The sequence below is a fragment of the Verrucomicrobiia bacterium genome (assembly GCA_036268055.1).
GTDB lineage: Bacteria > Verrucomicrobiota > Verrucomicrobiia > Limisphaerales > Pedosphaeraceae > DATAUW01.
In genome coordinates, this window is sequence record DATAUW010000022.1 from 1 (window position 1) to 52,035 (window position 52,035).

At 53.1% G+C, this 52,035-nt stretch carries 43 protein-coding genes and 1 tRNA gene; 21 read left to right on the top strand and 23 right to left on the bottom strand.

Going from position 1 to position 52,035, the window contains the following annotated elements; all coding sequences use genetic code 11:
- Window positions 1-335: 335 nt before the first annotated feature.
- A complete protein-coding gene (locus tag VH413_14795; GenBank protein ID HEX3799959.1) occupies window positions 336-530 on the top strand; it encodes a hypothetical protein in 195 nt (64 codons plus the stop codon).
- 13 nt (window positions 531-543) lie between these two features.
- Here VH413_14795 and VH413_14800 read toward each other — a convergent pair whose 3' ends face one another.
- Window positions 544-1,908 (bottom strand): SUMF1/EgtB/PvdO family nonheme iron enzyme, encoded by a 1,365-nt coding sequence (locus tag VH413_14800; protein ID HEX3799960.1) that lies wholly within the window; start codon window positions 1,906-1,908, stop codon window positions 544-546.
- Window positions 1,909-2,359: 451 nt separating this feature from the next.
- On the opposite strand from VH413_14800, the gene VH413_14805 reads away from it, so the two are divergent.
- Entirely contained in the window at window positions 2,360-2,554 is a 195-nt protein-coding gene (locus VH413_14805; GenBank protein HEX3799961.1) for a hypothetical protein, read from the top strand.
- Between the two features lie 5 nt (window positions 2,555-2,559).
- On the opposite strand, the gene queD is transcribed toward VH413_14805, so the two are convergent.
- From queD to VH413_14855, 10 genes are all read right to left on the bottom strand, one after another.
- A complete protein-coding gene (queD, locus tag VH413_14810) occupies window positions 2,560-2,916 on the bottom strand; it encodes a 6-carboxytetrahydropterin synthase QueD (protein ID HEX3799962.1) in 357 nt (118 codons plus the stop codon).
- A gap of 32 nt (window positions 2,917-2,948) precedes the next feature.
- On the bottom strand, window positions 2,949-3,542 hold the full coding sequence (locus VH413_14815; GenBank protein HEX3799963.1) for a hypothetical protein: 594 nt from the start codon (window positions 3,540-3,542) through the stop codon (window positions 2,949-2,951).
- A gap of 151 nt (window positions 3,543-3,693) precedes the next feature.
- Window positions 3,694-5,058 (bottom strand): acyl-CoA reductase, encoded by a 1,365-nt coding sequence (locus VH413_14820; protein HEX3799964.1) that lies wholly within the window; start codon window positions 5,056-5,058, stop codon window positions 3,694-3,696.
- A 23-nt stretch (window positions 5,059-5,081) separates the two neighbouring features.
- On the bottom strand, window positions 5,082-5,231 hold the full coding sequence (locus VH413_14825) for a hypothetical protein (protein ID HEX3799965.1): 150 nt from the start codon (window positions 5,229-5,231) through the stop codon (window positions 5,082-5,084).
- 4 nt (window positions 5,232-5,235) lie between these two features.
- A complete protein-coding gene (locus VH413_14830; protein ID HEX3799966.1) occupies window positions 5,236-6,324 on the bottom strand; it encodes a hypothetical protein in 1,089 nt (362 codons plus the stop codon).
- Window positions 6,325-6,469: 145 nt separating this feature from the next.
- The gene (locus VH413_14835) at window positions 6,470-7,006 is read right to left on the bottom strand and encodes a peroxiredoxin (protein HEX3799967.1); all 537 of its coding nucleotides are present in this window, start codon (window positions 7,004-7,006) and stop codon (window positions 6,470-6,472) included.
- A 96-nt stretch (window positions 7,007-7,102) separates the two neighbouring features.
- Window positions 7,103-8,137 carry a Gfo/Idh/MocA family oxidoreductase gene (locus VH413_14840; protein ID HEX3799968.1) on the bottom strand — a complete coding sequence of 345 codons (1,035 nt, stop codon included), beginning with the start codon at window positions 8,135-8,137 and terminating at the stop codon, window positions 7,103-7,105.
- Entirely contained in the window at window positions 8,134-8,961 is an 828-nt protein-coding gene (locus tag VH413_14845; GenBank protein ID HEX3799969.1) for a sugar phosphate isomerase/epimerase family protein, read from the bottom strand. Before VH413_14845 ends, VH413_14840 begins: the two co-directional genes overlap by 4 nt.
- A 34-nt stretch (window positions 8,962-8,995) precedes the next feature.
- Complete coding sequence (locus VH413_14850) at window positions 8,996-9,538, bottom strand: NAD(P)H-dependent oxidoreductase (GenBank protein ID HEX3799970.1); 543 nt, start codon at window positions 9,536-9,538, stop codon at window positions 8,996-8,998.
- A 66-nt stretch (window positions 9,539-9,604) separates the two neighbouring features.
- Window positions 9,605-9,817 carry a hypothetical protein gene (locus tag VH413_14855; GenBank protein ID HEX3799971.1) on the bottom strand — a complete coding sequence of 71 codons (213 nt, stop codon included), beginning with the start codon at window positions 9,815-9,817 and terminating at the stop codon, window positions 9,605-9,607.
- Between the two features lie 767 nt (window positions 9,818-10,584).
- Between VH413_14855 and VH413_14860 the strand changes: the two genes are divergently transcribed.
- Entirely contained in the window at window positions 10,585-11,286 is a 702-nt protein-coding gene (locus tag VH413_14860; protein ID HEX3799972.1) for a hypothetical protein, read from the top strand.
- Window positions 11,287-11,302: 16 nt separating this feature from the next.
- Here VH413_14860 and VH413_14865 read toward each other — a convergent pair whose 3' ends face one another.
- Window positions 11,303-11,797 (bottom strand): hypothetical protein, encoded by a 495-nt coding sequence (locus tag VH413_14865; protein HEX3799973.1) that lies wholly within the window; start codon window positions 11,795-11,797, stop codon window positions 11,303-11,305.
- Window positions 11,798-12,003: 206 nt separating this feature from the next.
- Between VH413_14865 and efp the strand changes: the two genes are divergently transcribed.
- From efp to VH413_14915, 10 genes are all read left to right on the top strand, one after another.
- On the top strand, window positions 12,004-12,561 hold the full coding sequence (gene efp, locus VH413_14870) for an elongation factor P (protein HEX3799974.1): 558 nt from the start codon (window positions 12,004-12,006) through the stop codon (window positions 12,559-12,561).
- A gap of 300 nt (window positions 12,562-12,861) precedes the next feature.
- Complete coding sequence (locus tag VH413_14875) at window positions 12,862-13,092, top strand: hypothetical protein (GenBank protein ID HEX3799975.1); 231 nt, start codon at window positions 12,862-12,864, stop codon at window positions 13,090-13,092.
- A 29-nt stretch (window positions 13,093-13,121) separates the two neighbouring features.
- Window positions 13,122-14,087 carry a DUF2950 domain-containing protein gene (locus VH413_14880; protein ID HEX3799976.1) on the top strand — a complete coding sequence of 322 codons (966 nt, stop codon included), beginning with the start codon at window positions 13,122-13,124 and terminating at the stop codon, window positions 14,085-14,087.
- 276 nt (window positions 14,088-14,363) lie between these two features.
- A complete protein-coding gene (locus VH413_14885; protein HEX3799977.1) occupies window positions 14,364-14,759 on the top strand; it encodes a VOC family protein in 396 nt (131 codons plus the stop codon).
- Between the two features lie 75 nt (window positions 14,760-14,834).
- On the top strand, window positions 14,835-15,230 hold the full coding sequence (locus VH413_14890; GenBank protein HEX3799978.1) for a YciI family protein: 396 nt from the start codon (window positions 14,835-14,837) through the stop codon (window positions 15,228-15,230).
- Window positions 15,231-15,248: 18 nt separating this feature from the next.
- Entirely contained in the window at window positions 15,249-16,550 is a 1,302-nt protein-coding gene (locus VH413_14895; protein ID HEX3799979.1) for a sigma-70 family RNA polymerase sigma factor, read from the top strand.
- 158 nt (window positions 16,551-16,708) lie between these two features.
- Window positions 16,709-17,482, top strand: a complete 774-nt coding sequence (locus VH413_14900) for an AraC family transcriptional regulator (protein ID HEX3799980.1) — start codon at window positions 16,709-16,711, stop codon at window positions 17,480-17,482.
- 48 nt (window positions 17,483-17,530) lie between these two features.
- Entirely contained in the window at window positions 17,531-18,514 is a 984-nt protein-coding gene (locus VH413_14905) for a sugar phosphate isomerase/epimerase family protein (protein ID HEX3799981.1), read from the top strand.
- 4 nt (window positions 18,515-18,518) lie between these two features.
- Window positions 18,519-19,400, top strand: a complete 882-nt coding sequence (locus tag VH413_14910; GenBank protein ID HEX3799982.1) for a TIM barrel protein — start codon at window positions 18,519-18,521, stop codon at window positions 19,398-19,400.
- On the top strand, window positions 19,397-20,818 hold the full coding sequence (locus VH413_14915) for a Gfo/Idh/MocA family oxidoreductase (protein HEX3799983.1): 1,422 nt from the start codon (window positions 19,397-19,399) through the stop codon (window positions 20,816-20,818). The genes VH413_14910 and VH413_14915 overlap by 4 nt, the downstream gene beginning before the upstream one ends.
- 29 nt (window positions 20,819-20,847) lie before the next feature.
- Here the strand turns inward: VH413_14915 and VH413_14920 are convergent, their stop codons facing one another.
- Window positions 20,848-21,936 carry an arabinan endo-1,5-alpha-L-arabinosidase gene (locus VH413_14920; GenBank protein HEX3799984.1) on the bottom strand — a complete coding sequence of 363 codons (1,089 nt, stop codon included), beginning with the start codon at window positions 21,934-21,936 and terminating at the stop codon, window positions 20,848-20,850.
- A 252-nt stretch (window positions 21,937-22,188) separates the two neighbouring features.
- Here VH413_14920 and VH413_14925 point away from each other — a divergent pair, with 252 nt between their 5' ends.
- From VH413_14925 to VH413_14940, 4 genes are all read left to right on the top strand, one after another.
- On the top strand, window positions 22,189-22,635 hold the full coding sequence (locus VH413_14925; GenBank protein HEX3799985.1) for a hypothetical protein: 447 nt from the start codon (window positions 22,189-22,191) through the stop codon (window positions 22,633-22,635).
- A gap of 364 nt (window positions 22,636-22,999) precedes the next feature.
- Window positions 23,000-23,083: transfer RNA gene (locus VH413_14930), tRNA-Leu, on the top strand.
- Between the two features lie 1,100 nt (window positions 23,084-24,183).
- On the top strand, window positions 24,184-25,050 hold the full coding sequence (locus tag VH413_14935; GenBank protein ID HEX3799986.1) for a hypothetical protein: 867 nt from the start codon (window positions 24,184-24,186) through the stop codon (window positions 25,048-25,050).
- A 303-nt stretch (window positions 25,051-25,353) separates the two neighbouring features.
- Window positions 25,354-25,662, top strand: a complete 309-nt coding sequence (locus VH413_14940; GenBank protein HEX3799987.1) for a toprim domain-containing protein — start codon at window positions 25,354-25,356, stop codon at window positions 25,660-25,662.
- A 187-nt stretch (window positions 25,663-25,849) separates the two neighbouring features.
- On the opposite strand, the gene VH413_14945 is transcribed toward VH413_14940, so the two are convergent.
- From VH413_14945 to VH413_14980, 8 genes are all read right to left on the bottom strand, one after another.
- Window positions 25,850-26,857 carry a hypothetical protein gene (locus VH413_14945; protein HEX3799988.1) on the bottom strand — a complete coding sequence of 336 codons (1,008 nt, stop codon included), beginning with the start codon at window positions 26,855-26,857 and terminating at the stop codon, window positions 25,850-25,852.
- Window positions 26,858-26,859: 2 nt separating this feature from the next.
- Entirely contained in the window at window positions 26,860-33,558 is a 6,699-nt protein-coding gene (locus VH413_14950) for a hypothetical protein (GenBank protein HEX3799989.1), read from the bottom strand.
- Window positions 33,559-34,072: 514 nt separating this feature from the next.
- Window positions 34,073-34,951, bottom strand: coding sequence for a replication-relaxation family protein (locus tag VH413_14955; GenBank protein HEX3799990.1), 879 nt, complete (start codon window positions 34,949-34,951; stop codon window positions 34,073-34,075).
- 27 nt (window positions 34,952-34,978) lie between these two features.
- Window positions 34,979-35,251, bottom strand: a complete 273-nt coding sequence (locus VH413_14960) for a hypothetical protein (GenBank protein ID HEX3799991.1) — start codon at window positions 35,249-35,251, stop codon at window positions 34,979-34,981.
- A gap of 520 nt (window positions 35,252-35,771) precedes the next feature.
- Window positions 35,772-37,013 (bottom strand): Gfo/Idh/MocA family oxidoreductase, encoded by a 1,242-nt coding sequence (locus VH413_14965; protein ID HEX3799992.1) that lies wholly within the window; start codon window positions 37,011-37,013, stop codon window positions 35,772-35,774.
- A gap of 86 nt (window positions 37,014-37,099) precedes the next feature.
- Window positions 37,100-37,948, bottom strand: a complete 849-nt coding sequence (locus VH413_14970) for a DUF1080 domain-containing protein (GenBank protein HEX3799993.1) — start codon at window positions 37,946-37,948, stop codon at window positions 37,100-37,102.
- A gap of 65 nt (window positions 37,949-38,013) precedes the next feature.
- Window positions 38,014-39,291 carry a Gfo/Idh/MocA family oxidoreductase gene (locus tag VH413_14975; GenBank protein ID HEX3799994.1) on the bottom strand — a complete coding sequence of 426 codons (1,278 nt, stop codon included), beginning with the start codon at window positions 39,289-39,291 and terminating at the stop codon, window positions 38,014-38,016.
- Window positions 39,292-39,587: 296 nt separating this feature from the next.
- Window positions 39,588-40,781, bottom strand: coding sequence for a DNA-binding transcriptional regulator (locus tag VH413_14980; GenBank protein ID HEX3799995.1), 1,194 nt, complete (start codon window positions 40,779-40,781; stop codon window positions 39,588-39,590).
- A 209-nt stretch (window positions 40,782-40,990) separates the two neighbouring features.
- Here VH413_14980 and VH413_14985 point away from each other — a divergent pair, with 209 nt between their 5' ends.
- From VH413_14985 to VH413_15000, 4 genes are all read left to right on the top strand, one after another.
- Complete coding sequence (locus VH413_14985; GenBank protein ID HEX3799996.1) at window positions 40,991-41,635, top strand: SIS domain-containing protein; 645 nt, start codon at window positions 40,991-40,993, stop codon at window positions 41,633-41,635.
- A 114-nt stretch (window positions 41,636-41,749) separates the two neighbouring features.
- Window positions 41,750-42,595, top strand: coding sequence for an HAD family hydrolase (locus VH413_14990; GenBank protein ID HEX3799997.1), 846 nt, complete (start codon window positions 41,750-41,752; stop codon window positions 42,593-42,595).
- Window positions 42,592-43,656, top strand: coding sequence for a PfkB family carbohydrate kinase (locus VH413_14995; GenBank protein ID HEX3799998.1), 1,065 nt, complete (start codon window positions 42,592-42,594; stop codon window positions 43,654-43,656). The genes VH413_14990 and VH413_14995 overlap by 4 nt, the downstream gene beginning before the upstream one ends.
- Window positions 43,657-43,765: 109 nt before the next feature.
- The gene (locus VH413_15000) at window positions 43,766-44,581 is read left to right on the top strand and encodes a DUF1080 domain-containing protein (protein ID HEX3799999.1); all 816 of its coding nucleotides are present in this window, start codon (window positions 43,766-43,768) and stop codon (window positions 44,579-44,581) included.
- Between the two features lie 695 nt (window positions 44,582-45,276).
- Here the strand turns inward: VH413_15000 and VH413_15005 are convergent.
- Both VH413_15005 and VH413_15010 read right to left on the bottom strand, forming a co-directional pair.
- Window positions 45,277-47,583: an isochorismatase family protein gene (locus VH413_15005; protein ID HEX3800000.1), complete on the bottom strand. Its 2,307-nt coding sequence runs from the start codon at window positions 47,581-47,583 to the stop codon at window positions 45,277-45,279.
- Between the two features lie 116 nt (window positions 47,584-47,699).
- Window positions 47,700-52,028 (bottom strand): hypothetical protein, encoded by a 4,329-nt coding sequence (locus VH413_15010; GenBank protein HEX3800001.1) that lies wholly within the window; start codon window positions 52,026-52,028, stop codon window positions 47,700-47,702.
- Window positions 52,029-52,035 lie beyond the last annotated feature (7 nt).

Consider the following 52,035-nt stretch of genomic DNA (forward strand, 5'->3'; position numbering starts at 1 on the left):
TATTAGCCCAGCAATTTATTGCTGGGTTCCCATCCGTCGCAATTCAAGTCCCGCCAGGGACGAAAGAATTTTCCGCTTGGAACCAAATCTCACCCACTCACCCAACACTTCTCATTAACCCCCAACTTCAGTTGGGGGAAAACTCCAGACGCGCGTGCGCAAGAAACGGTTTTCAACCGTTTCTCGAATTTACCATTCGCCAACCGCCGGTTTTGCCCTCTGCTTGGCAGGACGCCGCCGCCGTCGGTTCAGTCTTGTTTTTGAAGCCCAACCCCGCCACTCTATTCAACGAAATTGCACGATTTAAAAAAACGGCACGTTCAACCTATCCAACCATGAAAGCGTATCTCATCACCACCGGCATCATTTTTGGACTCATTGCCTTCGCGCACGCCTGGCGCGCCATCGCCGAACGCGACCTCCTGCGCACCAACCCCGGCGAATTCATTTCCATGGCCCTGCTCGGAGTCCTCGCCGCGTCGCTCTGTGTTTGGGCATTTCGCCTCGTCGGCAAATCATCTCGCGCTTGACCCGCTCAATCGGTCAATCGTGCTCCACGCCGCTGTCCCAAAAATTTTTCAATTCTTCCGCCGTCGGAACCGTCAATGGCCGTACGATGCGGAAGCCCAAAAATTGCGCGTCCGTGTGATACCAAATACTCTTGGGTAATTGCGGGTCCTGCATCTTCCACGACGGATCCGACCCGCGCCGCGCTGCACTCCGCAATAATTCAGGATCATCCTGCCACGAACCACCGCGAACCGCCTGCGGATAAGGCGTCGTGGCTTTCACCCACGGATCGGCGATCACTCCCGCCGCCGCCGCGCCATAACCTTGCGCCGAATATTGATCGAGCGTCCATTCCGCGACGTTTCCGTGCATGTCGAACAAGCCCCACGGATTCGGTTTTTTCTGGCCGACCTTCTGATATTTCCCGTCGCTGTTTCCCGCGAACCACGCGTAATCACCCAGCTTCGATACATCATCGCCAAAAGAATACGCCGTCGTCGTGCCCGCGCGGCAGGCATATTCCCATTCCGCTTCCGTCGGCAACCGGTAAAAATGCCCCGTCTTCGCGCTCAGCCATTTGCAATAAGTATTCGCCGCGTGCTGCGTCATGCTGATCGCCGGAAAACCGTCCTTGCCCATGCCGAAACTCATCTCCACATACGGCTTCGTCGGATGCGTCACCGCGTCCGCGATTTCCGGCGTATTCCCTTTTTTCATTTCGGGATACATGAACAACTCAAACTCATTCCAGGTCACCTCGCATCGCTCCATCCAAAATGGCGAGACACTTATCTTGCGCTGCGGCCCTTCATCCGCCTTGCGCTTGGCTTCGCTCTCCGGACTGCCCATGACGAACGTCCCCGCCGGAATCGGAACCATGTCAAACGTCACTCTCGTCCCGGGAATCGTCTCGGTATAACTTTTCATTTCCGCCGGCGACGCCGCGTTTCCCTGCGCGATTATTTTTTTGCGAATCTCGGAAATCGTCGCCACCTCGTCGTTCGTTTCCGCCACCACGATCTTCCGCGCAATCAGCGTCACGCCCTCCGGCCATTTCGCTCCCTGCAAAATCCATAATCGCAGCGTCTCGGTCTGCGCCTTCGTCAGCGATTCGTCCTTCGGCGGCATCTTTTTATCATCGTCTGCCGGCAGTTGCGTGGACGTGTAAAGCGGACTCTTCGCCGGGTCGCCGGGCACGATGTCAATCCCGTCTGCGCCGCCTTTGAACGCATCGGCGCGATTATCGAGACGCAGTTTGCTCTTGGCCTTTTCGGGATTATGGCAGCGGACGCAGTTGTTCTCCAAAATCGGTTTTACCTGCGCATTGAAATCAATCGCGTCGTCCGCGTGGACGGCGCTCAAATCAAATCCGCCAGCGAATGCAAAAACCAAAACCATCGCCGTCCTTACAATAAGTTTATTTACCGCACGGAAGCCAAGTACCGGTTTTGCTCTGCGGCCCCCCCCCCATTCCCGCCGTTCAAAAACAAACCGAAGTGGGTCTTGGGGAGCGCACGCGTCCCGCGTGCAGTGTTCGGCATCCTTGCCGAACACATTTCTCGTCTTTATTTCTGATGGCATCATGTTTTCTCCAAAACCAACTGATCTCATTATCTATCCGCCATAACCGACGCCCACCCCAGTTCGATTATTCGATTGCATCCATCCGCCGGGCGAACATCTCCATCTTGTCCCGGGGAGCGCACGCGCCCTCGCGTGCAGTGGCTGGCGCCCCCGCCGGCCACATCTTTATCCGTTCAATAAATCCCACCCACTTTTCTTCAAAACGGTTCCCTGATTGGCACGTCGAAATCGCTTAATGCCCGCAGTGTTGACGACCGCGATTTTTTTGTCAATCTGCACACGCGTGAACGCGGGCAAATTTCTCAAATATTTTATCTTCGCGATGGTGGCCTCCAACCTCGCTCTCGCCGCGTGGGTGCTGATCGGCGGCATGACCACCAAAGAAAAACCCGCAACCGCAACACCCGCCGCTTCCACAAACTCCACCAACTCATCCGCCGCGCCCGAAAAAAACCCGTAGCCTCGTCACTCCCCGCGATAGACACACTTCGCCGTGCAAGTCTCCGCCACCACCACTTCACTCAACAACGGCAATTTCGGTTTCAACTTTTTCCAGATCCAGATCGCCACATTTTCGCTCGTGGGATTTTCCAGCCCGGGAATTTCATTGAGATAATAATGGTCGAGCTTTTCCCAAAGCGGTTTGAACGCCGCCGAAATCTCCGCATAATCCATCACCCACCCCAGCCGCGGATCGCATTCGCCGCTCACCACGATCTCAGCCGTGAAGCTGTGGCCATGCAAACGCCGGCACTTATGATTCTTCGGCAAATGCGGCAACAAATGTGCCGCCTCAAATTGAAATGTTTTTCGTAGTTCCATCTTCGTTTGAATTAAAAATTAAAAATGCAAAATCAAAAAAAGCAAAGTGAGTTTTCAGGGGCATATCTTATCACCGCCTCCGATGGTAGGGCCGCGCCGCCGCGCCGCCGGTAAGGCATTCGTACGCCAGCAAAAGCAATCCAGCCGACCGGCCGCGACCAAACGTGGTTGAACGTGGCCAAACCCAATCTCACATGGCCGACGATGGCGTGCGTAGCCGCGCGTGCTAAACCCTGCAAAAAATTCTTCTCCCTCTCCGCCGCTTGCGGGGGAGAGGGCCGGGGAGAGGTGGTCCCACCCATTTTTTTCAGAGGTGAATACCAGTAACTTGTTTGGGGCGTTGCGTGCGGGAACTTCGGTAAACCCACCCTCTCCCCCACCCCTGACGGACGCAATGTATTTACCCCCAGCTTCAAACGCACATTCCAAATTTTGCATTTTAATTTTAAATTTTTAATTTCTGACGACGCTTCACGGAAAGCTTCATGAAGAAATTCCACGAGCGCCAATCGTTCACGGACTATACCGATGAATCGTGAAAAAAATTCTTCTCCCTCTCCGCCGCTCGCGGGGGAGAGGGCCGGGGAGAGGTGGTCCCATCCATTTCTTTCAGAGGTGAAATACATGGCAATTCAGGCAATTTGTTTGAAGAACTGCGTCCGGGAATTTTGAGAAACGCACTCCCCTCGCCCGCACTTAATGGTGCACACGTACCCAACTCCAAAAGCACATTCCAAATTTTGCATTTTTAATTTTAAATTTTTAATTTTTATTTCCTCAATCCTGCTCCCAATCCGCCCACGTAACCAAATCCCCCAGCGCCGGCCGCCCATCGTGACGCCACAGCAGCGGCGGATTCTGCATCTTGCCGAGCGGACAAACGCGCGTGATACCCCAGCGCGCCAACTGCGTCGCGAAATGCTGCGCGCGATCTTCCGTCGCCGCCAAACCCACCGTCGAAACCTTGCCGATCACGCTGTCCGCCCCCTGCAATGCCTCGGTCAAATTCGCCACGCCTTTCACGTAAATAAAACGGTTGAGACAGGACAGTTGAAACCGCGGATCGCTCTCGTAGATCACCGTCCACGCCGTGGAATTTTCGCTGTGCCACATCAGCGTGTCCGGCGAATGCGCCGCGCGAATCTCATAGAAGGCGCGTTTGGATGCGATCACCGCCGCCGTCTCCGCTGGCAGCGCCCCGCGCGGCTGCTCGCTTTCCAGCCGCGCCAATTCTTCCGCGATCATTTTGGCGAATAATTCGCCGGTCAATTCCCCGCCGTGTTCCACATAAATAACATGCGGCGAAAGACAACCCTGCTGGTCCCACGCGATCACATCCATCGCCGCCCGCGTCGCAATTTTTTTGGGATTAAACCCGGACAACATTTCGTGCGCGACATAACCAAAACTCACGCGATGCCCATATCCCACGAACCGCGTCTTCACCGGCAAATGATACCGTATCTCGCTGAGCGTTTCGTCGCTGCCCGTCGCGGTCACGCAATCCGCCTCTTTGAACAGCGGCATCTCCAAATTCATCGAACCGCCGCGCCACTCGGCGACTTCCAGGCACGCGCCCAGTTTCCCATCCGCTTCATAAAGCGAATGCGCGAACATTCGCGGCAGAAACGAACATCCGCTCGCGCACTTCACAAATTGCGCCGACTTGGTGAGCAACCCCAAAATGATGCTCATAAAAATCGGATTCGGCAGCGTGCCGCCCGCGATCTGCACCAGCAATTCCGGCCCGCGCGCCAGTGCCGCGCGTTGGGCTGAAGTTTCAGCCGCCGTCGCGCTGAACACATCGAGGCGGTCCACCGTTCCCAATTCCTGCATCATCAATGCGCGCAAATTTTCCGTTGTGATCTGCCGGAAAAAAGTGTCCAACCCATGCGCCAAAGTTTGCCGCGAAAAACCGGTCGCCGCCGGCCCCTGCGCCAGCGCGAACTGGCGAATGGGATATTCCGAGTCCAGCCAATTCTCCGTGACTTTTGCGATCAGCCGGATCAGCGATGCCGCCGTCCGCTCCGCCAGGTAACGCTCGCGATTGCGTTTCAAGGTTTGGCACGCGTCGGCAATGATGGTCTGCGTCAGCGCCGCTTCCGGCGGCAGGTCGGCTAAAAAATAATTCGGCAGGTTCATCTAAGCGTGATTGCGGCCGCCCCTCATTGTCTGTGGGTCGCCGTCGCAGGAAAATTCGTTTCGTCCACCGCCGCGTGCGGCAGCGTCGTGCGATTATGCACGCCCTCCCAAATCCAGAACAGCAGCGTCGCCAGTGGAAACAAAAGAATGAACAGGAGCAAAATGCGTTTCATAAAATCATGCGCTTTGGAGTGAGCAGCCGCGCGATTCCGCGAGCGCCACGCGTCCGAGCAATTCAAACCCGTCGCCGCGTCGCGCGCCCAGGTCTTCCATCTGAATCGCCATCACGGAATAAACATTCGCCAAATCAAAAATGCGAATCAATCCCGTTTCTCCCTCGGCAGCCTCGCGCCCGGTTTCCGGCGAAACAATCTGCACCCGCGCCCACGGTGGAAAATGAAATCGCCTCGCTTGTCCGTTTCCAACCACCCCGTCATAAGCCTGCGAACTCAATTCACTCATGCCGTATTCGCAAATGATGTTCGCCGGAGAAATACCCAGCGAGTGCGAAATAAACGCGTGCAATTCCGTCTTGGCCATCTCCCGCGAACGCCCTTTGTAACCACCCGTTTCCATCGCGCGCGAACCCACCGGCAATTTCAAACGCAAATTGTCTCCCTGCATCCGATCCGTCAGATGCACAAAATTAAACGCCGTGCCCAACACAATCAACGGACGATTGGAAGCGATGGCATTCTCCAACGACGTGCGCGTAAGCTCCCAATCCAATTCCCACGCCCCATCACTCAGCGCCATCCCGCAAAAAAGTGCTTCACCCAAACCAAATTCACGGCTCACCGTTTCAAACATGTGTACCAGCGAAGAATTCGGCGACTGCTCCGGCGAAGGCGTCAAAAATAAAAAATCCGCGCGCCCGGCCTCAGGCAGCAAATGTTGACGAAACCACGGCAACAGCGAAGCCTCATAAATCGCCAGCGAATCCGCGTTGTGAAAATGGCGGCTGGGCCGTTGCGCCGTCGTGCCGCTCGAATGAAACGCGCGTGCGCGTTGTTCAACCGGCAAACTCGTCACTTCCAATTCCTTGAACGCCGCCGTCGGCATCGCCGGAATCTGCCGCCAATCGCTAATCTTATCCGGCGAGATTCCCCGCGCCTCGCAAAATCGCCGATACGCCGCATTGTGCGTGAATTGAAGTCTGAAAAGTTCGCCCGCCAGATGATTGAACCGTTCATCGCCGGAAACTCCGGCGCGGATGAACTCGCGCAACTGCGCGGCGTAGCCTGAAAATGTCGCTGAATGTGTCATGCGGTTTTTGGTAAAACACGGCTGGTTTTCCGCAACAGCCGTCCGCCACTGTCCGCCGAATCCCCCAAATTGTCGAGCGCGAAGAAAACGGCGATGGTCATTACAACCATCGCCGCCAAATACCAGCCACTTCGCCAAATGAATTTTACTTCTTCGGCACGGTCGCAATCGCCTGCTTCATTTCATCGAGATGCACATCAGCGGAGGGATTGTCCGTGACGTGAACAATTTTCCCATCCAGCCCGATCAAAAAGCTCACGCGCCGATCCATGTTTCTACCCGGCATCCGAACGCCATAAACATCGGCGATCTTCCCATCCGTATCCGCGATCAACGGAAAATTCAGCGTGTACTTGCTGATGAATTGTTGATGGCTCGCCGCCGAATCAAAACTAACCCCCACCACCTCAACATTGTCCTTGCCCAGGTCGCCCATGCGATCCCGAAGCCCACAAGCCTCCTTCGTGCAACCCCTGGTATCGTCCTTGGGATAAAAATAAAGCAGCACGACTTTCTTTCCAATGTCATCGGAAAGTTTCCAATTTTTACCATCCTGATTTTTACCTTCGACCAGCGGCGCAGCCTCACCCACCGCCGGCGCCTTGGCGGCATCGGCAAACGTGGTGGTCAAACTGGCAATCAAAGTGGCGGCGGTGAGAGATAATGCAAGTAAGGCTTTCATAGATTCTCGGTTATATTTTTGTTCCCGATAAGAGTGACCCAACTTAACTGGGATAACCATAGTGTCAATGTCTTGATTACCCAATTTGCAGTGGACTTATAACGAAACCACCGCACCCGTCCTGATGGATTTTTCCTCCGCCTCACAAATCTCAACCGCACTCAAGCCATCCGCCGCCGTCACAACGCTCGGCGCAACCCCCCTTTGAATGCAGTCAATAAAATAACGCGTCTCGCCCAGGTAACCATCCCCCGCCTCGCATGAAACAACACGCCCCGCCTGGCCTGGCTCATAAATCTTGAGCGACTCCACTCCACGCGACAAATCAAAGTCCACCGTCGCCCGCTCGAAATTCACCGTGTATTCCATTTTGAATCCAAACGAGTCCGCCATCAGCCAACTCGCCTCCGCCGTCACGGGAGTTCCGTCCGCCACCTGATACGACGTCACCACATGATCCGGCGCGCCGCTGAACCGCGTGATGCCCGTTGAGAAAACACTCCGCGGACGCCCAAAACAAAATTGCACGAAATCCGTATCGTGAATGTGAAAATCCAAAAGCGCGCCGCCGGAATCTTCTCCGTTAAAATAATTCGCATTGCCCCACGCCGGCGGCGGCGACACCCGGCGGAAGCGCGCGGCCAAAACTTTGCCGTACGTTTGCGCGTCAATGGTTTGTTTGAGCCACGTCCATTCCGGCCAGAAACGCATCACCATCGCCGGCATAAAAAATCCTTTGGCGCTCGCCGCCGCTTCCACAATCTCCCGGCACAACGCCGGCGTCCGCGCCAGCGGTTTTTCGCACAAAACATGTTTGCCCGCACGCAACGCCGCAACCGCCAGCGGCACATGCCATCGCGTCGGCACGCACAGGTCAATCAAATCAACGCCGGGGTCCGCGAGCAGTTGCGCAAAATCCGTGTACGCCCTGACCTGCGCGAGGTCGAGCTTGAACGGTTGCGTATCGCCAATATTTCCACCCGCGCCAGACAGATCGCCATCCGCCGGTAATTTTCTCGTGCTGCAAACCGCCGCCACGCGCGCGCCGGGAATTTTGTGATACGCCTTGATGTGCGTCGCGCCCATGAAACCCACTCCCACTACGCCCACGCCCACGCTCACAGTTTTCATTGGGTGAAGCGCGCGAGATATTCGTGCGCCGCGCAAATGTCCGCCACGCGTTGTTCACCCGCCTCGCGTTCAATGCAAAAATTTCCGCTGAAGCGCAGTTGCTCGACCGTGCGAAAAAACGCGGCCCAATCCACCTGCCCCATGCCCACCACCACCTCCTGCCCCCACGTGCCGGGCTTCTTCGTCTTCACCGCGTCCTTGATGTGGCACTGCTTGAGCCACGGCCCCAGCGCGCGCAACGCCGCGATCGGATCTTCCATGTCATACAAAATGATATTCGCCGGATCGTAATTCACGCCCACGTTCGGCTGGTTAAGCAGTCGCAAAAAAGTGCGCAGCGTCTCCGCCTTTTCCTGTCCCGTCTCAAAACCAAGTTCCATTCCTTTCGCCGCAAATAATTCCGCGATCAACGTGATTCGTTGAAGCAATTTCTGAAACGTGCGGTCGCTCGGATCATGCGGCAAAAATCCCGCGTGAAACGTCACCAGCTTGACGCCCAGTGCTCGCGCAATTTCCGCATCCGCCTGGATGTTGCGCCAATTTTCCTCCCACGTCGCATCCGGGACCACCCCGCCGGTTTGCGCGATGGATTCCATCGTCGAATAATCTTCGCCCACGGTCGCAATCATCGCCGACGCAAAAGTAATTCCATTTTTCGCGCACAACTCCGGCAGAACTCCCCACACCGCCGGCTGCGAACGCAATGGATCGAGCGCGATCTGCACGCGTTGGATGCCGATGGTTTGCAGTTGCCGGATCAGGTCATCGGGATCAGCCGGACGCAATGACCAACTGCATACGGCGAGATTAGCGGCGGTGATCATGGTGAGTCCAAACGTCGTGCACGTGCAAAAATAATTACTTCGTTTGAAACCGTTTCACGAACTCGATAAATCCTTCCGCCTGGGTTTTCAACCGGCCCACAATTTCCGCATTGCTCAACTTGCCTTCGCCATCCAGCGAATTGCCCACGAGCGGCAGAAATACGCGCTCGGGAAAAATGTAGGCATTGCGATAGCCAAAAATTTGCTGAAGCTGTTCCACCGGTCGAAGCGCGCCCCACATGCCCGCCGCCAACCCGACAAAACAAACCGGGCGATGATGAAAGCTCTCGGGAAACTTCAACATGTCTATGAAGTATTTCAAGATACCCGGAATCCCGCCGTTATATTCCGGCGTCACGATGATCAACGCCGTGGACTTAAGAATGGCCTCGGAAAAAGGCGCAAACGCCGCCGGTTTTTCACCGTAGGAAGTCGGCGCAAAAATCTCCGGGGGCAATTCCGCCAGATCCACCACCTTCAGCGGCACCTGAAGCTGCTTATAAATTTCTTCGATCTGCCGGGCGACTTTGCGCGTATTGCTGCCCGGACGATTCGTGCCAACGAGTAGCGTCATCATGCGCGCAGCATGACGGCACGGAAATCGAGTTTCAAGATTTCAGTTTCAAACTTTTTCGCGACAAATCTATTGCCACGCTTTTTCAGATTTTGCGCCATAATGTTCAAACGCTGTGGAAAGCCCTTTCAGCACTTCAGCGGTCGTCTCAAACAGCGCCTGCGCTTTCGGCTCCTTGACCTTCTCAACGTCGGCGCGCAGATGCTCAACGAGTTCATCCAGGCGTTGGCGAATGTGAATGGCGTGAAAATTTGGGTCCGATGGTGTGGGAGTGGCATTCATAAAATCATTCCGGTTGAAGTTACAAACAAACCTATGACCGGTTTTGGGCACTGTCAAATTCGAGCGTAATTTACATCCCATTTATTCGATTTAATGGCTTGAACATCTATGACGCATCCGCGCAATGGTAAGATGACGCTCCCAATGCCGCCGCAAGGACAACTGATATTCTAGCGCATGGTAGGGCTGCGCTGCCGCGCAGCCGCCCTAAGTCCCGCATGGACAACCGACAATCCAGGGCACGGTAGGGCGGAGCTGCTGCTCCGCCGTCCGCAGTCCCGCAGGGACGAAAGATCTTAGCCCAGCCATTTATGGCTGGGTTTTAGTTCGCTTCCAATTCGAGTCCCGCCAGGGACGAAAGAATCTAACGAAAACAAACACGGCGCGAGTCTGGATGATTTCAGAAATATTTCTTTCGTCCCTGCGGAACTGCGGCTATGTGGCACGACCCATCTTGCCACTTGGAGCTAGTGCGCGGATGCACTCCGATCCAATTTCATGGATTCAATATGTGAATTGGAAAATTCTGCGCTATTTCAAAGTCTCTTGCCTTGCGCCAAGGTATGATTTAGCATCCGCTTGTTACGGCATCAATAGTTTCAAGATGATAGTATGAGGTCTATACTTACCCGAGCAGGAGTTTTGACACCTCTGGCTTTATCTCTCGCGCTGGCGCACGCTTCCGCTCAGACAACGAATTATCAACTTCATTTCGTTGGCTATATCAATGTGGATTTCGTGGCCTCTTCTCGAACCCGCTTGAGGGGGTGAGCAACACACTGAGTGAGTTGTTTCACAATTATCCTAACCCGGCATATGGCCCGCCAGAAGGCGCGACGATTTATCTTTGGAATCCGGTCACTTTATCGTTTGATACCAACTCTACATTTACCCACGGCTCCTGGACGTTTGATTTCACCTTGCCTCCAGGGGTTGGCGCCATGCTTGTTACACCGGAGCCATTTTCAAACTCATTTTATGGCTATGTGATCAACTCTGATGGAACTCTTCCCATCCCTGATGGCCCTGCAATCTCGCCTTTCCCACCAGTTTTTACCGGGCCAAACGGGCTCTACCTCCTTGCTGATAAAGCACCTCAAATTGACACAGGTACAAACATTTTTCTGTCCATCCTGGGTCGGATTCCATTTGTGGGCGAACAGGTAATAACCTTCTCCAGCACCAACACCTATCTTGGCAATGGCACTTGGGACTCGATTCCCACTTTGAAATATGGCCAGGCCGCTTTTTTGAACATCATGTCGGAGCCGTCGCCGCTATTGTCTATCATCTGCACTAATGGAAATATTATCGTCTCGTGGCCACTAACAGCACGCGATTGGATACTTGAAACCAACAGCGATCCGCTCTCACTTTCCTGGCAAAATTACCTTGGGCCGATCACCAATAATTGCGTAACGAACACGTTGTCAACCGGAAGCCTGTTCTACCGCCTCACGTATCCGTAAAAATATCTTCAGCTTCTTACGGCCCAATCCAATCGCTGGTCCCGCCAACACTCAACCTCATGCCTTTAAGAAATCTCGGCACAAATGAATTGGCGCGTGCGCCCGGCCCATTCGGTCCCCACTGCCACTGATATATCCGGTCCCGCAATCCATTCCGTGCGCAGTAACAATTAAATCGCCAGCGCCCACTCATCGCCGTGGGCAAAACCGCCGTGATGATTTCCCCTTCTCCCGGACGCAAATGCTTCACGGCGGCGCGATAACCAACCGAGATGCTTCCGGGTTTTCCCAAAGTCTCGATTTTACCAAAGCCAAAAGCGGTGACGGCGGTTGAACCACCCACATTCGTGATCGCAAAGTTCGCACACCACGCGCCCGTGTCATTCGTGATGGATAAAAATTTGACCGTCAGTTTTGGTTCCCGCCCCGCCTTCAGGCACTCGAACAAAAGCGCGGCCGCAAAAAAGAACAGCAGCAAAAATAGAAATATTTTTCGACGCGAAGTTCCCATAAACCCATCATTCAAAATCCGCTTGCTGGTTCACAACCCGGCTCGCGATCGTCCTTCGCTCACCATAGGAAACCATGCCGCTGGCCCCGTCAATGACAGAGCGAAGCCAAAATGGAAAATTCTGCGCTTGCAATATCGCGCCTTTTGGCTAATTTCCACGGTTCCGCCGCTTGATACGCGGCACTAACATTTAACGAATATATTTTATGGCAACCGCAAACGACCTCCGCCGTGGCATGGCGATCAATTATAATGGCGACGTAGCCGTGGTGCTCGACAGTCAGCATCGCACCCCCGGCAACCTGCGCGCCTTCGTCCAGGCGACCATCCGCAGCATCAAGACCGGCAAATCTTCCGACGTGCGCTTCAGCTCCACGGAAAAGATCGAAGTCATCCCCATGATGACGCGCAAGATGGAATACAGCTATAAGGACGGCGAGGATTATGTTTTCTCCGATCCCGAAACTTTTGAGACCGTGAACTTGACGGAAGAAATCGTCGGCGACGCCAAAAATTTCCTGGTCGAAAATTCTCAGGTCACCACCACGTTCGTCGAAGAAAAAGCCGTTTCCATCGAACTGCCCTCGAGTGTCGTGCTCACGGTCAAAGACGCGCCGGAAGGCATCCGCGGCGACTCCGCCAACAACATGCAAAAGCCCGTCATCATGGAAACCGGCATCACCGTCCAGGCCCCGCTCTTCATCAAAACCGGCGAGAAGCTCAAGATTGATACTCGCACCGGTAAATACATGGAACGCGCCTAACTCGCGAACCTCCAATTTATTCTCGCGCGGGCGGACCTAAAAAGTCCGCCCGTTTTGCTTTTGGTGATACCGCCGCCTTGTAAAAACCCTTCTAAAACGCCCGTTTCATTGCCTGAAATCCCCCTCTTGACTAAAGCCCGTTCGCATTTATGTATCCCTTATGAAGCATACACAGAAAGATCAGTTATCTCTATCGTCTCATGATAGAAGTGGGGCTATATCATGGGTGGCGGGCCGGGCGAACCTGGCGGGTTTCAGCGATTTCAAATCTTCTGCAATCGGGAGGATCCCATGAACAAAATGCCATATATTAAATCTGCTGTGTTCGGCCTCGCCGTGGCACTGATTGTCATTGTGACCGGTTGCGTGGGATACGTCGGTCCTGACGGTGGCGACGTATATGTTCCCGGGCCCGAAGTCACCGTGTTCGGTGGCGGCTTCGGTCGCGTCCATGACGTGCATGCTTATAGCCATCGCGGTTTTGTAAGCCGGGGTTATGCCCATGGCGGCGGCTTTCACGGACGGCGCTAAAACTTTTCCAACTTGAACTGCCCATCATTATGAAATTCTCCAAACAAATTTTTCAACCTGCCACTCTCCTCGCCACCGTCGCCGCTCTGAGCATCGGCTTTAGTCCGCTCAATTCAGCCGCAGCGGACGATTCCTCCACCAAACCCGACGGCCGTAAATTCCCTTCGCCGGACGAAGCCATCCAGGCGCTCCGCACCGCCGCCGAAAGCAAAGACGAAGGCGCCCTGCGCGAAATCTTCGGCCCGCAATTCAAAGAGCTTCTCACTGGCGATAAAGTTCAGGACGCGCAAAACGCGCAGAAGTTCGCGAATGTGATGGCCGAAGGTTGCAGTCCCGTTACCGAGGGCGACAAGGTCACGCTCGAAATCGGCACCAATCATTGGCCCTTGCCCATTCCGCTCGTGAAGGTCAATGACCAATGGCAATTCGATACCGCCGCCGGCAAAGAAGAAATCATCAACCGCCACGTCGGCAAAGATGAGTTGAGCGCCATAGGCGTTTGCCGCGCGTATGTAAAAGCGCAGCAACAATTCGCCAGCGCCAATCAAAACACTTACGCCGAAAAATTCAAAAGTTCGGCTGGCAAAAAGGATGGCTTGTATTGGCACGCTGCGGACGGCGAACCGGAAAGTCCGTTCGGCCCGCTCGTTGCGGAAGCGCATGCGGAAGGCTACACCTCACACCTGCGGCCGCATCCGTTTCACGGCTATTACTTTCACATCCTGACGCGCCAGGGCGAGGCCGCGCCCGGCGGAAAAATGAACTATGTTTCTGATGGCAAATTGACCGGCGGCTTCGCGCTCATTGCCTATCCCGAAAAGTGGGACCAATCGGGCGTTATGACCTTCATCGTCAACCAGGACGGCAAAATCTATCAGCGCAACTTGGGTGAAGACACCTTGCATCTCGCGCGCGACATCAAGGAATACAATCCCGACAGCCAATGGACCCTCGTCGAAGACGAAGGCATCGCCGACGCCGCGACTGAGAAATAACCTCAAAACCTAATTGAACCGTGGAGACGCGGAGGTTGGAGAAGAATCATTTTCTCCAACCTCCTTTTCTTTTTAACCCGTAAATTATTTTTCAATCCATTCGCCACCTTTTAATTTTTCAGACCTCCGCGCCTCCGCGTCTCCGCGGTTCAAAAGTATTTTCAGCTTCCCCTTGCCTTCGCCGAAAAAATAAAAATAATTGTCCTGAACGGGGTAACATCGTTCGTCATTCCTTTGTTAGATTAACGAACGTCCATCAACAATAACGAAAATATTATGAGCAAATCCACGAAACCATCGGCCAGCATCATCTGGTTTGAAATCCCGGCGGACGATATGAATCGCGCCAAGAAATTCTACAGCTCACTCTTCGGCTGGAAGATCAATCCCATCCCCAACATGGACAGCTACTGGCACATTGATACCGGCGGCCCCGACCCCACGCCCGACGGCGGCATGATGCAGCGCAAATGCCCCGAGCAATCCATCACCAATTACGTTCTCGTCCCCTCCGTCACCACCGCTGCCAAAAAAGTTACCAAACTCGGCGGCAAAGTGATCATGGAAAAAACCGTCGTCCCCAACATGGGCTGTTTTGCCGTCTGTCAGGACACCGAGAACAACACCTTCGCCCTTTGGGAAATCGCCAAGGGCATGAAAAAGAAAAAATAAATGTCCTGATCGCGATCCTTCGTTCGTCGTCTCTATGAACGATCGAATGGATCGCAACTTAACAAAAATAAAATTATGAAAAATCAATACATCCTGTTCTTCCGCGACACTAGCTGGACCAAAGGCCTTTCGCCGGAGCAAATTCAAACCGTTCTCGGCGAATGGAAAGGCTGGTTCGAAGGCCTGATGAGCGATGGCCGCGCCAAGGCCGGTCACCCCCTCGAAAACACCGGCAAAGTTATCTCCGGCAAAAAAGGCCGCGTCGTCGCCGACGGTCCTTATGCCGAAGCCAAGGAAGCCGTCGGCGGTTTTTTCTTCCTCGAAGTCGAGAGCATGGACGAAGCCGTCGCCATCGCCAAGCAATGCCCCGGCCTCGATTACGGCGCCATCGTTGAAGTGCGCCCCGTCGCCGCGGAATGCCCCGCGATGCGGCACATGCAGGAAAACCAGCTCGCGCACGCCGCGGCTTGAGTCTTCGCCGGGAACATCATGCATGCTCCCGCAGCCGTAGATTCGCCACCATCCGGGGATATTTCCCGGGTGGTGGAACATCTTTTCCGCCATGAATCCGCCCGGCTCGTCGCCACGCTGACCGGCATCTTCGGCATCGAAAATCTGCAACTCGCCGAGGACGTCGTCCAGGAAGCGCTCGCGCGCGCCCTGCAAACCTGGCCGTATTATGGCGTGCCAAAAAATCCCGCCGCGTGGCTCATGCAAGTCTCGCGCAATCTCGCCCTCGACGTCGTCCGGCGCGAAAAAAATTTCCGCAGCAAGGAGACCCAAATCGTCACGTTCATGGAGCGCAGTCCCGCGCCCGGCGGCGAATCTGCTTTTCAGGAACAGGACCTCAAGGACGATCATTTGCGCATGATGTTCGTCTGCTGCCATCCGCTCGTTCCCGCCGACGCGCAGGTGGCGCTCGCGTTGAAGACGCTTTGCGGTTTCAGCATCGCCGAAATCAGCCGCGCGTTTTTGACCAGCGAAGCCGCCATCGCGAAACGCCTCACGCGCGCGCGTCAAAAAATTCGCGATGTCCAGGTGCCCTTTGAAATTCCCGCGCGCGGTGAATTATCCCGCCGCCTCGATGGCGTCCTGCAAACGCTTTATCTGCTTTTCAACGAAGGTTACAAGGCCTCCAGCGGCGAACGGCTCGTGCGCGAAGAGCTTTGCCACGAAGCGATCCGTCTCGCCACGCTGCTTTCCGAACACGCCGCGGGAAATTGCCCCCGTACACACGCTTTGCTCGCCTTGATGTTTTTGAACGCCGCGCGTTTGTCCACGCGCCTGGATGTCGCGGGAAATCTGCTGCGCCTTCAGGAACAGGATCGTCTGCAATGGGACCAGCCGATGCTCGCGCGCGGCATGTTTCACTTCGCGCAATCCGCCGCCGGCGGCGAAGTGACGGAATACCATCTGCAAGCGGGCATCGCCGCCTGTCATTGCGCCGCGAGCGATTATGAATCCACCGACTGGCCGCAAATTCTTTCGCTCTACGATCATCTCATCGGCTTCGACGATTCCCCCGTCGTCGCCCTCAACCGCGCCGTCGCGCTGGCCAACGTCTGCGGCCCCGGGGAAGGCATCGCCGCCATCAACGCCATCGCCGATCGCCGGTCGCTCGAAGATTATTATCTCCTCTACGCCGTGCTGGGCGAGTTGGAATTCCGCTGCGAACATTTCGCCGCCGCCGCCGCGCATCTAAAAAAATCCATCACCCTCGCCGAAATCAAATCCGAAAAAATCTTCCTCACCCGCCGCCTCCACACCTGCGAAAAACAACTCCAGCCATAATTTCCTCTTCCAAAATCCCTTATCGTTCCGCCTCCTCTCTGCGCCTCTTCCGCCTCTGCGCCTCTGCGTCAAACCTCCTTCCGAATACCCACCGTCCACAAATTCACCCCCACATACCTCTTGCCGTAATCCCCCATTTAGCCAAAATTCCTCACCGCATGACACGCGAAGCGCCATTCGATCTCGTCTCACTTTTTGATTTCGTCGAGGACGTCCTCGCCTGGGTCAAAGACCGCGAAGGCCGCTACCTCTGGGTCAACCGCACCTTTCTACTGAACCACACCCTCGCCCATCCCGAACTCGATGCCGGCGCTTCCGAGAAAAACATCCTCGGCAAAACCGATTACGATCTTTCACCTGGCTTTCTCGCCGACCAATTCCGTCTCGATGACGAATACGTTCTCGCCGGCAACCGCATCGTCAATCGCATCGAACGCGTCGGCGAATCTCCCGATGCCCCCGCGTGGAACGTCACCAATAAAATTCCCGTCCGCGATGCCAAAGGAAAAATCGTCGGCACCGCCGGCATCACGCGCGTGCTCAATCAACCCGCCCCGCAATCCGGCGCCAATGCCGGTTTCAGCCGCGTGCTCGAATACATTCGCGAGCATTACGCCTCGCCCATCACCAATGAGGAACTCGCCAAGGTTTCCGGCATGTCCCTGCGCGCCTTCGAGCGGCAGTTCCTCGCCAGCTTTCATCTCACGCCGCAAAAATATTTGCGCAAACTTCGCCTGCGCATCGCCACGCGCGCGTTGATCTACACCGAGGATTCATTGTCTGAACTCGCGTTGAATTGCGGGTTCGCCGACCAGAGCCATTTCGCGCGCGAGTTCCGCCGTCAATTCGGCCGCACCCCGCGCGAATACCGCCGTCATTACAAAAACTCCGCTGCCGTTCCTGGCACAAAGTCTGCCGCTTCCGCGCAATAATCCTTTTGCCCGCCGCGCTACCTTCAGAGGCGAATTGCAAAATGATTTATGAAAATCGGACTCTATAGCATCACTTACCTCGGCTGCTGGTACAACGGCGAAGCCCTCACCCTGCCTGAACTCATCGTCACGGCAAAAAAATTTGGCTACGACGGCGTCGAGATTGACGGCAAACGTCCGCACGGCAACCCGCTCGATTGGCCGAAAGCCAAGTGCCAGGATTTGCGCCGCTTCGCCGACAACACCGGAGTCGAAATTCTCGGAGTTGCCGCCAACAACGATTTCAGCAGTCCGGTTCCCGAGGTGCGCGAGGCCCAGATTTGTTTCATGCGCGAATTGATCCGCATGACCGCCGACATGGGCGCAAAAGACCTGCGCGTATTTCTCGCGTGGTGGGGAATCACGCGCCACCCGAAACTTGCGAGCTACGACATTCCCGAAAATAATTGGCCCGTGCTGCACGAAAAATTTACCGAAGAGGAAATTTGGGGTTGGTGCCGCGAAGCTTTGATCGAGAGCGCACAATACGCCCGCGAAATGGGTGTCACCCTCGCGCTGCAAAATCACAAGCCGCTCATCCGTGATCACAGCGACGTCCTGCGGATGGTTCGCGAAGTAAATTCACCGCATCTCAAAGTTTGTCTCGATGCCCCGCTCATGCCCGACAAGAGTCTCGCCGCGATGCGCGAAGCCGCGCGTGCTGTCGGCAAGCTGCAAGTGATGTCGCATTTCGGCGGCGAGTTCGACCGCAATCCCGATGGCAGCATCACGGGCGTGGATCGTATTGACGGCGTGGTCACGGGTGAAACCAATCAATATTACCGCGACTTCGCGAAGGCCATGCGCGAAATCGGTTATCACGGTTACACCAGTTACGAACTCTGCCATCAACTGCCCGTTGTTAATGGAAAAACGGTGGGCATCGAATTCGCCGACAAGAATGCGCAACTCGCCGCCGAGTTCATGCGCACGATCATCAAGGAAGAATACGCGAAGAAACCCGCCCAGGTTTTGCAACCGGTCGGAGCGTGACGCCATGAAACTCCGGCAGGTTTTTCTCGCTTCGTTTTTGGTGGTGGCGATGGCGCTTAGCGCTCGCGCCGCTGAACCGCTCGGCCCGGAATATCGCGTCGGTGGTTTCGTGGTCGGTTGCCAGGCTTACATGTTTCATCGCTTCACCGCTTTTGAAGCGATGGACAAAACCGTCGCGGCTGGCGGCAAGGTGATCGAGTTGTATCCCGGGCAAATGCTAAGTCCCGATGAGCCTACGACCAAGGTGCTGCCCACCGCTTCGGACAAGACGATTGAGAAATTAAAAACGAAAGCGAAACAGTGCGGCTTGCTCATCGTCAACTTCGGCGTGGTGGATATTCCGAAGGACGAAGCAGGCGCGCAGCAGGTGTTTGAATTCGCCAAAAAACTTGGCGCGCGCGCGATCACTATCGAGCCCACGGCCGACCAGATGGACATGATCGAAAAGCTCGTCAAAGAATACAATATTTCCGCTGGAATTCATTGCCATCCGCATCGCGCCGCGCATCCTGATTATAAATTATGGGATCCGAATTATGTGTTCTCGCTCGTCAAAGGCCGGGATCCACGTTTTGGCGTGTGCGCGGACGTCGGACATTGGACGCGTTCCGGCGTGGACGCCGTCGCCGCGTTGAAACTTTTTGAAGGCCGCGTCATCAGCGTGCATTTGAAGGATATTCCCGAATCCGGCAATCCCGATTCTCCCGACGTCGTGCTCGGCCTCGGCGTGACGAATGTCCGCGGCATCCTCCGCGAATTGCATCGCCAAAAATTCGACGGCAATATTTCCATCGAATACGAACGCGACTGGGCCAACAGCGTGCCCGACATCGCGCAATGCATCGGCTACGTTCGCGGCTTTGCCGATGCGGAGGACAGCAAGTGAACCAATCTCGCAGCAAAACCAAAAGCGGCCTCACGCGCCGTTCGTTCATTCGCCGTACGTCCGCCACCGTTGCCGGCTTCTCCATCATTCCGCGTTATGTGCTGGGCGGCGTGGGTTTTGTTCCGCCGAGCGAAAAGGTGAACATCGCCATCATCGGTTGCGGCGGCCAAGGCCGCACAAATGTGCGCGCGCTATTTGAATTGCCCGACGCCCAAATCATTGCCGTCGCCGACCCCGTCGAGACGCAGGACTTGAGCGATTTTTATTTCAAAGGCAACGCGGGCCGTATTCCCGTCAAAGACGAGATCGAAAAACATTTTTCCGCTAAAACACCGAATTACAAAGTCACGCCCTACGTGGATTTTCGCGACTTGCTCGCCAAAGAAAAATCCGTGGACGCCATCCTCTGCGCGACACCCGATCATCTGCATGCCTATGTCACAGTCACGGCGATGCGCCAGGGCAAACATGTCTATTGCGAAAAACCACTGACGCACAATGTTTGGGAAGCGCGGCACGTCGCCAAAGTTGCGGCGGAAACCGGCGTCGCCACGCAAATGGGTAATCAGGGACACTCCGGCGATTTCATCCGCCAGACTTGCGAAATGATTTGGGACGGCTGCATCGGCGATGTCCGCGAAGTCCATGCCTGGACTGCCGCGACGCGTTGGAATAAAGGCCTCACTGGCCGTCCCGCGGATGACCCCACGCCCGCAGGTGTGGATTGGGATTTATGGCTCGGGCCACGCGCCGTCCGCGGTTACAGCCACGCGCTCAATCCGGTTCGCTGGCGCGATTTTTGGGATTTCGGCACCGCGCCTATCGGCGATTTTTTCTGCCACAACTTCGACTCCGCCTGTTGGGCGCTCGATCTAAAAAAACCGTCGAGCATCGAAGCGTCCTCCGCTGGCCCGGTGGATGATTACATCGCTCCCGCCGCGGGAATTTACACGTATCATTTCGGCGCGCGTGGCAAAATGCCGCCGGTAAAATTCATGTGGTACGAAGGCGGCTTGAAACCATCGCGCCCTGAAAGCATGGACCTCGACGATCAATTTGAGGGCAACGGAATTCTTTTCATTGGCGACAAAGGCGCGATGACCAGTCCCGGCTGGGGCGGCCGCTCACGCCTGCTTCCCGAAAGCGCAGACGAAGCTTACAAACGTCCCGCGCCAACCTTGAAACGCTCGAAAGGCCACCATCGCGAATGGCTCGACGCCTGCAAAGGCGGCCCGCAGGCGGGCTCGAACTTCGCCTATGGCGCGGCCTTGACCGAAGTCGGTTTGCTGGGCCTTGTCGCCATGCGTGTCGGCAAAAAAGTCGCGTGGGATTCCACCGCGATGAAATGCACCAACGCCCCCGAAGCCGATAAATATCTCAAGGAAACCTATCGCGCCGGCTGGGAAGTGCCCGCGTAAATTCCGCCGGGCTTGCCCACCTGCTGCGTTTACTTGGACGCAGGTTCCCCAGAGTTTGCCGATTGGACATCATTCACCGTCGCCTCCGGCCAGCCGTCCGCATTCCATTTCAAAGGCATGATCGCCAGCGTGGCTTTGCCATTCATTCGAATATCGCCTTCAAAATCCGAAGTGAACCAATTTCTGCCTTCCGCGTTCAGAGTGCCCGCATGTCCCGGTCCGATTAACGGCCCGTTGTCCGTATCCAGAAATACGCTGCCGCCGCTATGCAACATATCCACGCCAGCTTTGTCCAGGTACGGCCCGGTGATCTTCTTGCTCCGCCCGATGCGAATATTGTAAGTACTCCTGGGACCCTGGCAGCAGGAACCCCAATTCACAAAAAGATAATAGTAGTCATCATGCTTGCACAGATAAGAAGCCTCGATGGATTCGTTGTAAGCCAGTGAATACATCCGCGAATCCGGCACGATGCGTTTGCCGGTTTTAGGATCTAGTTGAATCAGTTTGATACCGCTCCAATACGAACCAAATGTCAGCCACAAGGCGCCGTCCGTATCGAGAAACACCGATGGATCAATCGCGTTGTAGTCGTCACCCTTTTGCGTCCGCACGACGACACCTTCATCCGTCCAATGATACGCCGGATCGCTTGGGTCCAAGGTCGCATTCGTGGCAAGACCGATGCCGGAAGTTATTTTTCCCATCGTCGAAACGGCATAATAAAGCAGATACCGATTGCCGACTTTCATGATGTCGGGCGCCCAGCAGGACAGGTTGTGGTTTTCGGGAACCGTGGTGGCGATCCATTCCGGCGCCGTTTTGAATACCGCCGGCCCGCGTTCCCACTTCACCAAATCCTTGGAATGATAAGACGGCACGCCCCGCCCCGTGTAAAAGACCCAATATTCATCCTTGCACTGGACGATGTCGGACGGATCGCGCGTGACAATGCCCCGGCTCGCCGATTTTTCCAGAGGCAAAACCGCAGTCAAGTTTCCCGACTCCCGTTTCACGGCATTGGTCTGCGCATTGGCCACGGACGAAAGCGCCATCACGGCGACGAACACCAAAAACAGCGCGCGTTGGTATGGATGAATATTTCGGCTGAATCTCATACGCATTAGTGTGGACGAATCCAAGCTGATTTCAAGGCAGTCTAAATCAAGAATTCATTCGCGAGCCCTTATGCAAAAAGCAACTTTGCGTAAGTATTGCAATTTGCTTTTTCATATTGCGAATCCCTTGGCCGTACGCGACTGCATATCGCACCAATCAAAATATCGGGCCCATTTTCGGATTTTTTCCATCAAAATCACGGAAATGGCCTCACTTTTTCTGCGGTACACTTCAAGCTCCTAAACCAGAGCATGAAAACTAAAAACACAAACATTATAAAATCAATCACCCTGGCGGCCGGTATTTCGACGCTCGCCGCGTTGCCTCTATTGGCAGGGGTTGGGGTCGGAGTAAACATAAATGTGCCTGCTCCGGTGGTCGTGGCGCCAGCGCCGCCGCCGGTCGTTGTCACCACTGTGCCGGACAGTTATGTGTGGGACGGTACCGAGTATGTTGGAGTCGTTGGCTCACAATACTACTATCTGGGTGCCGGCAATGTTTGGCTGACAATGGATGGACCGCGCCTTGAGCGATGGCATAAATGGGAAGCAGGTCACGGAGACTGGCGCACCCACACGATTCGCAACGAGCGCTACCGCCACGACGCTCATGGCCATGAAGTTCCTTTCCATGAAAATCACGGCCATGATGATCACAATGATCACGGCCATGACAATGATCATGACCATAATCATTGATTCTACTGATAAAATGCACGGGGCCGAACTTGGGAATGCGCCGGAATCTGGCGTAAATTTCTGGGTCGGCCCCGTGCCATATTAATTTTCTCCCATTTCCGCATTTAGGAAACTATTTCAGAGTCACCCATTGGAGTCCCTTTATGCTCCAGTTGTTTTCAACGATGATGCGAGCGATGAGCTTCCCATTACGTTTCCAAATACCAACTGCGTGCTTGCGGCGGTTGGTTACCTTGGTATATCTGTACCGGAGCGACTTCGGCTTTGCCTCAGTTTTGCTTGACGTTGATTGAGTTTCATTCCGCAACATTGTGGCAACTGTCATGCGCGGCCCAGTTTCGCTGGTAAATGGTTCATAAAGAATGCGCGAGTGGTGAAATGGCAGACACGCCAGACTTAGGATCTGGTCCCGCAAGGGGTGGAGGTTCAAGTCCTCTCTCGCGCACCATTTAATACTCCACCAGTTTTGTTCGCCGAGAGACGATGGCTGGTGGGGTGAGGAAACTCTCGCGGAAGCCAATAACGACGGGATTAAATCGTAATCTGGCAACACCGAAAAGGTGACGTTTTTGCGCGAAATAAGGTGGTTCGTTCCAACTTTTTGAACAATTTTCGATATTTCGGAAATTGTCACGGTTGCCTCTAATTTCCCCAATGTTTCCAATGTGTTTACGCGGTCGAGCGATGGTTCGATCCACGAAACTTGGTGGCTTCTTTGAAGCCTTTGTTTTTCATGCTTCAGACGTGTTTTTTCAGTGATGATTTCGTCCTTAGCCATGCGGTAGGTTTCCTCGTCAACAACTTCATCCAGCAAGCAACGCGTTAGCCTGCGGAGTTTTTCTTCAAGCGATTGGAGGGAAGCATCCGTTTTAATAATTTCACCTTTGAATGACGCTTGGCTTGATTGGCGTTCCGCCTCGATGACCTCGCGAAGCTCTTTTGCTTCCGGCGCGGAGATTCCCAACGGCTTGAGCCGCGTCAAACACTGCGTGAGCAGGTTGGCTTCCAGGAGGTAAGGCTCGTTACATGGCCGGTGCGCCTTACGAGAACAGCGATAGTAGCGATACGTACCACCGTTGCCCTTGGCCCATTGCGCGGTCATCATCGCGCCACAGGAACAACGAAAAATGCCGCAGAACGGAAAATCGTGGCCTTTGCGGACTTTTCGAGGCTTACTGCGAACTTTTATCATTTTCTGAACTGCCTCAAACAGTTCAATCGGAATGATCGCAGGGCACTTGTCTTCAAAAGTTTCACCCCTCCATTCCATAATTCCCACATACCGGCGATTGCTGAGAAGGATTTTCATTTTTGATTTGGAGAACGGCTTGCTGCTGAATATCGAAATCACTCCTTGTTGTGCCAGCCAAGCCGAAGCCGCTTCAAAGCCCAGACGGTCGCCTAAAACCTTCTCGTAAAGTTCCCTCAAAATCTTCGCCTCTTCAGCATGTTGGATATACATTTTGGTGCGGTGGTCAAAGGTAAAACCAAAAGTCTTGCCGCCCGGCCACTGCCCGCGCTTGAGCTTGAGTTCATGGGTGCGCTTATGTGCTCTACGCCACCTTGGCTGCACTTCTTCAATGCGATAACACCAGCCTATTAGGTGTGTCGAGAATGCTTTATGACGAAGAATACCGGGCATGGGTGGTAAGGCAAGTGAAGGATCCAATGGTGGCCTCTTTTTGGAACAATGAATTTTCGCGATACGACAAATCGTTTCAGCAAGAAGTTGTCAGCCCGATTCAAAACAAGGTTGGCCAGTTATTTCTCAATCCTGCGCTACGCAATATCCTCGGGCAGGTGGAAACGACAATCAATTTTCGTTCCATCATGGACCGCCGCCAGATTTTTATTGCCAACTTGAGCAAGGGTAAAATTGGTGAGATTCACAGCATTTTGCTCGGCTCGCTCCTGACAACAGGTTTTGAGGTGGCGGCGCTCTCTCGGACCGATATTTGTGAAGAAGAACGCGAAGATTTTTTCCTGTACGTTGATGAGTTTCAGAACTGCGCAACGGAATCCTTCGCGAGCATTCTGTCGGAGGCGCGCAAATATCGCCTCTCCCTTACCCTGGCGCATCAATATTTAGATCAAATTCCGCAACCCATCCAAAAGGCTGTTTTTGGAAATGTTGGCTCAATGATTTCATTTCGGATTAGTGAAGCCGACGGCGCTTTGCTTGAACGCCAATTTGGTGGAGATTTTGCTGCTTCTCGATTCACTGGGCTCGCAAATTTTGAATTCTGCGCCCGCCTGTTTCATCAGGCACCGTTTATCGCGAAAAGCTTTGCGCCATATCAAAAGCGAAGATCCCACAGCGAGGCAATCCTTCGCCGATCGCGACAGCGGTATAATACCAAACGGAAAAAAGTCGAACGGCGGATTGAAACGTGGCTCAAAAGGAGGTATGTCTAGTCGCGCCGATTGCACGAAAGGATACTGCCATGAACGATGTGACCTATGTCAATAATCCAAGAGAAACCAGAGCCGAGTATTTGTCGCGTCAACCCTTTCCCTTTGTCATTGCGAGTTTAGCGAGCTTGTTCCTTCTTTGCTTAGTCGGAATTGTTTTTGGGGCTTCCATCCCCACATTTTTCTGCTTTCTGATTTTCGCTGGTGCGACAGTGCTGGCAAAAATGAATAGTATCCCGGTAAAGCCATCAAATCTCTATTGCCTCTCTTGCGACACACCCATACGCACAAATACAGTCTGGCGATGTGGGTACTCTTATCATTGTGGAGGGTTTCGCTTCGGTCTGGTGGCTTACCCAAATGGGATTTCCCAATGTAGTAGCTCTCATGGGCTGGGTCATGAGCGAAGAACAAGCCACAATAATCAAAAAGCTTGTTCTTCCTGGCGGACGAGTATTTGCCATTCCAGATGGAGATGATTCAGGCCGGCGATGCGCTCTGAGCTTATTTGAGCACGATCTGGGCGCAGAGCGATTCCTTCAATGGTTGAAGCTCGATGAGGGAAAACAGCCGACCGACTATCCTGGTGGGTGGTATCGAGAAAAAATCGGGTAAAACCCGTTTCGCGGACACGATGGTGTCCGCGATTTTGATTTCAAACAAAATACAGCAGAGCCCATTAACCAAACAACTTTCATGACACTGCTATAATTATATAAAAAATAATCAAACATTCAAACAATAAGTTTGACACTTATTTAAGGGCAAGACATACATTGCGGCTTTCTTACCAGACGAGGCTTCAAGGCCGATCTATATTCTCATCTGCAGTCAATCTTTTAAAGAGATTCTGCTTTGGATCAAATTCAACATTGCGTGAATTTGCAGTAGGATTAATATAGTAATCAAAAAAAATCTTAACAGTTTTTGAATTTATCGGATCTAAGGCAAAGTCGCCGTGCATTTTACCATACAGTGCGCTTTTAACATTTCCGTTTTCATCTAATTTAGTGCGAATTCGCAAATAGTAGTTCTGGTCCTTATTTCCTTCACGTTCGTCATCTTTCCAACCATTCGCGGGCGTATGGCTTAAGTTTTTTTTGACTTGCTGAAGGTAACCTTCTGCAGGGGCAGTCGCACCCATTCGCATTTGACTGGCTTGTTGTAAAGGTACATGAACTGAAATAATCCCATCCCCTTTATTTGGAAAGGATATCTCAACAGAAGAATCGAAATCCTTGCGGCTAATCCATCGCTTTTGAGCCTCAAATACCATATCACTACTTTTACCTTTTCCATATGGTGCAACCCAATCCGCCTGGATTAAATCGTATCCGATTTTTACATTTATTTCTGGAATCTCAGTCTTAGCGTGTCGGGCGTACATTGCGATGGGATGGCCGATTTTTTTTATAACCAAAGTTAAATTAGGATTTCGATTAGCAAATACCTGTTGCCCGTCAAATTGGCTTGGCAAATATAGCGGATAATCCAAGGCGCTTGAATAATAACCATCATCTTCAATACGAATTCTCAAGCCGTGGCTCGAATCCGTGTGCCCTCCGCTAAATGCCCCATACTTGTCGGTTAAGCCGGTGATCGCCCATCCCGTCGCTTGCGAGAGATCAGAAGAAGCCCCATTTCGAGAGGTTCCGTATTCGAGCCACACTTTCGCTGCAACAACAGGGCTTCCACTTTCATCGACGATGTTCAAATTTATTTTCCATGGATTTTCTCTAGGTTGCGCTTGCCCTATAACGTAATACAAGCTGAACCATAATGTAAATACCGACAAGGTTAATGCTCTCATAATTATTTCAGTTCACCAGACGTAACTATTTTATTGAATAATCTAAATACAAAAGGATAGGCCACATAATCAAAGTCGGAATGGTGCCATTTAAATGCCTCCAAACCAGTTGTTCTTGACAACGGATACCCGGATGTAAAACTATTCTGCATATCAATATTATGGTCAGCCCCTAAAACAGCTGAAAAATTCGCCCCGATAGGCAGCGTACGTGACGGGATGGCATCAGACAAAATTCGATCACGATTTGCGGCAGCATACGTCGAACCAGTTGTTAACTCCAAAGCACTGTCCACTGCAAACGGAAAATCCGAATCCGGATCACTAACAAAACTAAAAAAAGCTTGGGTGCTTAATTGAGAATCCGATAAAGATGCCGCCGTATTAGTGTCCAGAAGTTGGGCCACATCGCCGTTTGTTGTATCGTAAAATGCGTTAAATTTCCAACCACCATGGTTACTGCTAACAAAATCGTTTCCGTCCATCCTGCCTTTATTTTTTTCTTGCCAAACCCAAGCATAGGCCGCTTGATCGACGCCAATCGCCATATCACTCAGAATCACTCCGATAGAATCTGTTAGATCTTCAGGAGGCGTTCCCGGGAATTCACGTAAAACCTCCTCGCCACTTGAGTAAAAATTAAAAATCTCAGTCGTAAAATTGAGATTTGCCAAACGATCTTTCCATGTTAGTAAACTCCTAGCGTCATTTGTCGCATACAAATTGTGCCACTCAGTAGCCCATAAACGATTATCGTAGTTGCTCCATGATGGCAGCACCATTCCAGGATCAGTTTCGAGAGTCCCATCAATTGCCTCAAGTGCAACTGCACTATCAAGCATAAAATACTTATCAGGCGAGGCGCCATGATCACTTATAGCACTAAGCGCAAGCATATTTCCAAGGCTATGGGCTACAACTACGGTTTGACCCGTTAAATTCAGGTTGCTGAGAATAATAGCAAGATACGGAGACGTCAAAAACGCGTTCACAATATTCGTTTGCAGATTGCCTGAAACATTTTTGATTATTGCGCCTTGAGAGACACTCGCATTCCATGTGAGCCCGTAGAAATGTGCGTGTGAGTCAGACCAAAAAAATCTTTTAAACATCTCACTTTCGACGCCGCGTGCCTGTTGTTCGTTTACGTTGTAGCCATGGATGAACACAAGATTCTTATTGTTGGTGCTGATTGGCTCATTCGGCGCAAGCGCCCTTGCCGGCACGGCGTTGGAACCAGCAGTAACATAAGCTAGATTTACATGTCGGAACATTTGCTCAACGCCGGTCAGGCTCAAATAAAAGGGCACGCTCAAAAGTTTGCTTCCGTTCTGCCATATTTCGAGCATTAGCGGATTGCTAGTCGACTTTAGACCTTCCACAAGTATTAGTCCTATTCCATCATTTGTCATCGCATAATTTAGAAAATTGGTGCTTAAAGTCAACGATCCTGCCCCACTTATCGGAATCGTGTCCGCAAGGCTCGGACCATTGCCGAATGTGCCATAACGAGCATCACTTGAAGAATTCGTTAAGTAATCAAATGAATCGTTGAGCGGCAAGCTGGTATAAACAATTGCGATAGCTTCGTCCGATTGACTTAAGCGATACTCATAGCCGTTTGTTGGAGACAGTTTTTCCAATGTATCACCAAAGTTTATCGCGATAGGAAAGAAATTTACGAGATCATTTCTGCCATTTACTGCCGAGTTAGCACTATTTGGCGATATAGATCCCGGAATTTGATCATCAGACCCTGACGTGATGTCACCGCTCTCCTGAGAATCATCAATCCAAAACCGCCACGGGTTGGCTTGAGTATTAACGTCTGACCCATCGAATGAGATTAAACCATCTTTATTTCCATCACTCACCATTTGCAATGGAATCTCTTCTGCCGTCACATAAAAACCATAATCTGTCGAAAGCGCGTTCCCAGAGTCGAATACACGTATCGGCACATCTTGGGTAGATCCGGCAGGGAACGACATAAAAAGTTCACCAACATATGCGTTGGTCGCAGTGGCAGTGAGCGATTGTCCAAAAAGCTCAATCTGATTTGCGGGAATATCTCCGTAGGCATCGTAAGCGTATGCAAGCAAGCGAACAATCCGTTGCACTCCGGGTTGAGCCACGCCTCCCGTTGAAAGTTGAATTTTTGTCCGATTTTCAATAGTTATTGTGCTCGTATTTCGAGACGCTCCAGGCAAACAATCTTCTTCCGGGCCAGACCCTGTCCTTTGAGTTTCATACGAAGTAAAACCCCAACCATCATCGGTCGGAGTGGCTTCAGAATAGGGGTCAGACGTGGAGCCGCACATTTGAGTTCCGTCAAGAACAGCACCATCGGGCCAGTTGGTTGGCCATACCACTGCAGAACTACAATCTCCGCTTGAACTTACACTTGACCCGCTTATATAGGTGCTGATGCCACCAAATCCAAGACTCCAAGATTGATAGTAATTATTATAGAAAGAACTTTCAAAACTAGGGCCAGCACAAAAAGAATCATGGGTTTGCGTCTGGTTTAGGATCCACCCACTTGCACGCACTATTGGAGGCATTGACGCGAGAACAGGTAGATCACCCACCGGAGACGATAGGCTGGTTCCCGCCTGGACTACTGCACTGAGCGTGTTCCCACCGGGAGCGGTCACAGTTGCACTCCAACTCGTTCCAGTGACGGTAGCAGCCACGCCATTTACCCACACACTTTGAGACCCGTCGCTGATGGTGCCGGTCATGGTAACGGTGCTGCCACTCAATTGGCTGGATGAAAGTGGATTTACTGTCAGCACTAACGAACCTTTCAATACGGAAAGCGTATTTGTTGTCGAATTCCCCGCACCATCAGTGGCGATCACAGTAAAAATGTTGGTAACGTCAGTCAAGGCGAGCCCAAGCACCGAAAACCCGCCATTTCTATCAATGACGGCGCTTTGAGTCGCATTTGTGCTCTTCACCACGATAGCAACGGTGTCCAAATCAACATTTCCAATCAGAGTAAAATTGGAACTCGCGACCATGCTGTTGGACAGCGGATACGATATCGTAATCGTTGGCGGCGTTACGTCGCCCGTGTAATCCAATACATAATTTATGTTTGTAGAGGTTATATTTCCAGCTCGATCAATCGCGTGAATAGTTATTGCGTTTGTGCCGCTCGCTAAAAATATGTCATATCCGTGGAAATAATTTGTGGTGAATGCACTCGTTGAGGCGTCAGCATATTGGCCGGTGATGTATATTTGTTGATTAGACAAGACGCCCACTGCGTTGCTCAGATCATAAGTCAGCTGAGCCACTTCCTTTGATACATACCCCTCAAGCTGAATCACAGAGTTCGACACGCCGGAACTGATGGGATTGGTCACCGCAATTACCGGCAGGACGGTGTCGCGAACAACGGAAATTCCCAAAAAAATTTGCTCCATATTCGTGGTCAAACCTTCCAGACCGATTTGAATGTCGTATTCACCATCGTTGGTTCCCAAAGGAACCGTCACAGTCGAATTGGTGTATGGAAGCCAAACCGCAGATGCAAAATTTGAATTTACGACGACTGAAATGGATGACGGCACGCCACCGGAAATATTCAATTGCACCGGCACGATGTCTGAATTGACCAAGTTGTTTGAAACGCTGAGAGAAAAGCTTATCTGGTTTGGGTCGGTTCCATTGATATATTCCGTGATATTGTTCGTTCCATCGTTATCATAATCTGCATAGGGATCGACGCCAGTGTGGCCAAAATATTTGATTTGCCATTTGGTCAAATTCGTAACTCCGTCACCATTAGTATCCACCAAATAATCCGGTATACCTAACCAAAGAGTGGAAAGAGGAGAACCATTCGTGTCGGTTGCAACATAATGGTAGCCGATGCTCACAATATTCGTTCCGTCTTTTACTTCATTCGTTGTTACCGTATATTCGTAAAGCCCAAGCAAATTGGCATTGGTGCTTCCGTCATTTATGAGACTGCTTGTGCCATATTGATAAAAAGAGCCCAAAGGTCCCACCTCATATCCCGGGGAATTGCTCAACATTACCGAGTTAAAGAAAAGCGGATCGAAATTGGAAAAATTATTGGAATTTGCAAAAGCATTATGATCAAGGCTATTCGTTGGAGAAATGGCAAGAGCGCTCCGATCAAAAAGATTATTTTGAATTGAAAGCCCTGTTGCGTATTCGTTGTAAAAGAAGAATGCCCCGCCATAAACTGTATTGTTTTTTGCGGCTGAGGTGGCGCTCACAAAGAATTCTATGTCAGTGCGATCAAACAGGCAATTTATGATATTTACAGCCGATGACAATCCGCCTTCAAGGGCTCCAGAATGAAATTGGCAATCACGCAAATTAAATGTCCCGCCATTATCAAACCAGTCTATAAACCAAGTTTCTCCAGCCAGGCAAGACCAGTCGGCGAAGCGGAAATCTGCAGTTGGAAAATAGACTTGGCCATTAAAGACAAAAACATAATCTGAAGTGTTTACTGTCCAGTTTGTGTCAGCCTCCTCTTGAACAGTGTCATAAGTAACGAAATGTGCCAAATTTGTTGGCTGGCCCAAGCAATTAAGTTGCGCCGCTCCGTCGATCAAAATGCTATTGGGGCCAATAAAAAAATAGGAAGGATCGCTCTTGAGGCCAAATCCGCCGACAACGGTTCCCGGTTGCACTGACAATATCGCGTTTGTAACATAGACAGTTCCGCAAAGATAATCAATCGCATCATAGTGGTATCCTGCGTCAGGCGTATTGTTCGTATCGCGTGCCACCTGGGGAGAGAAAATCGTGTTATTGGAAATCACTTGGTCCAATACAAGTTCCGGAGAAAACGTCGTCTTTTGTTCGATGTCACGAAGCGTAATGGGATTGATATTCGGCGTGCCAAAAGAGCGGGCGGCGCTGTTTGTGGAAAGGTAGAAGCTGCCAACGCCTAGTTGATAAAATAGTCCGCTGCCGTTGGTAATGCTATGATCGGTGGAGACACCCGTCTGATCAGTCACGCCTGCGATGATACAATTTGTGAGGAAAGCGCCTGAATAACCCAACGGGCAAAAGGTTTGCGCTTGTCCCACGGTGACCTGTTCGCCAGTAACTGTTCCGGTGGTTGCAGCACAGTTCGTTGCCTGGGTGATGAGAACATTATGCAGGTTGATTGTTTGGCCCGCTCCGGCGGCAACAGCCGTGCCGCATTTCACAAATTGACAATCCCAAACATTGACCGGGCCGGACGAATTCGTTATTCCCGTTCCGGCATACACAATGCGAAGATATCTATAGTCATTCGTCTGACCGGCGCCGCCAAAAATATAGGCCCCAGCATTGAGATTTGTGGGATGTGCCGAGCCGGAGTAAATAATTTGCCCTACTGAATTGTCCTGAACCTGAGTCAATATGGCAGGCCGATAAGGGCCAGTTGTGCAGACCAACGGGCCATTCAAAGTGATTTGCGCGGTTGGGGAATTGGTGTATTTGATCACCGCTCCTCCCTCAATGGTTGTAGTTCCGTTCAGCGTCACCGGGCCACTAACATAATAGGTTGTGTCAGCCTGAAAGGTAAAATTCGACATGGTGTTTACGATGATGTAATCCAAAACAAATCCAGTGACGGGTTTTACGTTTTTAGCGGCTGTCATCGGCACCGGCTTGGCATTTACAGATTTAGCAGCCAACAGGACGGGGTGTTTTGAAGCCCGGTGAAGTTGTGCTCCGTCCTTGCTGTTCGTTGAGGGAGTTGACGAACCCGTGCCATTGGTGGTCGCTGGCAATGGCAAGCTGGCGAGTTGTGACGAAATTGACGAGAACGGAATCTCTTCTACGAGAAATTTTCGGCCACTTTCAGGAAATGTTCGCCAATGCTTAAATACCGGCGTCAAATTGCTCTGGCCATCAAGGCTGAATGCCTTGCCCTCACCCATTTCCATGAGTCCAAAATCCAACTGTTCATCCTGATAACCGGATATTTGATTCGTGCGTATAAAGGGATCAGGACATTGCGTAAATTCCGTCCAAATTTGCAAAAAAGTGGTTTGTGGATTTAAGTTCCATTCAGCGGGCGACGGTGGTTGTTGCCGCAAAATAACATCCTGTTCCAAACCTTGTTTGGTGTAGGTATATCGGACATCGGCTTGAAAATCGGTGAACGCATTCGTGTAAAGGGCTTGATTGAGCGTCGGCAGGAGCTGACCGACTGAATCCTGCAATTCAGCGATTAGAACATTGGTTCCAGTTGATGCGTCATAATAACCGATGCCCATTATGCGACTGCTCATCGCTTCACCGTCGGATTCAACCAAGTGGATTCCTCCGGTAGTGTTGATATTTCCTGCAAAATAGATCTGATGTTGCCCGTTGGTAGCGGCGGCGCCGCCAGACGTTATTTCAATATTCTCGGACGATTCAATCCACTGACCGCCAACCAAATGATGCATTCCCGTAGAAAGCTCCTTAACAAAATTTGTTCGAGACGAAATGCGTCTCGCATTGTCCGATCGTGCTTCAATCCGCTGCCACACACGATCATTTGCTCCCTTTGCCCCTAAGTTATACGCGGAGAGTAGCCCCGGCGTGGAATTGCTACCTTGAGATTGCGCGTAGCTAGAACAGCAAAATAAACTGAAGATGGCAAACCCAAGAATTGCTCTAAGCGTCCGCCAGGTTGATTCGGTGTTGAAATTGCTAATGCTAGAGAGCAAAGAAATTGGATTAGATTTTAAAAGGACAAACCTCGGTGTGCGCATATGGGTAGCTAGAGTATAATCGGCGATGCTTTTGACAGTGCGAAAGCCCTGATGGCAGGCGTGTGCCCCTGCCTTTCAAGTAGGCCAATCAATTGTCGAAAATGTATTTGCACAAAAAAACAGACATCAGATTGCATGGGTGCCCTTCAAAATCTCCTTGAAAACAGTCTGCATCAGACTGGCCAAGTTACAGATTGGCCGCATGGTAAACTCGCATGCCTAACTGACAAGACATTTCTTAATTATTTTAAAAAGTATAACGGATTCTTAAAGATACTAATCTATAGATGTCTAATATTAGTGCGCCTTACGACCGTTAGAGCGTAATATGGCCGCTCTATATAACAATAATAAGACATTTTTTTCTGAGGGTCTTCTCATGGGGATGAGTTAAGGAAATACCCCTTTACCGGACACGATAGTGTCCGGAAATGTTTTTGATCTGCTCGCCAAGCCAGTCTCGGGAGCATTATGATTTAATACATTTGACTATCCTCGCCCCTCCATCCGCGCTCGGTTTTTTCAAACAGAAGCATGCCTTTATGTTACCCAGAGCGTCATTTCTTATTTCATCTAAGGTTGAAAGACATACCTGATTGGGTAAGTGTCGGACATCAAGAAGTTGTTTGGCCGTGTTATTACGCCGCTCGTGATTTAAGAGCACGATAAGCAGCCGAAAGGGAAATTGCTTAAAATCGCTGCGTTTGCCTCCGCACTTTACGGCAAAGTCGCCGGACGTGTAATGACTAGAGTAGTCGGCGACGCGTCTCACAAGTTTGTCCTGGCTTTCAGTGCTGCGGTCAACTTCCAAAAAGAACACCCGTTCCGACAACCCTTCGGATTCCTTTTCGTGAATGCGAATGAATCCGTCCGGCTTTACGAGCGGAGTTTTACTTCCCGATCCAGGCCGATTTGGCTCAAACTGGCAGAGGAGCGGCCACGTTATAAATTCTGCGACTGAAAAGCGCGGATGTTTCTGAAGTGCTATATGAAAGGCGGCTTTTACATCCATCACGTCAATCTCGTGTGCCACGGTCGAATCGCCTACGTCAGCCCGTCGTTCAAGGGAACGCAGGGGCATGTGTGGATACATTTCCAAACGGCCTGATTCAGCGAGAGTCTGGATGCCCTTTTTTAAAAGAAAAAGAACCGATTTTTCTGTAACAGCTCTTTCGCGCTCGGCGATGAGCCGGGCCGCTTTAAGCTTTTGAACCCGCTTTTTCGCTGCTTCACGGCTTCCTTCGAAGTGCAAATGCGCGACCTGAAGGGAAGTCATGATGCGGGACTCAAACAAGCTCTGCAAAAAATCGAGATCGCGAGGGGTGATTTGGATTCCGTCGAATTTCATTTCACCATATTACCATGAACGATAATTTTAACTGATTCTACGTTTGACCGCGATCTTTTCGGCCGTTTTGCCGATGAGATTTGTCTCGAGGCTCGCCTTACGTTCATCAATCATTTTGGAGGCGTCCGAACTGCGAAACATGAATGGCAACTTTTGGTAGATTTTTTTGAGATAGGACTTTTGCATTGCTGCGGTTGCCGGTGTTCGTTTGATGGTGGGAGTTGCCAGCATCGCGGGTTGTCTTTCGCCAGCGAGCTTCACCACAAAATGGCGGTGCTGAAGATCGTGGAGAGCTGCCATGGCTTTGAATATTGCCAAAGTCTCGGGGTTTTTGAGCCTAAGGATGCCTGTCGTATAGGCTTCCGGCAGGTAAAAAAACTGTGAGTCTTTGGCAAGGCACCCGTCCCTCCCTCGGTCGCTCCCGCACCCGTTTTACCCGTAAAGGACATGATGTCCTTTATGAGTTTTCTTGTCCGTGGGTGAACACGTTCTTGGTCGCGTGAGCGACCCGAGCGCGGCGCGATAGCGCACGCGCGAGGATGACTCCCCGATCATCCAATACAATAGGATGTCGGGGGTGGACACTGTGGGGAAAACTTTAAAATATGTCGTCAATACGGCCTGCATTTGGATTACGACCCTTCCCCACAGCGGGGAAGGGTGTGGGGAACCCCTTACGGGTTCGAATCCTTGCACACGCACGTTCGTATATGGTTCAGTAGCGTGCACCATGTTTCCATCCGCGTCTTTTTTTTGTTTGGATTACCCTTATGGTCGGCGCGCCTGTCGTCGCGGCTGAAACTTGTGACGGCGCTACCGGTCACGTTTTCAACCCGCGGAGGTCGGCCTCAAGGTGCTCGGGATGCCGCATCATTTGCTCCCACGTGACGTTGGTTTTCCGGTAGGCCGCCATCCGGCCCAAAATCGTTGCCAATGTGCTCCGCACACTGGGCGGGACGGTTGGATTGGCAACATTGCCGGTGGTGATGTTTTCGTAGAAAGCGGCAATATTCGCCTCTGCGCCGGTGCGGTAAAGGTCTGTCGGATCCGCGATCAACACTTCATCCCTGCTGCGCAGCGTGCACTTGCTGTAATAGTGAGTGTCCGCAGTGCCGTCAGTGCCAAAAACCCTGCACATGATTTCTTCAAAGCCATAACCGACCTGTTTGGCGCTGAAGGTCAATAGAATCTCTTTCGGAAACTGATACATCACCGAAACATGGTCCAGGTTATCCCCAATGAAATCACGGAATTTGCCGCCCGAGCCATGGGCGCTTATCGGAGCGTCGTCGAGCAGCCAGCACGCCAGGTCAATGGAGTGAATGTCTTGTTCGGTGATGATGCCGCCGGAAAGCGCCAGGTCGGTGATCCATCCGCGCAACCGCAGCTCCGGGTCCTTTGGGTTGGCGCGTCGTCCATCATCCGCGATTTTGCCGACTTCGCCGGTCTGATATCCGGCCTCCGCCGAAACAATCCGGCCAAGGCCGCCCTGATGAACATAGTTGACAATCTTTTGAATATCGGGATGGGTGCGTGTCTGAAAATCCACTAGGAAGCACAGCTTGTTTTCTGTCGCGCGACGGGCGCTGGCTTCCACGGTCAGGCAGCCCGGCACGTCCACAGCGATGGGTTTGGCCAGATAGACATGTTTGCCCGCCGCCACCGCTGCCGCCGCGTGTATCGGATGAAAGTAGGCCGGGCATATAATGGCCACCGCATCGAGTTTTTGCTCCAACAGGCGCTGGTACGCCGAAAGGCCCGTGAACCGGCGCTCCGCCGGAACGCCCAGCTTCTCGCCTCCCGCGTCCGCTTTGTCCTGAAAATAATCCGCAACGGCCACAAAATTGTAGCCGCCTTGTTTGCGGAAAAGATCGGCAATCCAGACGCCACGCGTGCCGCACCCGATAAGGCCGATGTTTATTTTGTTCCTGGCGGGAGCTTCGGCGCCCAGGCCGGAGGGTAGAATGGCAAACGTCGCTGCGGATACGCCGGCGGCGGCTATAAAACGCCTGCGGCTGATGTTGGATGCCTCAGATGCTATCTTGCTGCTCAATGGGTTCATAGAATTGCGGAGTTTGATGCGGTTGATTTCTGGTGGAGGCGTTTCAGCCAGGTGATGTCTAAATGGCCTGAGTCGGCGGCGCGGAGCTAAAGTGGCCGCACCCAGATTTCCCGGAAACGCACCGGGCAATTATGAGCGCCAAGGACCAGCGGGCCTTTGCCTGCCACCCGTCCAGTCTCTGGAATATCGCGCGGCCGGCGTTGGTCATGAATTTCGGTTTCCAGATGCACCAGCACACCGTTGTGCAACATCGTAACCCGGCCCGGTCTGACAACTTTGCCGTCTTCAAAAACCGGGACCGTGAAAAAAATGTCATAGGTCTGCCATTCCCCCGGCGGACGCGTAACATTGACCAATGGAGGCGTCTCACCATATATCGCCGCAGCCTGGCCATCCGGATAGATCTTCTCGTTGTACGAATCGAAAATCTGAATTTCATAACGGCCCATCAGCAGGACACCGTTATTGCCGCGCTCATCCCACGGAGCGACAAATCCCGCGGGCGCCATCCACTCGACATGGATTTGGACACTGCCGAACTCCTGCTTCGAGGTAAGCATGCTTTTGCTCTTGACCGGAGCCACCAGAAAACCGTCCTGAATCGTATGATCCGTGGGTTGCCATTGATCGAGGTTCTTTCCATCGAACAGCACAATGGCGTCGGCTGGAATGGGGGCAGGCGGACCGGCTTTGCCCGGATCAATGCGCCGGGGCGCCGGACGGTCGGGATCATGCAATCGCCATTCGCACCATGAAAGTTTCGGGGAGTCCTTGTGCCCGTACACGCCGGAGCCGTCCTTGGCGTAAACCAGGAAATCAGGGAGATCATTGATCGCTCCCCGAACAGATGAACCGAAAAAGCCAAGACCGAGCAGAACCACCGCGGCCAGGAGAGCCGCAGAATTCATTTTCATCGAGATTTCAGTGGGTTTCATTGTTTTGGATTTCAGAGATTGTGAAGTGGTCAAAATTTTTCACACGATGCCGGTTGAAGAGAAAACTAAGCGAGTGTCCACGGTTTGCGCATCGGGCGGTCAATCATGGCATTCGCCTGAACGTCGTTTTCAAACCGCTCGGCCGCCGGATCCCACTTGAGCTTGCGCCCCAGCCGGAGCGAGAAATTGGCCAGGTGGCATACAGTCGCCACCCGGTGGCCGACATCCACTGGGAAATAAGGGTCCTTGCGGCTCTTCATGCACTTGAGGAAATCATCGTGTTCTCCTTCGGGATTTGTGTAGAGATGAATCTCGTTCGGGCCGATGACGGAATCAAGGATTTCGGTGGAACTGGCTTCGAGCGGAGCGCGCCATCCGCGGTTGCCAATCCAGCCGTCGCTGCCGATGAACTTGAGGCTTGGACTGCCCGGAGCGCAGGTCATGATGACGCCGTTGGCGTAGCGAAAAGTCACATTATAATCGTTGGGCGTGTTGTAGAGTCCGCCTTCCCAAAGCGTGCCGGTGCTTTCGACCTCGACCGGCCCGCTGCGTTCAGTATCATTTGCCCATTGTGCGGTATCAAAGAGGTGCGCACCCCAATCTACGATCACTCCTCCGGAATAGTCCCAGATGTATCGGAAATTGCCAAAGCAACGGTCTTTGGTATAAGGCGCGTCCGGAGCGGGGCCGAGCCACATATCGTAGTCGAAATCCGGCGGCACCGGTTGCGGGGTTGGATCGCCGGCCGTCTTGGGCGCCTTGGGCAGGAGGACTTCAATCTTCTGCAACTTGCCAATGCGTCCGTTGCGCACCAATTCCGCCATGCGATGGTACATCGGCAGTGAGCGGTCTTCGGTGCTCGTCTGAAATACGCGGCCATATTTCCGGATCGTTTCGACGAGAATCCTGCCTTCGCCAATCGTTAAAGTGGGCTTCTCGCATTGAATGTCTTTGCCAGCCCGCGCGGCCTGAATGCTGATGAGGGTGTGCCAGTGGTCCGGCGTCGAGATCATCACCGCATCTATGTCCTTCCGGGCGATCACATCCCGGAAATCCTTGCTCATCGCGCAATCCTCATTATCGTAGCGTGCGTCCACGAATTTCTTGGCCCGGCGCATACGATGGCCGTCAACGTCGCACACCATCAAGACCCTCGCATCATACCTTTTGAGATAGTCTATCAGATTCCATTCAACCCCATGAGTGCCCATGCCGATGAAGCCGATATTAATCCGCTTGCTCGGCGCGGCCGCCCCCAGCACGGACGCAGGAATGAAAGTGGGAAGCGCCAACCCTGCGGCGGCAGTCCGGATAAAGCGGCGCCTGGAAATGGATTTTTTCATTTTGTCATGAAATTTTGGGATAACAGTTTCCTCCGCTGATAAAATCGGCGCGCCTCGCGTTGGACTGTTTCACGAACGTCAATTCTGACCTCTTGCATTACCACTCCATGGTGAAGGGGAACAAAGTATGGGTCAATTTAATTGAACACTTTACGCCAAAACTGATATGATAACAGGTGAACTGATATGATAAAAACGCGTGGATGTGCCCCGCCCATGGGGTGGCTGTCTGCCTGAAGCCGTATCGCGCAGATCACGGTAACGGTATAATCATTTTCTGCGAATGCTTCTCCCCGCTAAGCATCCTCCCTTTTCAACTTCCGGAACTGGCTTGGGGACATACCCAGCTCCTGGCGAAAAACCACACTCAAATAATCGGCCCTCCGAAGGCCGGAGCGCACCGCGACCTCTTTAAGCGGCAGAACAGTCGTTGCCAAAAGATCCTGCGCCGTCTCAAAGCGCACGCGGAAAATCTCCTCGTGAATCGGCAGGCCGACTACCTCGCGAAAGCGCTTTTCCAGGAAGCGGCGCGACACATGGACTTGCGCCACCACATCGTCAACATGAATGCCGCGCGTGGCGTGGCCTAATATAAAACGAAGCGCCTGGCTCACATGCCAGTCTTCCACAGCGGCAGCATCGGTGGACTGCCGGCATCGCACTGTCAACGGTTTGACCTGCCGGGTTATTTTGCCCGGATGCCCTCCTTGCATCAATTCATGCAATGTTTGCGCTGCCAGGTAGCCAATGCCCTCCGTATCAGGAGCGATGCTCGAGAGCTGCGGGCGGCACAGAGTGCAGATAATCTCATCGTTATCCACCCCCAGCACTGCCACGGACGACGGCACTTCCAAGCCGGCTTGAGCGCATGCTTCCAGTACCGCGTGACCGCAAAGATCGTTGGCGGTGAACAAGCCGACTGGCTTGGGCAGCTTTTCCAGCCACGCGCGAAGCTGGTCCCGGCTCCGGGCTGATCCTGATAATTGGAACGTGGCGCAGACCATCCGCTCCGCTGCCAAAAGACCGGAGAAAAACTGCTGGCGCCAGCCGGACCATTCGAACTGTGGATTGCCGCAATAGGCGAAATGGCGGAAGCCGCGCTGGCGAAAGTGATTGACCGCCAATTCGCAGACCGTCTTATTGTCCGTATCCACGCGGTGCACACCAGCGGGCGAAGTGCGTCCGGCAACATTGACCAGAGGGATTTGCTTTTCTATCAGGCCGCGCGCGATGCGGGGCGTCTCAATGCGTGCGATGATGCCATCCCCCTTCCAACTTTTGATCCAGTCCGGCAGCGTTCGGATCGGCCCCGTCTCCTCAAAGTGCAACATCCACTGCGTTTTTTCCTGCACATATTCCGCAATCCCCCGCATCAGCCCGCGCCCATGCGCGCCGGACATTTCAACCATTACGGCCACATTGGAACAAGTCGAGGTGCGCATGTGAAAGTGACTCGTGACAAGTTTGCCGTCATAAGTCAAGCCGTTCAATGCGCCAATTCCTGGATGGAGACGGGTTCTCGCGGTTCGTGCGCAAAAACCCAATGTGCTGTGCGCCGAGCGTCAAGTCTTATGGGTTTAAATCGCGGGACGAAACACAGGAACCTGATCGTAATATGGCGCTTGAAAATGTGCGCCTGCTTTTGCGCGGCGGCAGCGGCTCAAAGTTTTACAAACCGCGAAGTGTCCGAAATTAAATTATGATTCAAGAGCCCGACCTCCAGGAGTGGATAGTTGAATACCTGACCCATCAAAGCAGTTTAATGCGGTCACTGCCGGTCGCAACCATCGCGCGCGTGGTCGAGTGCATACGTCAAGCCGGTTTGAAAGATAAAAACATCTTCGTCATCGGCAATGGCGGCAGCGCCGCGAGCGCCTCCCATTTCGCCACCGATCTCGGCAAGGGGGCTTCCGACCGCTGCCCATCACGATTTCGCGTGCTGTCGCTTGCGGACAATGTCCCCTGGCTTACTGCCTTGGGGAATGATTATTCATACGCTGACGTTTTCGTGCGGCAGTTGATTAATTTCGGACGGCCCGGAGATGTCCTTATTGCGGTCAGCGTCAGCGGTAATTCGCCAAACCTGGTCAAAGCCGTGCGATGGGCCAATAAACACGGATTGGAAACTGTAGCTCTCGTGGGCGCCAAACGGGGTCTTCTTGCGTCCCTGGCCAAACAAACCATCGTGGTGAAGGACCACCACTACGGACGGGTTGAGGATCTTCACATGACAATTCTTCACCTATTGTGTTACTCGGTCATGGAAGAAGCGTCTCCAGCTCGTAGACTCACTTCCAAAAAATCAGTTGCCCGTGGACGCATCAAGGAAGGAGCCGGCAAATGATTTTTTTCTTTGGATGTGCTTCAAAACCGCAAATTTCTCCCACTAAAAAACGATCGGTTTAAACGAATTAAAATCATGTTTCCGCTATACCTGGATTAGGAAAATCCCTTTCGCATGCCACAAAAATTATTATTCAGCGGGTTGGTTGAATTTGCAGATAACTTCGCGCCACGGCCGGGCATCACTCATGTCTTGTTTGATTTTGACGGCACGTTGTCGCTCATTCGCCAGGGCTGGCCGGACGTGATGATTCCGTTGTTCGTCGAGATGATTCCACCGCGTGACGGCGAGACGGAGGCCGATCTGCGCAAGCTTGTGTTCGACGACATCATGCGCCTCAACGGCAAGCAAACGATCTATCAGATGATCCAACTCGTGGAGCGCATTCGAGAACGCGGCGGTCAACCGCGCGAACCGCTGTGGTACAAACACGAATACTTGTACCGGCTTGATGCTCGCATTGGCTCGCGCCTCGAAGGATTGCGGACCGGTTTGATCTCCGCCGATGAACTGCTGGTTTGGGGCGCGCGCGCCTTGCTCGAGGATTTATCGCGGCGCGGGATGAAGCTCTATCTGGCCAGCGGCACCGACGAGATTTTTGTGAAGCAGGAGGCTGCGTTGTTGGATGTGGCGCGCTACTTTGGTCCGCACATTTACGGCGCACAAGATGACTATAAAACATTTTCCAAGAAAATGGTCATTGAACGAATTCTGTGTGAGAACCAGATCAAAGGCGCACACCTGCTGGCGTTTGGCGATGGCTACGTCGAGATCGAGAACACGAAGGAAGCCGGCGGATTGGCGGTGGCGGTCGCCAGTGACGAAGCCAATAATGGCTCGGGCCGCATGGATGAGTGGAAGCGGCAACGATTAGCCGGCGTCGGCGCCGATGTGACGATTCCGGATTTCCGCGATGCCGGCGCGTTGCTGGCACGCATTCTCAACGAAGATTCAAAATGAACCTGCCGCCGTTTGCCACGCCTATGAATCGGGACCGCTTCCAGCAATTGGCCCAAAAGTATCCGGCATTGCGTGTGGGTGTGGTTGGAGATTTTTGTCTCGATCGTTATCTGGAAATAGATCCCGCGCGAACCGAAACATCCATCGAGACAGGCTTGCCGGTCAACAACGTAATCAAAGTGCGCGCGCAACCCGGCGCGGCGGGCACCATTCTTAACAACCTGGTTGCTATTGGCGTAGGTGAAATTTATCCCATCGGTTTTTGCGGCGAAGATGGCGAAGGCTACGAATTACGGCGGGCGTTGGCCGCTCTCAGTGTCGTGCGTCTGGATGGTTTTCTCCAAACGAAGGATCGTTGCACGCCTGCTTATTGCAAGCCGCTGGTGATCGAGCCGGGAAAACCGCCGCGCGAACTCAATCGCCTCGATACCAAGAACTGGACGCCCACACCGGCAGCCATCCAAGAAACCATTGTAGCATCCTTGATGGGACTTGCGCCAAAACTTGACGCGATCATCGTGCTCGATCAGGTGGACGTGGCAGAAACTGGCGTCGTAACCCGGCGTCTGCTCCAAGCGATCGGGCAACTCGCGAAGGACCGGATGGAGCAGCTCATCATCGCGGACAGCCGGCGCGGCCTGAGAGACTGGCCCGCGACGACATTCAAGATGAACGCGGCAGAACTGGGAGCATTGAGCGGAGTGGCGGCCAACGCGGATCTGGATGAACTGAAGCAAAGCGCGAGCTTCCTGGCGCGGCAGCGTGATCGGTTAATGTTTGTGACGCTGGCCGAACGGGGCATGATAGCCGCAATGCCAGATGGCCACGTGGAACACCTGCCTTCCCTGCCCTTGCGCGGACCCATTGACATCGTGGGCGCGGGAGATTCGGTGACAGCGAATTTGACGGCAGCCCTTGCTGCCGGCGCCACCGCGCGAGAAGCAATCGAAGTTGCCAGCGTCGCTGCTTCGATCGCGATTCACCAACTCGGCACGGCAGGCGCGGCCTCGTGTGATGCCATCTCTGAATTACTGGCGGCCATGGAAACTAATGGAAAATAGACGGCATAAAAATGTCTGGAATACCATTCCAATTTGCGGACACTATTGAAATCCTGGAAACATCCTTCAGCTTTATATTAGGCGGAAGCTTTTGAAAAAATCCAAAATTATGCGCATCAAATTATTGACCCTCACCACTCTGGCCGCGATTGCTTCGGCCAGCTTTGTTTATCAAACCGCTGCCGCCGACCGGCCCGGCTACACCGATACTCCAATGCTCCCGGCAGGCAAATGGCACGTGCATGATCCGAACCGGCCGGTGCCACCCATAGTCGCGCCCGGCAAAACATTCAGCGACGGCGCGCCACCACCGTCCGATGCTGTCATTCTTTTTAACGGCCAGGACCTTTCCAAATGGCAGGGAACCAAAGGCCCCGCGCCCTGGAAAGTTCAGGATGGTTATATGGAGGTCGTGCCCCATTCGGGAAGTATCCGGTCACGGGACAAGTTCGGCAGTTTCCAGATGCATTTGGAATTTGCGGAGCCAACTCATCTTCGTGGCACCAGCCAGGAGCGCGGCAACAGTGGAGTGATTATTTTCGGACTATACGAAGTTCAGGTGCTCGATAACTTCAATAATCCGACCTATCCGGACGGCCAGTGTGGCGGACTTTACGGACAGTCTCCACCATTGGTGAACGCTTGCCGGCCCCCGGGCGAATGGCAAACTTACGACATCCTATTCGAGTCGCCGCGATGGGATGCGGATAACCATCTGACCCGCCCGGCCAGCGTCACCGTAATCCAAAACGGTTTGGTGTTGCACCATAAGCAAGCGTTGCTGGGACCCACCGCTCATCGCGCGTACGGCGACTATAAACGCAATACCGGCTCAGAAGGAGCAATCGAGTTGCAGGAGCATGAAAATCCTGTGCGCTTTCGTAATATCTGGATTCGCAATATTCCAGATGAAGAAAAACCGTAAGTCTCATCCTGTCATGGAAGCGCCATTTGACGCAAATCGATCCAATTCTCGGTAGTGTATCAGTTTGAATGGCGGAAGCTCGTTCCCGATCAAAGTCGCTTTGTCAACGGCGGAGAAACCACAGGCAAGGTTCTCAACTTGGCGGCGAGGCATGAGGATGGTCGCTGGGTTTTGTTTTACCTGGCAAAGCGGAAAAAAATTACAGTGCGTCTTAACAAATTGGGCGCGCCCATACACTGAATGCCTGCTGGATTGATCCCAGGGACGGCAACAAAGTGACAGTGGGAAGCATGCTGTCCGAGGGCGAAAAACCATTCTCCCGGAAAAGTGGGAAGATGCAATCCTGCTTCTGGAATCGGAGCCTTGAACGTGAGTTGGGATTGGGAACGGCTATGTGCCTTCAGTTGGGACCGTCCAACCTGGGTTATCAATCCCGCTTAAAAGCGGTTTCTATCAGCCGGTAATTTCCCTTCACGGCGATATTCCGCGAAGATTGGCCCACCAGAATTTTGAAGCCGCCCATACAGCGAGTTCTCCTCAGACTCGCGAAGCGATTTGCAGCGTGGCAGCGGATCTTAAGCAAGAGCATTCATCGCCATTTTAATTACACCTGTCCGTTATGCTCAATCATTCACGCACTTACTCAATAAGGTATCTCGTGTTCACTTGACCGCGCTGAAAATAACCCAGGTCCGCTATAGCTGCTGGCTATCCAGCTTAAACACGCAGGGCGGCTGGCTCTGACCATCTGCGGGCGGTTGCAGACGCTTCGGAAGATTAATGACCGTGCCTTTGGCAGGGTCGTCATGCCAATTCAAATTTTCACTGTCTCCCAGCATTCTGACGGTTGCTCCCGGTTGGAGTTTGACGGACTGAAGCGCCAGTTCATCACCGGGCCATTGCAAGGCGATGGCGTAGATAACCGAGCCGGAATCGGCATGTGTGAAGCGAATATTACCGCCTTCTTTCCAGTCGGAACCAGATCGGGGATGGGTGTTGAAGATGGCTTCTCCGTTGGTCTTCAGCCATGTGCCGGCGTATTGGAGAGCGGCAATGGCCTTGGGATGAAAAAGGCCGGTGGCATCTGGCCCGATACCCACCATGAAACTGCCACCCTTGGCCACGGTATCAACCAGATTGGTCACGATCCAAACCCCATCCTTGTATTTGCTCGCGTCGGGTTCATAACTCCAGATGCCATCTCCTTTTACCAAAGGATAAATCACCATCCATGGCATGTCGGTGTTCGCAGCCGCTCCGGGAACGAAACCTTCAGGCGTATAGTAGTCGCCATAATTGCCGATGCCGCGCGCGCGAAACATGGTATCAGGCTGGATGCGCCGGACGATTTTCATGGTTTCCCGCAAATCCAGCCACGCGCTTTTGTCGAACCACATGTCCAGGCATACCAGATCTATCTTGCCATATTGAGTAAGCAACTCCGTCAACTGCTGGCGATGGCGTTGGACAAAATGGTTCCATTGGTCGGGGTGCTCGATCTTATCAACTTTCCCAGGGAAAGGATGCTGGTTAAAAGGTCGGAAGTCGGCGTCGTACCAATCAGGATGGGAAAAATAGAGATCAATTTTGATGCCGTGGCTATGGGCCGAATCGGTTATTTCCTTGACGATGTCGCGGTGAAAGGGCGTGTCCATGATGCTGTAGGCAAAATCGCAGTCCTCGATTTTCGGCCCGCCGGGGGCGGTCCAGTTGACGCGGCGAACCACGCGCGTATGGGTATCAAACATGGAAAATCCGTCATGGTGTTTGGTGGTGAAGGCCACCACCTTGACGCCATTGGATTTGAAAAAATCCATCCAGGCATCGGCGTTAAAGTTGGTGGGATTGAAGGTTTTGTAAAAATCCTGATAGGCCTGGCGTCCCTGGTTGTCCAAGGCAGGATGGCCGTTGTCCGCCCGGACAAAAGGCCAGGAGGCGTTTTCGCCATAACCCAAATTGGCATAGACGCCCCAATGAATGCGCACACCATATTTCATTTCCCGGAAAGCGGCGCGGGCCGCATCGGAAGCCTGGCTATAGTCCGGATTAGGCGTGTCTTCGACATACGATTTGACCTGTTTGTAGTGTGAATCAGTGACCGGCAATTTTACATAGTTGCGGAATGTGCGCGGGGCGTTGGTATCCCCGGCGAATCGGAATGGCTTGCCGCCGATAATCTGGTCGCTGGTGATGGTGGGACACCAATATTTTTCAATGTGCCAGGCCATCAAGTCCGTGCCGGTGAAGTGATCCACATAAGGTTTCATTTGCGGGTTATACATGGTGTCCGTCAAATCACGCACCAGCACGACATTCTGATGTTGATACACCATCTGGCGGATGGCGAAAGGGCGATTGACGATGCACATGTTTTCATGAACGCCCATGACAATGACGTTGGTGATGCCGCGCTGACGCATGAGATAGAAGGCTTCCGTGCTGTCGGTTATCGCATCGCCTTCCTTGATCTGGAGAGTGTCAATTTCGTGAGTCCAAGGCGTGCCTTGCGGGCTTCCGTCCGTACAGCCCCCGTCTGAATCATCAATCGGCAAAGGAGCTTCCAGGGCGAGATTGACCGGGCAACTGTTTCGCAGCGGCGGCATGGTTTCAAAATGCGGAGCCGCCTGCGCAAGTTTGCGTCCCGGCGTCCCTTGGTAATATTTCATTGTGTCGCTGGGACAGTGGATGATCAAGACACCGCGCCGGCGCAATTCCGTGATCAAGTCATTCATGCGCGGCGCCATTTCCGCCACGCGGGCTGTCGCATCGGCGCACCAGTGCTGGTTCCACATGTCGCAAATGACCACAGCCGTGTGTGAAGGGTCCCAACTGGCGTGCGTGTTTTTCTCCTCCCATTGATCCACGCCGGTGTCCTTTTTTTGCAACCGGCGCATATTCAGCTCAAGTGGCGAAGACGGCGGCGGTTGAGCAACGCCAAGAGATGGGATGATCATTGCCATGCACAAAACGATGAGCGGGCAAATGTTTTGAACTATTTTCATATCATTAAACTTCAATACTGGTGACGCTGGGATCCAATTAGGAATAGCTCCCACAAAAAGAACTGGAAAATGCTAAAATCCAGCATTCTCCAGTTTGATTGACGGAATTGAGTTGGTTATTGAACAAAATATCTCAAGAAAAGTCCCGATTTTGAAACGCTTATAGGCACCAGATTAGTGATCGTTCCACCGGTTCCGGCGGTGATGCTGTTGGTTGCCCAAACCACCGGCGGCGCCAGATTGGTCGTCGTCAACAGGTAGTAATTGAATCCACTAACCGTCGCAACATTGACCACCAGGTTTTTGCCGAGGCTGTCTATGCCAGGCGGCAGGATGGTCGGCGCGGGCGGGGCGATTATCCCCGTTGTAAGCGTCAAACTGGTGCTGCCGTCAGTTGCGCCAACCAGGGCCACCATGTCGCCGGCTGCGGAATAAGCAATCGGATAAGTGCCGGTCGCAAATCCGGTGGTGTCGAAGCTGATGCTGAAATCTCCCATCGCATCATTGACCGTCGTGGTCTGCGTGCTTCCGTTGATGGTCACGCTGACCACGGTGTTGCTGGCCAGAAATACCGGCGCGCTGTCCACCGTTGCGCTTACTTTGCCAGACAACGTCACACTGGTGCTGCCGCTGGCGATCGTGGGACTGGACAAACCGAAGAACGCTGGCGCCCATGCGGGAGCGCCGGTGAACGCGATATTGGCATACGATAAATACATTTCCGTTGCCACAAGGGTGTTGCCATCAAATACCGGGATTCCCAACGCCGTCAAATCGGCCAGATTAAATGCCCCCCAATTGGTCAGCGGAGCGATGTAATGCGTCCACTCGCCTCCGGTTCCAGCTTGGAAAAGCACGATATCAGGCCACGTTCCCCGTTGATAGCTCGGGTTGCCGCCGACAGGCAGTTGAAGGCTGAGTTGTATGGCCTGAACCTGGCCGAACTCGTCCCAACCGGCTTGGTTTTTTATGTCCATTTCGAGAGACTTGTATGTGCTGACATTCAAGTTTTGGCCAAATATTTTTTGGATTCCCTGGCTTGATCCGGTGCCCCCAGGACCAAATATGGCGTCCATGATCAGGCATTCGCTTGAGGGGCCGCTCGGGGGAGCGTCTGGGTAAGCATATATCTGCGGGGTGCCATTAAGCACAGACCACCCGTTGGTATCGCTGTCGGTATTGAAGACGCCAATATAATTGGTAAGGAAGGCCACCACCGGAACGGCGCTAACCTGTCCTGAATTGGCGCTGGTGCCGAACCCGTTCACGGTACTTACCTCATAGTAATACCGCGTCCCGTCGGTTACCGATGTATCAATAAAACTGTTCGTGTCTGAACTTCCGATTTCAGTGAAACCGCTGCCGCTGGTGGTTGAACGCAAGACATTGAAGCTGGTCGCGCCCAGTTGGTTGTTCCAACTTAAGTCCACTTGGTTGACATCCGCAGTCGCTGTCAAACCTGTCACCACCGTAGGCGGCCCCATTGCAACGGCACTGGCTTGCGCCGAAAACACGCTCGTGCCGCCAGAACCCACGGCCTGCACGACATAAAAATAAGGGTTCCAGTCTGTCACGCTGGTATCGGTGTAAGTGGTGGAAGCATTGCCGGTATTAGTAGCGATCACAGTGAAGCCGGTGCCACTCGTCGTCGAGCGCAGCACGATGTAGCCAGACGCTCCACCACCCGAACTGTCAGCCCATGTCAAATTAATCCGGTTCGTCTGCCCCGTCGCCGTCACGTTTATCGGGGCGGTCAAAACTATCAGCGGCGAGAATATCTCAGCCGCCTCATCCATGTGCGTGGAGCCTCCCGTGGCCACCGCCGATATGGTGGAGTCACCAGCCGCCAGATTAGTGACATAACCCATGGCGCACTGGTTGCCACCGGGACGGGGATTGATACTGGCTGTTTGCCCGCTTGTTGATGTGAAGGTGACGTTGTTCCCGCCGCCGCCGTTGTAATTTATGCTCATCAACGCCGCTGCAGAACCAACTACAGTGTCGGACGGCGTATCAAGAAACAGAGTTGTGCCGTCCTGGCCTATGCCGAGACCGGTCGGAATAACCGTCGTGTCAACCCCTCTAAAGGTATAGGCCTGCATGAACATGTTATTGTGGCTTGAGTTGGTATCCGTGCCAATAATGAAGCCGGTGCCTGGTAATGGATCCATGACATAATATAGAGTGGTCCAAATCCAAGTGAACTGACCGCTGTTCGTCGCAATGCCGACGCTGATAGGCTGGATAGTCCCAAAAGTCGCATTGCTCCACACCAGGTTTGCGCCCGGATACCCCGCGGGGCCGCTATTATCATTGTCTTGCACCGCAACCACCAGGACGCTGGCGCCTTGAGATACTGCGAAGGGCTGGACTATATTGCTGACGGCGCCCACGGTGGCAGTGGTATTTAGCGAACCATCAAGCAGGGCGATTCCCGTGCCGATTGCCGGCATGAACACGGCGGCGGCGAGCGTGCATTTTGTTGCTCCGCCCGCATCGGACATGCCGATTGTCGTGGCGCCGGCTCCAAGGCCGCTCACAAAACCAAAAGACTGTTCCTGGTTATTAAGAACATTGTGTGTAGTTGAGGAACCGCTCGTGGAAGTCTGCGTTATAGCCTGGCCGGAATTTCCATCAAAACTGAGCGCCGCCGCCCACGCACCCGCCGGAGTCTTGGCTGAAGTAGTGACCGAAAGAGTCGTAGCAGACGCACTCGTGGTAGAGTAAGTGACAGGAGCGACGGTTGTATCCACGCCGGCAAGCGTGACTGGCATCATGGTCAGGCCCTGGACCAAACTAGTTCCATTAGTATCGGAGCCTGAAATAGTGCCACTGCCCGGAGCCGGGTTGAAGAGATAAAAGATATCGCAATCCGAGAATGTCGAGGTGCCACTCGCCTGCGAAATTGCCCGAACAAGAGTCTGAATAGTTCCAGTCGTGGCATTACTCCAGGTTATGGTTGAGGGTGAGGAGTTATTACTCTGCTGATTTCTATCCCATAGTTCGACTACCATCACGCTGGCTCCCTGAGAGACTGCGAAGCTTGAACTGATATTGGATCCAGCCCCACTGGCAACAGTGGTTATTGAGTTGGTTCCGCCATCAAGCAGAGCAATGTTTCCCGACAAGCCGGTTAGCAAAGCAAAAAATGGTATCGCGCTGGCTTGCGTTGACGGGGAGCTGGTACCGCCCGAATCCACAGCTTCCACCACATAAAAGTAGGTCGTCCCGTCATACACGCTGGTATCTATGTAATTGGTGGAACCGATGCCGCTGAGAGTGGCCACCGCAATGTAGTTGCTGCCACTGGTGATCGAGCGCAGCACAATATAAGTGGTTGAAAACCCGCCCGAGGTATCAGACCACGACAAGGCAACCCGGTTAGTCTGCGCCGTTGCTGCCAAATTGATTGGCGCCGTCGGCGGCGGCAACGGAATGCTGCTGACCTGGGCTGACAAGGAACTTGTACCCGCCGCGTCCACGGCTTCCACCACATAAAAATAGGTGGTGGCACTGATACCGCTGGTGTCGGTGAAACTGGTCGAGGCGTTTCCGGTATTGGTCACGATCGGGCCATAGCCGGTGCCGCTCGTCGTCGAGCGCAGCACAATATAACTGGTCGCGAGGCCGCCCGAACTATCAAGCCAGGACAAAGTTGTCCGGAGGTTTCCCGGCGTTGCAACTACGTTCGTCGGGGCCGATGGGATCGGCGGAGTAGCCGCGCCAGGAGACGGACCGAAGACGGCCACGCCCAGCGCCATCTTTTGATTGCCCGCGCCGGCGCCCGCGTTTGCCGTAATCGTACTGCTGCCGGCTGAGAGATCCGCCACATAGCCCAACACGGATGCGATCCCCGCATTGGTCTCGGCGTCCGTCACCGTGCCGCTTGATGCGGCAATATTCATGAGCAAATTGGCAGTGCCATAACTGCTGCTCAACACCGCCCAATCGGAGGCCTGAGTGCTGCTCGACAAAGTGACTGCAACGGAGGTGGTGGACCCATTATTGGTGGTGTAAGTGACGGGAAAAGAGTTGGTGTCAACGCCGCTCAGGGTATAAGCCTGCATGACCATCGCGGATGGGATGGTCCCCGACGTGTCCGTGGCCGTAATGTTGGTTGTGCCCGGTTCGGGATTGAAGAGATAATAAATATCACTATCTGCAAATGTGCTTGTCGTGTTATTGACGGAAATCGCCCGGATAAGGGCCTGAGCGCCATGCCCAGGGGCGGTCCATGTCAAGATCGCAGGCGAGACATTTCCGGCGACATTATTCCTGTCCAACAGCGAGACGACCAGCACACTGGCTCCGGGCGTCACTGTAAAACTCTTGCTGACACTGGCAACATTGGCGCTGGTCGCCAGACTCGTCGAACCATCATGGATGGCTATTTGCGCGCGCGCGCTGCCGCAAAACAGAAGACCAGCCAGAGCCAAGCCGGCCACGACGCTT

Bases quoted from the DNA above. Each gene is read 5' to 3' on its own strand.
- VH413_14850 (HEX3799970.1), bottom strand. From the start codon at position 9,538: ATGATGACGCTACTCGTTGGCACGAATCGTCCGGGCAGCAATACGCGC.
- VH413_14835 (HEX3799967.1), bottom strand. From the start codon at position 7,006: ATGAAAGCCTTACTTGCATTATCTCTCACCGCCGCCACTTTGATTGCC.
- VH413_14960 (HEX3799991.1), bottom strand. From the start codon at position 35,251: ATGGCAGCTCTCCACGATCTTCAGCACCGCCATTTTGTGGTGAAGCTC.
- VH413_14920 (HEX3799984.1), bottom strand. From the start codon at position 21,936: ATGAGATTCAGCCGAAATATTCATCCATACCAACGCGCGCTGTTTTTG.
- VH413_14975 (HEX3799994.1), bottom strand. From the start codon at position 39,291: ATGAAAAAATCCATTTCCAGGCGCCGCTTTATCCGGACTGCCGCCGCA.
- VH413_14910 (HEX3799982.1), top strand. From the start codon at position 18,519: ATGAAACTCCGGCAGGTTTTTCTCGCTTCGTTTTTGGTGGTGGCGATG.
- VH413_14800 (HEX3799960.1), bottom strand. From the start codon at position 1,908: ATGGTTTTGGTTTTTGCATTCGCTGGCGGATTTGATTTGAGCGCCGTC.
- VH413_14875 (HEX3799975.1), top strand. From the start codon at position 12,862: ATGCCATATATTAAATCTGCTGTGTTCGGCCTCGCCGTGGCACTGATT.
- VH413_14795 (HEX3799959.1), top strand. From the start codon at position 336: ATGAAAGCGTATCTCATCACCACCGGCATCATTTTTGGACTCATTGCC.
- VH413_14840 (HEX3799968.1), bottom strand. From the start codon at position 8,137: ATGAAAACTGTGAGCGTGGGCGTGGGCGTAGTGGGAGTGGGTTTCATG.
- VH413_14965 (HEX3799992.1), bottom strand. From the start codon at position 37,013: ATGAACCCATTGAGCAGCAAGATAGCATCTGAGGCATCCAACATCAGC.
- VH413_14855 (HEX3799971.1), bottom strand. From the start codon at position 9,817: ATGAATGCCACTCCCACACCATCGGACCCAAATTTTCACGCCATTCAC.
- VH413_14900 (HEX3799980.1), top strand. From the start codon at position 16,709: ATGACACGCGAAGCGCCATTCGATCTCGTCTCACTTTTTGATTTCGTC.
- VH413_14880 (HEX3799976.1), top strand. From the start codon at position 13,122: ATGAAATTCTCCAAACAAATTTTTCAACCTGCCACTCTCCTCGCCACC.
- VH413_14970 (HEX3799993.1), bottom strand. From the start codon at position 37,948: ATGAAACCCACTGAAATCTCGATGAAAATGAATTCTGCGGCTCTCCTG.
- queD (HEX3799962.1), bottom strand. From the start codon at position 2,916: ATGGAACTACGAAAAACATTTCAATTTGAGGCGGCACATTTGTTGCCG.
- VH413_14895 (HEX3799979.1), top strand. From the start codon at position 15,249: ATGCATGCTCCCGCAGCCGTAGATTCGCCACCATCCGGGGATATTTCC.
- VH413_14955 (HEX3799990.1), bottom strand. From the start codon at position 34,951: ATGAAATTCGACGGAATCCAAATCACCCCTCGCGATCTCGATTTTTTG.
- VH413_14990 (HEX3799997.1), top strand. From the start codon at position 41,750: ATGCCACAAAAATTATTATTCAGCGGGTTGGTTGAATTTGCAGATAAC.
- VH413_14985 (HEX3799996.1), top strand. From the start codon at position 40,991: ATGATTCAAGAGCCCGACCTCCAGGAGTGGATAGTTGAATACCTGACC.
- VH413_14945 (HEX3799988.1), bottom strand. From the start codon at position 26,857: ATGAGAGCATTAACCTTGTCGGTATTTACATTATGGTTCAGCTTGTAT.
- VH413_14820 (HEX3799964.1), bottom strand. From the start codon at position 5,058: ATGAACCTGCCGAATTATTTTTTAGCCGACCTGCCGCCGGAAGCGGCG.
- VH413_14925 (HEX3799985.1), top strand. From the start codon at position 22,189: ATGAAAACTAAAAACACAAACATTATAAAATCAATCACCCTGGCGGCC.
- VH413_14845 (HEX3799969.1), bottom strand. From the start codon at position 8,961: ATGATCACCGCCGCTAATCTCGCCGTATGCAGTTGGTCATTGCGTCCG.
- VH413_14865 (HEX3799973.1), bottom strand. From the start codon at position 11,797: ATGGGAACTTCGCGTCGAAAAATATTTCTATTTTTGCTGCTGTTCTTT.
- VH413_15005 (HEX3800000.1), bottom strand. From the start codon at position 47,583: ATGAAAATAGTTCAAAACATTTGCCCGCTCATCGTTTTGTGCATGGCA.
- VH413_14905 (HEX3799981.1), top strand. From the start codon at position 17,531: ATGAAAATCGGACTCTATAGCATCACTTACCTCGGCTGCTGGTACAAC.
- efp (HEX3799974.1), top strand. From the start codon at position 12,004: ATGGCAACCGCAAACGACCTCCGCCGTGGCATGGCGATCAATTATAAT.
- VH413_14825 (HEX3799965.1), bottom strand. From the start codon at position 5,231: ATGAAACGCATTTTGCTCCTGTTCATTCTTTTGTTTCCACTGGCGACG.
- VH413_14995 (HEX3799998.1), top strand. From the start codon at position 42,592: ATGAACCTGCCGCCGTTTGCCACGCCTATGAATCGGGACCGCTTCCAG.
- VH413_14830 (HEX3799966.1), bottom strand. From the start codon at position 6,324: ATGACACATTCAGCGACATTTTCAGGCTACGCCGCGCAGTTGCGCGAG.
- VH413_15000 (HEX3799999.1), top strand. From the start codon at position 43,766: ATGCGCATCAAATTATTGACCCTCACCACTCTGGCCGCGATTGCTTCG.
- VH413_14885 (HEX3799977.1), top strand. From the start codon at position 14,364: ATGAGCAAATCCACGAAACCATCGGCCAGCATCATCTGGTTTGAAATC.
- VH413_14815 (HEX3799963.1), bottom strand. From the start codon at position 3,542: ATGTATTTCACCTCTGAAAGAAATGGATGGGACCACCTCTCCCCGGCC.
- VH413_14890 (HEX3799978.1), top strand. From the start codon at position 14,835: ATGAAAAATCAATACATCCTGTTCTTCCGCGACACTAGCTGGACCAAA.